The following is a 55,524-nucleotide window of genomic DNA, read 5'->3' as shown; positions in this document are numbered from 1 at the left end:
GACCCGTACACCGATGGCGCCAAGGCTGGCAAGGCCGACCCCTATACCGACGGGGCCAAGGCCGGCGACAAGTTTGACCCCTATACCCAGGGCGCCAACAAGAGCTCGCGTGCCAACCTGACGGATTCGAAGGCGAAGAAGTCGCATAAGAAGCAAACCAAGAAGGCTGTGCCGGCGACAACTGCCGGGGCCTGAGCCGTTTTTCCGCGCATTAGCTGTTGCCGTATGCCTGGAAATGCCCGCCAAACCGGCGGGTTTTTTTCGACGAACCGGGTTGGCTCGCGGCCGGCGCCGCGGGCCATGCTGCCTGGTTTGCCTGCCTGGTCCCCGAGCGGAATTCAGGGTGTATCGCCGACAGGCATGATTGCCGTCGTATCGATGCGCTGGACCTTGCCCTGCTCCCGCACTTCCGTGCGGAGCACGAAGCGCTCGCTTGGGCAATACCAATCCGTGATCTGCATGACCGAAGGCGTCGTCATGATCAGCGTATCGACGAGCTGCGTCGGCCCAAGCGAGGCGTGTTTTTCGTAAGTGATCGGTATGCAATCCTTGCGGCCCAGCGCGGTATCAATCATGCGGCGCCGTCCAACGTGGCGCGAGCTGATGGTGATCGTGGCGTGCGCCGCGCGCAGCTCGCCCACCTCCTCATCCGTTCCGCGCGCATAGATCTTGAGCGTCACGCTCGAGTTGACCGTCTCGCCGCCAAGTATCGCGCCCTCGCGCAGATCTGCTCCCGCATAGTTGACCACGCCTTCGCCGACGCTTGTCGATGTGCCATAGAGCCGGGCATAGCGTGCTCTCGCGTTGATTTCCGAATGGATCTCGACGCGAACCGCCGATGGCGCAGCGAGCGGCGAGATGCTGACCAGGTCGCGCTGATCCGCAATGACCGGCGGCCCCATCAGCGCTGCCAGCGCGCTCTTCGAGTGAATATTGATGATCGCCTGGCATCGCGCCGGCGTGCTTTCCAGTAGCTCCTGGACCGTCATTATTGACATCGGCATGGCGCCGTCCGCCTCCATCCGCACCTTCGCATTCGGACGAGACCAGAGCGTTTCCCAGCAGTTTGCCTTGCCCGCCGATGGTGGCGCCGCGGCCGGCAGCGGTCTTTCGGGCAATGGGGATGATGCCGATGATTCGGACGGAATTGGCGCGTCGCTCGCGGCCCACGCCGCCACCTGGGTGGCAGACAGTGCAGCGGCGATGCCAATCGCAGCAAGCTCGCGCTTAACGCACACTTTCTTTCCCCGGGGGGCAAATTTCCATTTTACTGCCTGGGTGCGCAACCCAGGGGAGCCGGCCGTCTGCCGGGCCTGCCCAACGCTGCACGACGAAGAGGCTATCCGGAGTAAATATGCCTCGTTCGTCACGCCGCTTTTTCCCTCCTCCAGCAAGTTCTTCAACGCTTACTGTTTTTGCTATCGAAATAAAGTATCGATCTAAATAATAAATCAACCGGACGGTCGGTTTATAAATATACTGCGGCATCGGTCCACAGGAAAACGCCATGTACACCCAATCACTGGATATCCCGGGCAACGCCCAGCCGCTCGAAACGGTGCAAGCCGACATCTCGCCGGAGCAGGCGCATTTCGACGCGGTCATGGACGCTGACGGCAAGATCGAGGCGCAGGACTGGATGCCGGACGCCTACCGCAAGACCTTGATCCGGCAGATCTCGCAGCACGCGCATTCCGAGATCATCGGCATGCAGCCCGAGGGCAACTGGATCTGCCGGGCGCCGAGCCTCAAGCGCAAGGCCATCCTGCTCGCCAAGGTGCAGGACGAGGGCGGCCATGGCCTGTACCTGTACAGCGCGGCCGAAACGATGGGTGTGTCGCGCGACCAGCTGGTCGATGCCTTGCACGCCGGCAAGGCCAAGTATTCGAGCATCTTCAATTACCCCACGCCCACCTGGGCGGACGTGGGCGTGATCGGCTGGCTGGTGGACGGCGCGGCGATCATGAACCAGATCCCGCTGTGCCGCTGCACCTACGGCCCATACGCGCGCGCCATGATCCGCATCTGCAAGGAGGAGTCCTTCCATCAGCGCCAGGGCTTCGATGCGCTGCTGTCGATGATGAAGGGCACGCAGGCCCAGAAGGACATGGTGCAGGAGTCGGTGAACCGCTGGTGGTGGCCGGTGCTGATGATGTTTGGTCCCAGCGACAAGGACTCCATCCATAGCGGCCAGTCGTTCAAGTGGGGCATCAAGCGCATCTCCAACGACGATCTGCGCCAGAAGTTTGTCGACGCAACGGTCGAGCAAGCCAAGATCCTCGGCGTGACGCTGCCCGATCCCGATCTGAAGTGGAACGAGGCGCGCGGCGCGCACGACTATGGCGCGATCGACTGGGAAGAATTCTGGCGCGTGGTCAATGGCGACGGGCCTTGCAACAAGGAGCGCCTCGCCACCCGGGTGAAGGCGCACAACGATGGCGCCTGGGTGCGCGAAGCCGCGCTGGCGCATGCCCAGAAGCAGGCCGATAGACAGGCCGCCCGCGACCGCAAACAAGCTGCTTGAACAGGAGACAAAGATGAACAAGGAATGGCCAATCTGGGAAGTGTTCGTGCGTAGCAAGCAGGGCCTTGATCACAAGCATTGCGGCAGCCTGCACGCGCCCGACGCCAGCGGCGCGCTGCGCATGGCCCGCGACGTCTACACGCGCCGTCAGGAAGGCGTGAGCATCTGGGTGGTGCCCTCGGCCATGATCACGGCGTCGGACCCGGCAGACAAGGAGTCGTTCTTCGAGCCGGCTGGCGACAAGATCTATCGCCACCCGACGTTCTTCGTGCTGCCCCCCGAAGTCGACCACATGTAAGGCGGGACCCAGAACATGACCACGCCCCAACATTTGTCGTACGTGCTGCGCCTCGCCGATAACGCGCTTATCCTCGGCCAGCGCAACAGCGAGTGGTGCAGCCAGGGCCCGGCGCTCGAGGAGGACATTGCGCTGGCGAACATCAGCCTGGACCTGATCGGCCAGGCACGCCTGCTGTACTCGCACGCGGCTACCCTTGACGAAGCACTGAACGGCACACGGAAAACCGAAGACAGCTACGCCTACTTCCGCGCCGAGCGCGAGTTCGCCAACTACACCTTGGTGGAGTTGCCCCACTTCGGGCCGCTCGCCGGCACGGCCCGCGCCGAGCGCGACTATGCGGTCACGATCACGCGCAACTTCCTGTATTCCGCGCTGATGTGTCACCTCTGGACCGCGTTGCAATCGTCCACCGACACGCAACTGGCGGCCATCGCTGCCAAGTCGCTGAAGGAAACCCGCTATCACCTGACCCACGCCGCCGACTGGCTGATCCGCTTTGGCGACGGCACCGAGGAGTCGCACCGGCGCGCGCAGGCGGCGCTGGATTACCTGATGCCGTACACCCGTGAGTTCTTCGCGACCGATGCGGTGGAAACCGCGGTGGCAGCCGCCGGCATCGGTCCCCTGATGGCGGACCTTCAGCCCGCCTGGCAGGCAGACGTCGCCGCAACGGTGGCCCAGGCCACGCTCACGTTGCCGTCCGAGGCGAAACACATCACCACCGGCAAGCACGGCGAGCACTCGGAGCACATGGGCTACCTGCTTTCCGAAATGCAGAGCCTTGCGCGCCAGCATCTGGGCGCAACCTGGTAGATCAAGATGAACGTTGCAGACACGCTGATGGAGTCCGACGCCACGCTGGAGCGCGCCTGGACCGTGCTCGAAGCCGTACCTGACCCGGAAATCCCGGTGGTGTCGATTCGCGAACTGGGCATCCTGCGGGACGTACGCCGCGGCGCCGACGGCGTGCTCGAGGCCGTGATCACGCCAACCTATTCGGGCTGCCCCGCCATGTCGCAGATTGCCGAGGACATCGAGCAGGCCTTGAACGGCGCCGGGATCCGCCCCCATCGCGTGGTCACCGTGCTCGCCCCGGCCTGGACCACCGACTGGATGACCAGCGAAGCGCGCGACAAGCTGCGGCAATACGGCATCGCGCCGCCGATGGGCAACTGCGGCAGTGGCCATGCGCCGCAAGAGAAGACCATCCGCTTCGTGCCGCGCACGGCAACACACGATCAGCCCGCATGCCCGCAATGCGGCTCCGTGCACACCGAACGCCTGGCGCAGTTTGGCTCGACGGCCTGCAAGGCACTGTACCGCTGCCTCGATTGCCGCGAGCCGTTCGATTATTTCAAACCGTACTGACAAACCGTACCGACCTGGACCGACAACATGGCGACACCGCAATTTCATCCGCTGCGTATCCGCGAGGTACGGCCCGAGACCGCCGATGCGGTGACCGTCTCGTTCGAGGTGCCGGAGGCCCTGCGCGACGCGTACCGTTTCACGCAAGGGCAATTCGTCACGCTCAAGGCGCATCTTGACGGCGAGGAAACCCGCCGTTCGTATTCGATCTGCGTGGGCGTCACCGACTATGACCGCGATGGCGAGCTGCGCATCGGCATCAAGCGGGTACGCGGCGGCAGGTTTTCCAATTTCGCCTTCGACACGCTGCAGCCCGGCCACGAGATCGAGGTGATGACGCCCGATGGCCGCTTCTTCACCCACCTGAATGCCGATCTGTCGCGGTCCTACGTGGCGTTCGCGGGCGGCTCGGGCATCACGCCAGTGCTCGCGATCATCAAGACCACGCTGGAGACGGAGCCGACCAGCCGCTTTACGCTGGTCTATGGCAACCGCAGCGTCGACGCGATCATGTTTGCCGAGGAGCTCGAAGACCTCAAGAACCGCTTCATGAGCCGGTTCTCGTTGTATCACGTGCTGTCCGATGATCTGCAGGAGGTCGAGCTGTTCAACGGCGTGCTGGATCAGGCGAAATGCGAGGCCTTCCTGGCCACGCTTGTGCCCGCCGCCGAGATCGACGAAGCCTTCATCTGTGGCCCCGGCCCGATGATGGACGCCGCCGAGGCCGCGCTCAAGGCCGCCGGCGTGGCGCCCGAGAAGGTGCACGTGGAGCGCTTCGGCACGCCGCTGCCGCAAGCGGGCGTGCCGCCGATCGAGATCACCGACGACACGCCGGCCGCGGATCTGGAGCTGATCATCGACGGCAAGAAGCGCAAGCTGCGGCTGCCGTACGTGGGCGTCAGCGTGCTGGATGTCGGCCTGAGAGCGGGCCTTGCATTGCCCTATGCCTGCAAGGGCGGCGTGTGCTGCACGTGCCGGGCCAAGGTCCTGGAAGGCGAAGTCAAGATGGAAAAGAACTACACACTGGAACAGCACGAGATCGACGATGGCTTCGTGCTCACCTGCCAATGCCATCCGGTCTCCGACCGGGTTGTCGTCAGCTACGACGAACGGTAAATCGACGCACAGCAAGTGCAGTACCGCAATCCTTTAAAGAAATACGGCCCCCGCAATGAATCACGCCCTGTTTGACAAACACGAGAAGACGCTTGCCCAAGCCCTGGACGCCATCCGGACCCGAGGCTACTGGAGCCCCTTCAACGAGATGCCCAGCCCGCGCACCTACGGCGAAACCGCCGCTGCCGACGGCGAGGCGGCATTCAAGGCGCAACTCGGACGGCCCTTCGTGCTCGAGCAAGCCGGCAGCACAGGCACAGTCGGCGCGGAACATTCGCCATTCGGCTTCGCGCTGAACATCGGCTATCCCAACGCCGAGCCGGATGCGCTGATCGCGGCGGCGCAAGCGGCTCAGCTGCAATTCCGCAAGGCCGGCCCGAAGGCCTGGGTCGGCGTGAGCCTGGAGATCCTGGCGCGGTTGAACCAGGCGAGCTTCGAAATCGCGCACAGCGTCATGCACACCACCGGGCAGGCGTTCATGATGGCATTCCAGGCGGGCGGCCCGCACGCGCAGGACCGCGCGCTAGAGGCGATCACTTATGCGTGGGATGCCATGCGCGACATTCCGCAGACGGCGTACTGGGAAAAGCCGCAAGGCAAGAATCCGCCGCTCGCCATGGAAAAGCGCTTCACCATTGTCCCGCGCGGAATCGGGCTGGTGATCGGCTGCTGCACGTTTCCCACCTGGAACAGCTATCCCGGCCTGTTCGCGGACCTGGCCACCGGCAATGCCGTCATCGTCAAGCCGCATCCCGCCGCGATCCTGCCGCTGGCCATTACGGTACGCATCGCGCGGCAGGTGCTGGAGGAGGCCGGCTTCGATCCGAACGTCGTGACCTTGCTGGCCACCGCACCCAATGACGGCGCGCTGGTGCAGTCGCTGGCCACGCGCGATGAAATCCGGCTGATCGACTTCACCGGCAGCACCGCCAACGGCGACTGGCTGGAGACACATGCGCTGCAGGCGCAGGTGTACACCGAGAAGGCGGGCGTCAACCAGATCGTGATCGACTCGGCGGACGAACTGAAGGCGGTGTCGCGCAATATCGCGTTCTCGCTCGCGCTGTACTCGGGCCAGATGTGCACCGCACCGCAGAATATCTACGTGCCGCGCGATGGCATCAAGACGGCGCAAGGCACGGTCCCGTTCGAGGAGGTGGCCCAGTCCATCGCCGATGCCGTGCAAAAGCTGACCGGCGATCCGGCCAAGGCCGTGGAGCTCATCGGTGCGATCCAGAACAAGGGCGTGCTTGACCGGATCGAGCAGGTGACCAAGCTGGGCGCGCCGCTCCTTGCCAGCCAGCGCCTGGTGCATCCGGCCTACCCGGAAGCCAGCGTCAGCACGCCGGTCCTGCTGAAGCTCGACGCCCGGCGCGACGAGGATACCTTTACGCAGGAGTGGTTCGGCCCAATTGCGTTTGTGATTGCCACCGATTCCACCCGGCATTCGCTGGACCTTGCCGCGCGCATTGCTCGCACGCGCGGCGCGCTGACGCTGTCGGTCTACAGCACGGATGAACAGGTGCTCGATGCCGCTGACGAGGCTGCGGTGTCCGGCGGCGTTGCGCTGTCGGTCAACCTGACGGGCGGCGTCTTCGTGAACCAGTCGGCGGCGTTCTCGGACTTCCACGCCACCGGCGCAAATCCCGCAGCCAACGCGAGCCTTGCCGACACGGCCTTTGTCGCTAACCGCTTCCGCGTCGTGCAAAGCCGGCGGCATGTGCCGCAGCGCACCTGAACGACCGCGTACCCAGCACTACCGATCAGTAAGCAGGCACGTTGCCAACCTGGGCGGCACGACGGCTAAGACCGTTGACGCGCATGACCAGGTTGGCAGGCTGCCGCGTGGCGCCCCCGTTCCTGCCACCGTCCGTTCCTATTTTGCCGCGTCATTCTCAGGAGACAACCGTGGTCCAGCCAATTCCTCAACCGGGTGAACTCGAAGCCATCGAACTAGCCAGCCGCGACGAGCTCCAGGCGATGCAACTGGCGCGCCTCAAATGGTCGCTGCGGCATGCCTATGACAATGTGGCGCACTACCGCCGCGCCTTCGACGCCGCCGGGGTGCATCCGGACGACCTGCGCCAGCTATCCGACCTGGCGAAGTTCCCCACCACGACCAAGAAGGACCTGCGCGACAACTATCCGTTCGGGCTGTTTGCCGTGCCAAGGGACGAGGTGGTGCGCGTGCACGCATCAAGCGGCACCACCGGCAAGCCGACCGTGGTGGGCTATACGGCGAAGGACATCGACACATGGGCCAACGTGACGGCGCGCTCGATCCGTGCGGCGGGCGGCCGGCGTGGCGACACGCTGCACAACGCGTTTGGCTACGGCCTGTTCACCGGTGGCCTCGGCATTCACTACGGCGCCGAGCGGCTGGGGTGCATGGTCGTGCCCATGTCCGGCGGACAGACCGAGAAACAGGTACAGCTCATCCGCGATTTCGAGCCGTCCATCATTCTCGTCACGCCGTCCTACATGCTCAACCTGATCGACGAGATGGCGCGCCAGGGCATGAACCCGGCGGAGTCATCGCTGAAGATCGGCATCTTCGGCGCCGAGCCGTGGACCCAGGGCATGCGCAGCGAGATCGAGACCCGGGCGGGCATCCAGGCCGTCGACATCTACGGCCTCTCGGAGATCATGGGCCCGGGCGTGGCGTCCGAGTGCATTGAAAGCAAGGACGGTCCGGTGGTGTGGGAGGACCATTTCTATCCCGAGATCATCGATCCGGTCACTGGCGAAGTGCTGCCCGACGGCAGCCAGGGTGAACTGGTCTTTACCTCGCTATCCAAGGAAGCCATGCCGATGATCCGCTACCGCACGCGTGACCTGACCGCGCTGCTGGCGCCGACATCGCGCTCGATGCGCAGGCTGGCGAAGATCACGGGGCGCTCCGACGACATGCTGATCATTCGCGGCGTCAACGTGTTTCCGAGTCAGGTCGAAGAGCTGATTCTCGGCATTGCGCGGCTTAGCGGCAACTACCAGCTATGCATCACGCGCGACGGGCATATGGACTCGCTGTCCGTGTCGGTGGAGGCGCGCGCGGAGATCTGCGCCTCGCTGGCCGAAAGCGAGCGCGCGCAGCTGGCACGTGAGCTGCAGCACCGGGTGAAGACGATGATCGGCGTTTCCACGGCCGTGCGCGTCCTGAATGCCGGCGAGATCAAGACCACTGCCACGGGCAAGGCCCAGCGCGTGCTCGACTTGCGTCATCCCAGCGCTTGAGGCGGCAACTGCGGGAGGCGTGAGAAGCGAGCGAGAAGCAAGCCGATCGCAGCCGATTCACGCTGAGTGAAAAAAACTATTCAAAAACGCAAAAGGCTGTTGTACAATCCGGCCTCCGTTTCGATTGAGACGGAACTTGTTCCCCGATAGCTCAGTTGGTAGAGCGCCGGACTGTTAATCCGTAGGTCCCTGGTTCGAGCCCAGGTCGGGGAGCCAAAAAGCGGGAGTAGCTCAGTTGGTAGAGCGCAACCTTGCCAAGGTTGAGGTCGCGAGTTCGAGCCTCGTCTCCCGCTCCAGACATGATGTCCACGGACTTCCATCGAAGTCCGCTGGTCTTTGAAAAAATGGGGCTTCGGCCCCTTTTTTCATTCCAACTGCCGCAACGGCACAATTCTTCCAGGGCCGAGGCGATGGCTTTCGTCCATACGCAATGGCAAGGGCGCCAGGGTCCATATTCCTGAGGGCTCGTTCTCACTTGATCGTCGTATTGAGCTCCTATGTCCTAGCTGAAGCTGAATAAGCTTCGGGTTCTTCATGCGCTTTCGCGACGGTTGGTCGAAGAGGTCGGGTTAGTGCCTGACGAGCGATCCCTACGACTTGGGAAGGTCTTGCTGACGGGGCAGGCTTCACCACGTCACGCGATAGATGGCTTCAACGCGGGCGTCATCGACCGCTTCATACGGAAGGACGATCGCGAGGCAATTCGGCGCGTCGTGGACTATGTTCGGGAGCTTGAGCGAAAGGTGACGGCATCCGTCGGTGATGCGGCCTTGAGCATTCTGCAGCGGCAATCGCTTCCCTTCCTCGGGAACCCGGCATTGCTCGCGCTGCTCGCCGACGTGACGCGCGACGCCGAAGCTGTCTGGGTCACAGTCAGTCTCACGCCGCCAGGAGTTACCGCGATCGATAAGGCAGGGCGCTTGAAGCGCTGGCTCGTCATGGACGATGAGGCTGGAGCGTCCCAACTGGAGGTAGCCCGGGAGGCGGGAGCACCTGAGGCTTTCATGAGGGCAATCCTGCGCGGAACACATCTGCCATTTTTCCTTGGTGCGCGGAATGCCGGGGGGTACTACGAACATGGCTTGGAGCGGTCAGCGGGCTTGCACAAAATCATCGCCGCCGAGATCCCAGGGTTCAAGGTCGCGGAACTTCCAAGATGCTTCCCGGTTTGACAGAGGCGTTTCCGGAGCTGGAGTCGATACGCGGACGCCTGAAGGCGTCGGGACTTCGCCTCAGTTATGCGTCACCCGTCCGCTCACGCTTCATCAGTCACGAGTGTGGCTCGATGACCCGGAGCGCCAGATTGGCGGGATCGCAGTTTAGCCCTGCATACGCGACGTTGCCCACGGTCATAAGGCCGGGGGTGGTAGCGAGTGCGTATTTTGGTCCTTTTGGCTCGGCGTCGTGGTTGCTGGTCGAGCACGAGGAGCGGGCTGATCTGGAGGCCGTGCTGATCGGGCATGCTAAGTTGCACGTCTTGCTTGATACGCGGTATATGGCGGCGGCGTCCGCCTATTTCGGGAACCAGCGGCTGACGGAGCGAGAGGCGCAGGCCTTGTCTTTGACCGCGAACGGAAAGTCCAGCCGGGAGATCGGCGAGAAGCTGGGAATTTCAGCGCGGACCGCCGATCACTACATCGATGAGGCTCGCCGAAAGCTCGGCGCGCAGAGCCGCGCCGAAGCCGTGTTCCTGGCGATGCGATCGGGGTTGTTTCGTGTGGAACCTTGGTGCCGCTAGTAAAGGTTCCACGTGGACTTGCGGGATAGGAGAGTTCGAAGCGATGGGAGTAACTGTGTGATTCTGGGATCGGTCTGACGCCAGAGTTCGGCCAGGAGGCGTCGTTCGGTCGCTCCTCGGCTAAGACGTTCGGAGGGCCGGTATACCCGAAAAACTGCCTTCGAAGGCGACTACGTACTTCGCCCGGTGTGTCGGGCCATCGCAGCATGCGACGGGCCGCAACCGCCGACGGGCTTCTTGTGTTCTCCAACGAACGCACAAGCCCGCAGGCCCCAAGTAGCGTGTCGAAGAATGCGCAAAACATTGTCTACCACCATCTTCGCCGGCAACTTCAACGTGGCCGGCCAAAGACGCCTCGCTCCACCGAGCGGGGGCGTCTCCCCTGTTAATCCCTGTCAGCTTACCGGATTGCGTGCCATGACGATCCACGCCGCGCCGTTGATCATCACCGACCGCTCGCCGGGGAGGCCCGCGAAGGCGGCATGAACTGCGGCCGAGGCGCGGGCGCGGATGTCGTCGGGCTGACCAGCGAGCGCACGCGACAACGGGCCGACCTCGAGTGTCATCTTTACCGCGTCGTCGATCGCAGCGTCCCGCGTCCCGCCCTCGCCGAACGGGACGGAAGCGTCAAAGGGGGCGATAGCCATATCGGTGAAGCCAGCCGCCGTCAGGATGCGTGCCACGCGCCCCCGGTCGCCGAAGGAAAACGGGCCGGGCGCTTCGGGATCGGGCGGCGCGCTCGACGGGACGATGCCCTTGAGCGCGCCCATCGGCAGGCGCACCCAATCGTTCTCGGCCGCGCCGCGCCAGCAGACGAAAGCGACCCGCCCGCCGGGCCGGAGCGCGCGTCGCATGTGGGCGAACGCCGCTATCGGATCGTCGAAGAACATCACCCCGAAACGCGAAAACAGGATGTCGAACGCGCCCTCGGGCAGCTCTGCGCTGCTGGCGTCGGCCACCTGAAACATGGCCGGCGTATCCCGTTGCGCAAGCGCGCGCGCTCGGCCGATCAGCGGTTCGGATATATCCACGCCCAGCACTTGGCCCCCTGCGCCGACGCGGGCTGCGAGAGCCAGACTCGACGTGCCCGCGCCGCAGCCGATGTCCAGCACGCGCTCACCCGTCGCAGGCGCGGCGGCTTCTATCGCGGCCTGGCCGAACACCGCCACCATAGCGTCGAGCCGGGCCTGGTTGGCAACCCAGCGCTCCCCGCTTTGACCGTTCCAATCACCGACCTGATCGGCACTTTGCTCTGCCATGTCATCTCCTTGTTCTGATTCGTTCTTAACTAGCTACTCTTTGTTCGAGGCAAAGGGGAGCCGAACCGATGATCGGTGCCGCCTGGTGCCGGACCTCGAAGGACAACCGCTCCTGCCATTCCGTCAAACTCGACGATCCGTCCTACACCGCGCCGATCTACGCCAACCTTTTCGAAGGCGACGACGCAACGGGAGTAGGGAATCTGTGCTCTCAAACCAGCATCGACTGCTGGGCGAAGATTCCCGCCATCGCGCCCTGCGATGATGCCTGGGTGACCGAGGGCAAGAAGGGCGTGGCGAGGTCGCCAGCGGCGTAGATGCCGGGGATGCTTGTTTGGCGGCGCTCGTCGACTTTGAGGACGATGCCAGTGGGCGTATCGACCGTGGCAAGGCCCAGTGATTCATGCAGGCTTGCGGACGGTTTGTTGCGCGGATGGGCGAACAGGACGTCGACCGCGACATTGCGGCGGGTATCGAGATTGACGGTGGTGATATGGCCCTTGTGATGGGCGATCTCGACGATCCGGCCATCGACGACAGGTATGTTGCGGCGCGCCAGATCGGCCTGGATATCGGCCGCAATGTCATGACCATCGGCGAAGACAGTCAACTTGTCAGTCCAATCGCGGAACAGCCTGGCAGACTGGTGTGACTGTGGACCGGACCAGACGAGGCCCCAATGCTGGCCGGCGACTTCAAAGCCGTCGCAATAGGGGCAGGGCACGATGGACGTGCCCCAGCTTTCGGTAAAGCCCGGAACATCAGGCATCTGGTCGGCGAGGCCATAGCTCAGAATCACGCGGCGCGCCCTCAGGCTTTCGTGATCGTCAGTGACGACGCAGAAATCGTCGACGGCGCCAGACACCCGTTCGGCCCGGGCATTGACGAGGCTGATCGTTGGATAGCGCGCCAGTTGCTGCCGCGCCTCGACTAGGATGTCCAGCGGCGGCTTGTGATCGTGGCCCAGCAGTCCATGCGAGTGGCCGGCAAAGCGGTTGCGCGGCCGGCCCGTATCGAGAACGGTGACCTTGCGGCGGGCACGGCCGAGCTGCAGGGCGGCGGCGAGGCCGGCAAAGCTGCCGCCGATGATGATGACGTCATTCATGGTGATGGGCTCCGTGTTGTGGATGGAGGGGTGGGCTGGGCGTCATGTGCAATATCGTTCGGCGATACGCGCTTGAGACTGTCAGCGAGCAGGGCTTCGGCCTTGGCGAGAAAGCTGCCCATGCTGTATTGACCGGCCCGACAATGCCGCTCAATATCGCCGGGGGGCCCGGGGAAACCTGATCTGGACACAACCGGTTCAAATCCGCCCTTGGCTTGCACATTACGATACTGCGTGGTATCGTAGTGCATGAATTTAAATACTGTCAAGTACTAAAATTACGTGACCGAAAACAGTCAGGGCCGGCGCGGCCGGCCCGCCAACGAGGCGCTTCGCCAAACGATTGTCGACGCCGCCTGCGAACTCTTTGTGGAATTGGGTTTTCAAGCGACGACCATGGACAAGGTCGCGCAGCGGGCCAAGATATCCAAGCTAAGCATCTATCGGCACTTCGAGAACAAGGAGGCGCTGTTCAGCGCGGCCATGGTGGCCCACTGCCATCAATTTTCACCACAGGCCCTTTTTGAAGGCGTCGAGGGTTCGGCCGAAGATCAACTCATGGCGGTGGGATCATCCCTGCTTCGCACGCTACTGAGCCCGGACGTCCGCAGTGTCGAAGCCATGGTTTTGGCCGACAAGACGAATCAAAGGTCGTTAAGCAAGCTCCATTACGAAGCCGGGCCCGCCCATGTCATCGCCCAAATCGAGGCCCTGTTGCGTCAGTTGCACGCGAAAGCGATTCTGAACGTACCCGATGCTCTCAGGTCCGCCCGCTTGTTTGCTGCGCTTTTCAAAGGATCCGATCTCCTGCTTATTGCACGCTTCGATGAGGCGAGAGCCGAGGACGACGACGAAATCGAATCCTATTGCCGGTCGGCCGTCGCCATGTTCATCGCCGCGCACGGTGGCATCTAAAGGTGCGCTATCGCGGCCGATGAAGAACACGCAGCAATTGCATACGCTGTTCGCGCTCAGCAACCTATGGATGATGCGTGGACTACGCGTTCCGACCGACGTGCCCCAGCGAATGACCGTTTGACCTTGGGAGCCGCCAGAGGGGCTACGCCGAGTCGAAGGGCAGTTCAGGGTCGCAAGGCGTCATCTCGGGGGTGGGCGGTATTGGAGGGCACTTCGCCAAATCGTCGTTCGATGCGAGGAGAAGGTGGTGTCGCATCGCCTGTTTCAGGTCGAGCCGACTTACCAACCGCTTCCGCTTGATGTTCAGGGGCACCTTGGCGGGCCGCGGCGGCTCGCCGCGCAGCGTCCGTGAGGGCGCCGCGAAACGTCGGTTGTCGCGCAACGCCTGCACCTCGGCCGCAATGGCCAGTGTCCGGCCCAGCCGCTTATTGTCGACAATCGCGCCTTGGTCCACCTCGGCAAAGCTGTCGTAGGCGGTGTAGGCGATCGGAGGCGCCTGTCGCCCAAACTTCGACATGGCCATCGGGATACTCGGCCACCTCGATGTCTTCCAACTAGTACAGCACCTTGGCGTACCCCAACGTGAGGCACTGTGACACCTTGCGCCACTCCAGCCACTTGAGATCCGTGCCAGATCATATCGAATGCGGACCAGCCAAACAGTAAAGTGCTTGAATGTCGAGGTTTTGCTCAAATGTCGTACGGCCGGCCATTTTCAGTTGTCGGCGTGGTCGTGCAGTTTGTGGCGAAGCTGTGTCTTTGCCGGGGGCCGGCAGGGCGGCGGCTGGCCGGAAGCGGTCGAGCGCCATTCAGGGTGCGCGCACGATACCTGCCGATCGATGCCTTCCTTGAAGGATTCGAGATCTCCGAGCAGACCGAGATCTGAGGCCGTCGGCGGCGGCCGCCCCGGCATCGCGCTAAGGTGACCGCCTCGAGGGCAGCTATGTGGCGCACGGTCGAACTCGCAGGCCCAGCCATGAGCAGTCGTCTGACAGCTTGGTGAATACAGTCGAACTCGCCAGGGCGTTCACCCAGAAGGTCAGCCGAATTACGCGCCCACCTGCTTGGCGAGCTCTTGAAAGTGCGCTCCGAGCGCATCGACGAGGCCGGAAACGAGCGCCGTCTTGAGCCGTCCTTTCATGCTCACCGCGAAGAATTCGACTGGCACCACTGGCTCTACGAGTGTGTGCACCGTCACGTCGTAGCGTGCGCACGCAGGCACCACGAATCCGGGTAGCGCGGCCATTCCGTGGCCCGCCTCTACCATCGAGATCATGGCCTGGATGTTCTGGAGTGCGGTGGTCCGTCGCGGGGTGATTTCGAGGGCGCGAAGCTGCGTGTCCACGAGCTTCTGGATCGGGTTGTTGTTCGGGAGCACGATGAGCTCCTTGTCGTCCAGAGCCGACCACTTCACCTTGCGCCCCATTTCGAATCCGCGCCCGCGTGTCCTGGAATCCTTTGCCTTGGCCCTGACCAGCACCATGTCAAAACGGGCGAGCAACTGCCGGTCGATGCCCGTGGCCGGCCGGAAGAATGCACCAAGACCGACGTCAAGTTCTCCCGCTTCGATCCCCAACAGGATCTCGCGTCGGTCGAGGTCGCTGATCGAGACGCGGGCTGCGGGGTGCGTCTCATGGAACACCTGCAACCACAGGGGAAGCACGCTCGATGCAATCAGCGGCGTCGCCGCAAGGCAGACCCGTTGCTCCGCTTCCGCGGCGAGTCGCCCGACGTTGGATGTGGCGGCTTCCCAGTCCGCCATCATGCGGCGGGCGGTCGGCAGCAGTGATTGGCCTGCAGGCGTGAGTCGCACGCTCCGCGTCGTGCGGTCGAACAGCCTTGCGCCGACCTGCGCCTCGAGGTCCTTGAGCATGAGGCTTAGCCCTGCCTGCGTCACGAAGATTTCCTCCGCCGCGCGCGTGAAGCTGCCGAGGTGGGCGATCGCGAGGAACGCCTGGAGCTGGCGAGTGCTGACGTTCATTTCGTTTACTAATGAATTGATTTGATAGTTTAACTTCCAAAATCTCTGTGCGTGCGATGAAATTGACCTCTATCAACGCAGCGATCCCGCAAAAGGAGCATCCAACATGACGCCGCCCCTCCAAAGAATCCTCATTGCCGGTGCTGGCATTGGTGGTCTGTGCTGCGCACTCGCGCTGATCCAGCGCGGCTTCCGCGTCACCGTCCTAGAGCAGGCACGGCAGCTTGGCGAGGTGGGAGCCGGGTTCCAGGTCAGCGCCAACGGCGTCCGTTGCCTGGCCGACCTGGGCTTGGCATCGGAGCTGAAGGACATCGCCACCGAGGCGGGCGGCAAGCAGGTGCGCCTGTGGAGTACCGGCCAGACATGGAAGCTGTTCGATCTCGGTGCCGAGTCGGTGCGCAAGTACGGCTTCCCCTACTACATGATCTACCGACCGGACCTGCATGGCCTGATGGAACGGCATGTACGGCGGCTTCAATCAGATGCGATCCGGCTAGGCGCGAGGGTGGTCGGCGTCGAACAGGACGACGTCGGTGTCGTGGTGGAACTCGAAGGCGGCGAGCGCGTTCACGGTGACATCCTCATCGGCGCCGATGGCGTGCACTCGCGCGTGCGCCGCGCCCTGTTCGGAGCGGGCGACGCGCAGTTCACTGGCTGTGTCGCCTGGCGCGGTCTCATTCCGCGCGAGAAGATTCCGCACCATCTTCAGGCCAACGTTGGTACCAACTGGATCGGTCCCGGTGCGCACGTCATCCACTACCCGCTTCGCAATGGCGAACTCATGAACTTTGTGGGCATCGTCGAGCGCACGGACTGGCAGGTCGAGTCCTGGACGGAACGGGGCAGCATCGAGGAATGCCTGAAGGACTTCGAGCGCTGGCACGACGACGTGCAGGCGTTGATCCAGGGGATCCAGCAGCCGTACAAGTGGGCGCTTCTCAGCCGGCAGCCCATGGACCGATGGACCGTCGGCCGTTCCACTCTCCTGGGTGATGCCTGCCATCCCACGCTGCCTTTCCTTGCACAAGGCGCGGTGATGGCTCTGGAGGACGGCATCGTGCTTGCCCGCTGCCTGGCGGCGAACGCCGAACACCCGGAAGCGGCCCTGGCCCGGTACGAGGCCCTGCGGCAGGAACGTACCTCGCGCATCGTGCTGGGCTCGGCGGCGAACGGGGCGCGCTTTCACAATCCGTTGCTGGCAGATCCGGTGGAGGCCAGTCGCTACGTGGATGCCGAGTGGAATGAGCAGCGTGTGCGCGAGCGCTACGAATGGCTTTTCAGCTATGACGCTACCGCGGTCGACGTGTCCGTCGGTCACTCCACTGCGACGCAGGCTTAATAACCCAGTCAGGACCTCAACATGAAACAGCCAGAACCATTGCACGACCTCCTGCACGACCTGGTGCACGCCTTCCAGATTCTAGCCATGGATGGACAAGGCAGTGGCATCTCCGGACACCTCACAGCGCGCTTGCCCGGTGCGCGTACGTTCTGGAGCATTCCGTACGGATACGGATTCGAGGAGGCGACGGCAGACGCATTGATCGAGTCCGACTTCGACCTGCGCACCGTGAGCGGTACGTTGCCATGCAACCCGACTCTCAATATCCACACCGAAATCTACAATGCGCGTCCTGAGGTATGCTGCATCCTGCACACGCATTCGGAAGCTTCCCTGGCCCTGGGCGTGATCGGCAGCAACCTCAAGCCGGTGACGCAGAGCGGCGCGCTGTTCTACGAGGACATCGTGCTTTTCGACGAGTTCGAGGGCATAGTCCTCGACAAGAAGGAGGGCGCCAGCATCGCATCCAGGCTGGGCCCGAACCGGGCGATTCTGCTGCGCCACCACGGGTCCGTGGTCGTGGGCAATTCGATTGCCGACGCCACGATCGCCGCGACCGTCCTCGAATTCGCCGCACGGGTGCAACTGCAAGCCATGTCCGCAGGCACGCCCAAGTTGTTGCCGACCGCCGAAGCGCGGCAGACCAAGTCCTTCCTGCAGCGCCCCGACGTCGTCGATCTGCGGTGGCAGCTGCTGGTGCGACAGGCGCGCAGGCACAACCCGAACTTCTCGTACGAGCGAACCGTTTGAAGAACATGCAATCACCTTCGTCCCCCAAAGTCCTGATGCTGCTGTCGTCGGATTTCGTCAAGAGCCGCTACGAGGTACTCCGCTCCCGCGCCCCCGGTCTGCACGTGATCACCGACATCGAAGGCGCCTCGGATCCCGACGTCACCGCGCTGTTCGCCTTCAAACTGCCTGCCGGCATCGCACCGCGCCTTCCCAACCTGCGCCTGGCAGCCTCGGTGGGCGCTGGTGCGGACGGCATCCTCTCGGCCCCGGACCTGCCGCCCCATGTGAAGGTCACGCGCGCCGTCGAACCGGGCCTCGGGTTTAGCATGGCGCAGTTCGTGAGCCTGCAGATCCTGCGGCACTTCCGCTCGCTGCCAGCGATGGAGCGACAGCACGCGGCGGGTGAATGGAAGCGGTTGGCTGTCCCCGACGCCAGCCAGCTCACCGTGGGCATCATGGGGCTGGGTTCCATCGGCTCCGTCGTCGCCGACGCACTCTTGGCGCTCGGATTCAGGGTCATCGCGTGGACGCGCACGTTGGCACGAGAAGCGCGCGTTCCCGTTTTCGTCGGCGAGAGCCAGAAGGACGACTTCCTCGCGCAATCGAACTACCTTGTCTGCCTGCTGCCTTTCACGGCGGAGACCAAGGGCACTCTGGACCACGCCAGCCTGCGCAAGTTGCCTAAGGGCAGCTTCGTGGTGAACGTGGCGCGCGGCGGCATCGTCGTGGAGGAGGACCTGCTAGCCCTCGTCGACGAGGGACATCTCGCCGGCGCGGCGCTCGACGTGTTCGCGTCGGAACCGCTGCCCGCCAGCAGCCCCTTCTGGCACCACGAGCGGATCCTGGTCACGCCTCACGTGGCCGCGCAGCCGACGGTCGGCCCTGTCGTGGAGCAGTTCCTGGAGAACTTGCAGCGCCTCGCGCAGGGCCAGCCTTTGCTCAACGAGGTCGACAGAAGCGTCGGCTACTAGCCGACGCTCATCCCATACCCAATTCAGGAGACAAAAAAGTGAAGATCATCGAAAAGCTGCTTGCCTGCGGCGCGCTCGCCCTCGCAGCCACCATAGTGCCCACGGCAGGCATGGCCGCGGATGCTTACCCCTCCCAGCCGATCAAGCTGGTCCTGCCGTTCGCGGCCGGGGGCCAGTCCGATGTCGTCGCCCGCATCGCTGCGGAGCGCCTCACGTCTGCCCTGGGCCAGCCCGTGGTTGTCGAGAACGTCGGAGGTGCCGGCGGCATGATCGCGGCCTCCAAGGTGGCGCGATCGCCCGCGGACGGCTACACCCTCTTTCTCCCGAATGCCAGCACGTTGACCATCGCGCCCCATCTGCAACCAAGCTCCGGCGTCACGCCCTCGTCGTTCGCGCCGATCGCCACAGTGAGCCAGTTTCCGCTGGTGCTGGTCGTGAACAGCAAATCTCCCTACAAGTCGCTGGCGGATGTAATCGCAGCGGCCAAGAGCAAGCCTGGTAAGCTAAGCTTCGCCTCGCCGGGCGTCGGCACGACACCGCATCTTGCCGGTGAAACCTTCAGCCAGGAAGCAGGCATCACGATCACCACCGTGCCCTACAAGGGCGGCGCGCCCGCGCTCAACGATGTGCTTGCCGGGCAGGTCGATCTCTACTTCGAGGCACCCGGGACGATCGTTCCGCACATCCAGGCGGGCAAGTTGCGCGCGCTGGCTGTCACGGGCAAGAAGCGCATGGCGGCGCTTCCCAACGTGCCCACGGTTGCGGAGCAAGGCTTCCCCAAGCTCACCCTGGAGAGTTGGGCTGCATTTGTCGCCCCGAAGGGGACGCCCCCGGCCATCATCGAGCGTCTGCGCACGGAAATAGAGAGGGTGGTGAAGAGCCAGGACTTCACGCGCAAGCTGGAGGAGCGGGGATTCGAGCCGCTCTCCACGAGCCCGGCGGAACTCGCCCGCATGATCAACGAGGAGAGCGTGCGCTGGGGGCAGATCATCAAGGAACGTCACATCACGGTGAATTGATCGCTACCTGTGCAAGGCGAGCGCGCATGGCCCATGGATGACATCAAATATCAAAGCGGCTTCGGCAACGAGTTCGCGAGCGAGGCCGCGCCCGGAGCGCAACGAGATGCCTCTGCCCACCTTACTCACCGTGCGATCGTTCGCGCTTCACTGGCGTGCATGCGAGCGTGGTTCGAGCCCCTCGGTCGCTCGACCTGCGGCCCTCGCATACTCAAGCAAATCTATGCAGCCGGAGGCAGCTATCGGCCATGACGGGAGCTTCGCCGGACGCGTGGCTCCGACATTCAGGAGACCGCTTTATCCAGCAAACGGTCACTCAATCGCCCAGTGCCGGCATCGCGGGCGGATGACTGAGGGGGCTTGGAAATTGCCGTTGGGGCTGCGCGGGGCCCAACGGCAGTAAAGGGGCGGGCAGGAATCGACTGAGAGGCGTGGGGTGCGGTCCCTTCCCGGCAGTTCCGGTCATTCGACGCCGCCCCAGCGACGATTCGCCGAAATCGGGGCTATCTACTTCCAGAGAGAGATAAGCGGCCAGGTGCCGCAACGGCAAAAAAGACGCCCGTGGATAGCCGCCTGTTCAAAGATACTTCTTAAAAAACTTCTACTGCGTCCTAGCCAGGATCCCAATGATCATGGCGATGGGGAACAACACCCACTGCACATCAAGCTGATACGGTAGACAGACGAATACGAGGACCGAGGTGGCGCCCAGACTCAACTGGGCATATTTCGCGCGATGGTACAAGCCGGACGATTCGCGCCCAACGCTGGCGCGTCGGATCGAGCGTTCCACGAGACCATCGGTCATGCCACACCAGAAGGCCAGCAGAAGCACCGGCCAGCCGGTCAGCAGTAGCACCAGGCGGCTTCCGAAGGTCTTCACGGCCAGCGCTGCGATCGACATTTCCTCGAGCCACGGCCGCAGCAATCTCTCGCCGATTGTGGCGTCGGTCCCACTATTGGCAATGTTGTGGGGAAGCTCATCTACCTCGACAACAACCGGCATTACATCGTGAACTACGGTGACCGCTATCGGCATGGGGAGCGCATTGCATCAGGTTTTGTCGAGTCAGCCGTCAACCAGGTAGTCAGCAAGCGATTCGTCAAACGACAAGCAGATGGCCTGGCGGTCTCGATCCTCGGGATCGGAACTTCCCCCCCCACGACGGCGGAAAATTTCCGACCCCAAGCCCCCATCACTTTTGCCGTTGGATTAACGGCAATATCAAGGAAAGGCAACTGTCGAGATGGGCCTTAACGCTGCCAACCGGCAGCGGCGGTTGAACGCCGAGCGCGATCTGACGCAACGGCTCCGCAACTGCCATCGAAAGTAGTAGCTCTGCCAGCATGACTGCGTCGGGCACATGTACTAGCCGCCTTTCGTGCTGCACCGCGAGCCAGTCCGCGAGCATCCTCCGACCGCGCTCGACACCATTGCGTTGATATTGGGTGAGTAGCGAGTCCTTTCCAGGAAACTCAGTAGTCAGTAAGCGGAACATCCTCACCGCAGCGTCCGACAATACGTGCGCACAAATGCTCTCCAGGATTTCTCGCAGCACTCGAGGTACGTCCTGCACCGAGTCAGGTTGGACGAATAGTGCTGGCGCATACAAGTCTGTCCACTCGCGCACAGCCAGTCCAATCAACTCATCGCGATTTGCGCCGAATCGGTAGGCGGTCTTCTTCGCCACGCCTGCATGAGCTGCTATCGCTTCCATCGTCGTCGATTCGTACCCGACGTCCAACAATAGCTGCATCGCGCTTCGAACCACAAACTGCCGAATTTCCTCGTCTGGTTGCGCAGGCCGACCTCGCCCGCGTCGCGCTTTGACGGTCATCTTTACCCCTCATAACGATAGACGAGAGTATGCCTCATAGTTGGAAACGCTTAGCGTTTCCTATATACTCACCCTACCCCGTCTATGGAGTACACACATGGATTCGAAACGAAGCGCTACCCCTTGGCTCGATCATTCGGCACTTCTTGACCCGTCGCCGATGATGATTGAAACAGGTGTTCAACGTTTAGAGAGCGGTGCACTAATGGTTGCCGTGCGAACAGATTTACACGGCTGCAAAGGGCGCATGTTCGATTGGTGGTTCAAGTTCTTCGATACGACCCAACACATCAAATGGTGGCATCCGGTTGACCACGTCGAACACCGTGGGTGGGACGACAAGTGGCGCAAGGGCGAAAACTATTACGGCGCGAGCATTCACGCGGTTGAATCGCTCGCAGAGATTCCTCCGGTGGCCGCGAAGCTAAAGTTCCATGATCCCGCAACCATCTTCGACCCAATGAAGTTGAAGCAAGCACTGAGCGACGCGCACGTATCGGCGGTGGTTGCGGCCAGAATTGGCTTTGGCGAGCACGTGCAGCTTGATGATTCGGGTGACCCGCTCAATGGTCAAATGCTTCATGTTGCTCGCGACACCGATTGGGGATGCGTATTGCGCAGTCGTTTCGTGTTGGGCCTTGACGACCAATCCACGGGCAGTGGCCCGACGGATGCCATGGGCCTTGCGCTAATGCGTCATTGCTATACGGAGTTCACGTTTCTTTCGCGCTTTCTGCCATCGCTCTATTTTGGGGAGCGTGCCAACGGAGAAGTAGTACCTTTGCCGTGGTAGCCTGAAAAGGTACGCGAGATTGTCGATCTCTCTGTCCATCGCGGCACGCATGTCCTGCTCGACCCACAGCACTCGTCCGATCGAGAGCTGCGGGTTGGCGCCGCGATCACCAGCATAGCTGTCACGATAGTCTCCGAGACAAGCCTCGGGTGAGATGCGTCGTATGGCGATCAATTCAACTAGCAGAATTTTCGCGCAATAGTGCGTAACGCACGCCGGCCCGCTATACCAGGCTGGAGTTTGACTGCCCGCAACCTCGTACATTGCGAGTTACGATCAGTACCGACAACAAGCACAACCTCATAGGCGCGGATACAGGCGAACCATCACCGAGTTCCTAGTGTCCTTCATCAACTGCACGGGTGTGTTGGAAGCTACTTTATCAACGCCGAGTACAGCGCCCGTTTCGGCGCGGTGCAAGGGCAAATCGTGCCGGTAGCACTCACGTACGGGTTGATGGAAGGCATGTTGTTCCAACTAGCACTCCTTGAGTCACATCAGAAGGCGATCAAGCCAGTATGCGTCGGAGACGCGATTCGCGCGATTGTGGAGGTAACTGGAATCAAGCAGAGATCGAGTGGTTGAGATTGGCGTCGACCACCATCGTTTCGGTCTCAACGATGTTTTGATGCGCCGTTTTGCACGTCGCTTGGCGGCGCGGTCCCCATCGCTCAGCGCACGAATTAAGGAGCCGGCACGCACCGCACCAGTCCGCAACCTTGGTTCAGGATGGGCACGCCCACCGAGGTGCTGGCGCAATTCTCGCGCGACCTCCGCGACGATGGGCACGCGATGCTTGATGTGTTTGTGCGGCGCGTTGAGAAAGCAACAACCACGCAAATTGCAGCGAGCTGCAGCTTTTCCCGAAAGGAGGGGAGTCTCAGTACGTACCCATATAGTCACGCTTGCCAATTTCCACACCGTTATGGCGCAGGATCGCGTACGTGGTAGTGACATGGAAGTAGAACTGGGGCAGCCCGTAACTCAGCAGGTACGACTGGCCAGTAAATTTCTTCTCCTTCGGCGTGCCCGGGCGCGTAACGATTTGGCGCTCCTCGTTGCCATCGATCTGTGCCGACGTGAAGCCTTCGATGAAAGCCAGAGTTCTGCTGATAAGCGCTTGCAACTCCGCGAAAGTCTGTTCGGTGTCCTCGTACTTGGGAACTTCCACACCGGCAAGACGTGCAGACACGCCCCTGGCGAAATCGGCGGCAATCTGCACCTGGCGGATCAAAGGCAACATATCAGGAAACAGGCGGGCCTGCAGTATTGCGCTTGGATCGATGTTCTTCGCAACAACATGCTCTTCCGTCTTGGCCAGAATAGCGCTAACGCTGTTCAGCATTTGCTTGAAGAGCGGAACAGAGGTGGCGTACATGGAAATGGCCATGGAGCGTCCTTTAGTTGAATGTGACTCAATTATAGACAGGAACCGGCGGGCCCTACTTGTGTCGACTCGCCACACCTCCTGATTGCCGAGAGGAAGAACGCTCGGCAAGGGTGGTTTATTCCTGCCTTCGCTGCGGTCCCTCCGAAGCGGGTTACGCCGCAATCGGTGGCGTCGCTGAGCCGAACCTTCGCCTACTTGCTGGTTTCTATCGCGTTCGTCTATCACCTTGCGCACTACTACACGCTGCTGTTCTGGCAGGGCAGCCAGATGGTGAAGTTGGTATCGGATCCGGCCGGCGTGGGATGGAATCTGTTCGCGACCGTGCGGATGGATTTCCCGCCCATCATCCTCGGTGCCAGCGCGATCTGGCATACGCAGGTCGGACTAATTCTCGCGGGCCCTATCGCCAGCGTATTCCTAGCCCATATCGAGGCGCTGCGATTGTTCCGCGATACGCGTCGGGCGCTGCTGAGCCCCAGGGGTCTTCCAATCTTGTCTTCAAGGGAGTCGATTCATGAATGCACAATCCGGGCAGGGCAGGCAAATCTCCGCGGTCGCCATTGCCACCGTCGTAGCCGTCGCGAGCGTGGCGCTGATCGTGGGGCGGGTATTGGATGGCGCGTATTGCCGCTCAGCCGGATTCCGGCGCCGCGCAGGCTCGGCACGAGGTCCGTGTCCTGACGGTCAGGATTGGCGCCCCTGGCGGCGAACCGGGTGAGATTCCCGTCTTCAAGTTGACGCAGGGAGATGACGTGACGATACGGGCCACGTCGGCGCAGGGCGGGGTGCTGATGATCCACGGCTATACGCCGACCGGCATACCGGTGGCGCAGGCACAGCCGGCGACCGTGGTATTCGCCGCCGTGCATGCGGGACACTAGGCGTTGCACCTGCACGGCGACGACGGCAACCATCGCGAAGTGGCCGCGCTCGAGATTCTTCCATGGCAGGCAGCTTCGCGAGCGGCCTAGGTGACTGGTTGTACTGGACAGTTCCTTATCGGTGGGGGCATGGGATGGCGACGGGTCCTCCGCTGGCTCCACCGTCCCGCGGATAGACCGCAAAGGTGCGGCACCGGGTCATTGCGGTGGCGGGCGTGGGGCAGGTCAGCATGGATGCGGTGGTGCGTGCTTCCGTTCATGCTCGCCGAGTCCGTGGTCATGTTCATCATGGTGCTGTTCCCGAAGCTCGTGACCGTGCCGGCACACTGGAACGCATAGCCGGGCAATGCAGAGCAGAACCTCGATGATGAGCCAGGCCAGGAACGTCGCACTCGGTTCCCGCCACGCGATGGCGATGCCGACCGCGATGGTGTTGAGCACGACGCCGGCAAAGATGGGGAGCATGCCGAACAGGCTTCCGATCAGCTTCACATGGATGTCTTCGGGAACGTTCGGGCCGGGATTGCATAGGCCAGGCCGTAGTGCGCGCGCAGCAGGGTGAATGTCGCTGAATTCTTGTACATCGATTCTCGTGAATCCCTGCGAACAGGTACGCCGCTCTTGATTTGCCTGACCTGAATGGCCCGAGGGACGGGCCAATTACAGGGCCGGGAAGCGACATGCGTCGCCTCGCGCGGCCTGTTCCCGCCAGGCCGACAGGCTTATTTGCCTGACTGCGCCGTCAGCTTGCCGAAGTCGGCGTCAAGCCGGGCCAGCGACGTGTCAATGTGGGTACGCCGTGCCTTTATCCACGCATCCTGCGCGGCGAGCCGCTGCCTGGCCTCGGCCAGCATGCGGGTCATTTCCGCGGGCTGCGGGCCGCCGCTGGTGGCCCGGTTCTTGGTGATGGACAACGGATTCAATGCCGCGCGGAACTCGGCCTCGGTCATCGGCAGCTCACCCGAGGCATAGCCCTTGTCCTGTCCGGCCGCGCGATATATCTCCCGCGCCTTGGCGTAGGGGAAGTCGCTCGGCTTGATGTCGTTCGCCTTCGCGTAATCGACGATCTCCGACGCGAAATGGTGGCCGGCGCGGAACGGCAGCTTGTACTTGCGCATCAGCAGATCGGCCAGTTCCTGAGAGGCGGTCCAGTCGCTGTTCAGCTCTTCGAGCGCGCGGTCGGGATTGAGCACCAGGGCGCCCAGGATACGGTCCCAGTCTTTCAGCACCGTGATGCCACTGCCGACCATTTCGCTGTTGGGCTTCACTTCCTTGGCGTCGGGCATGCCCGGCGGAATATTGTGGGCCTCGATCACCGGACCCATCGCCAGCGTGATGGCCATCGACGCGTTATGACGCGCGTTGTTCAGCAATCCGGGATTGCGCTTCTGTGGCATCGCGCTCGATACGTAGGTGTTGCCGCCCCCTTCGGACAGCAGGATCCACGGGCGCGACTGCGCATACTGCGTCATTACGTCTTCGATGAAGCTGCCCGCCTGCAGCGCGATGGTCGACACGATCGCGCCCACTTCGACCGGGGCTTCGGCCGACGAGATCTGTGCCGCGTCATAGGCGTTGTCGACCAGGGCCTCGAAGCCCAGGTAGTCCGCCATGCGCTTGCGGTCGAGCGGCCAACTCGTGCCGTTGAGCACCGTCGTTCCCATCGGCGAGCGGTCCACGCGAACATAGGCCTCGCGGATGCGCTGCGCATCGCGGTCGAGCGCGGCCGCGAACCCGAGCAGGTAGTGGCCGTAGCTGTTCGCCTGCGCCGCCACGCCGTTCGTGTAGTTCGGCACCATCGTCGCGGCATGCTTGTCGGCGAGCCCGACCAGCGTCTTCGACGTCCGGTTGAGCTGGTCGGCCAGATTGAGCAGGTTGTCGCGCATGATCGCCGCGCGGTAGGTCGCGTGCATGTCCTGGCTCGAGCGGCCGGCGTGCAGCAGCGTGACTTCGACGCCGGCTGCCTGGATCAACTGCGGCTCGAACGAGATGACGGTGGACGGACGCCTGGCGCCTGGCTGGTTGCCGTCCTGGATCACCTTGGCGACGCCTGCCGCTACGCGCGGCGCCACCGATTTGTCCAGCAGTCCTTCGTCGGTGTTGATGACGGCCGTGGCCTTGTTCATTTCACCCAGCCAGAAAAACTCATCGCGTTTCGCGGCGGTCTGGGCGCTGGCGCCTGCCGTGTAGAGGACGGCGAGCAGGGCAATGGTGCGGATGCGGGTGGTTAGGCGTGGAGTGCGGGCGGGAACGCGGCGCGCGGGCGCACGCTTCTTGTAGTCGCTCATGTCGGTATGTATCCAATGGGTTAGGTGCCTGTGCACGCGCTTCGCTGCAACGGATCACGAGTCGCGATTCTACGTGGTGCGAAGACCTCTTGTTGAAGCCGGCGGGCGGCCAGTTGGCAATCCGGCAACATGGATTCTGGCTCCCGAGTCCCGTATTCAACGGATGGCCCCCTGGGAGGCGGAACCCACGAAATCGTCGAGAACTCGCGCCTGCGTCGCGACGGTCTGCGCTGCGGTCCTTGGGGTAATCGTCCTTCTCCTGCAGATTGATACGGTTCTAGCCAGTCCCGATGGTGTGGGTTGCAGACCATTCGCCTGACCTTATTGCGGCCATCCGAGCACTAGGGTGAGCTGCGACAGGGTCGCCGGCCAGAGTTCACTTCAAATAGCGTGGCTGACGTGCCAAAAAGCCGTTGCTGCGCCAAAGAATCGTCTATCGGTTGCTTGAATACCTGTTAGGAAGTAAAGTTACTGAATAGTAGAAATATTTACCAACTAGTTTTTTGTCCGCCCAAAGCAGATCGTCCGAGGAGAAACACGATGCGCTGGTCCACGCTTGGAGTCCTGATCGGAGCACTGCCAGGCCTGCTGCTTGGAGGCTGCAGCGCCGTTGGCTTGGTAAATGCATTGGCGCCACGCGATACCTGGCACGTTCTTGCGGACCAGGCCTATGGCACCAAAGGCCAGCGCCTCGCTCGCCACACGACTCTGATAGTCGGCGCGCTAGCAGCAACATTGCGCGGATTGGCGCCAGTGCTTGATGACATGGAATCCTTCCTGCGTCCCACCTTCCAAAATCTGCTCGCATTGCGGGCGCTCTTTTAATTGGCGACGCAAATGGCGCCGAGATTGGGACGCCGTGAAGTACTGCAGCGAGCGCTGCCGTCGAAGCTCTCGGATGCGCGGAGCGCTGCGATGAGGCTGGCCATGTTCACCCGGAGGTCCCGACGGTGACGACACTTCGACTGGTCCTTGGCGACCAGCTCAATTCCCGCCACAGTTGGTTCGCACACGTAGACCCCGAGGTGGTCTATGTGCTGATGGAGATGCGGCAGGAGACGGACTATGTCTTGCATCATGCGCAGAAGATCCTTGCCATCTTCGCCGCCATGCGGCGATTCGCTTGGGCATTGCGCGCCGCTGGGCACCGCGTGCACTACCTCGCCATCGATGCGCCAGACAACCACCAGCGTATCGACGCCAACCTGGACGCACTGATCCCCCGTTTCGCCGTGCGCCGGTTCGAATACCAAGCCCCTGACGAATGGCGGCTGGACCAGATGCTGGAGCATTACGCAGCTAAGCTACCCATCGCCGCGCAGATGGTAGAGAGCGAACACTTCCTCAGCGCACGGCGCGAGGCACTGTCACTGTTCGGCAGCCGGGAGCGCTGGCTGATGGAGCGCTTTTACCGTCACATGCGCCTGCGCCATGCGGTATTGCTCGAAAGCGGCAGTGAGCCGGCTGGTGGGCGCTGGAACTTCGATGCGGACAACCGGCGCCCCTGGCGCGGCACGCCGCCGCTGCCGGCTGACACCCGCACACACCACGATCACGCTGCCTTATGGAAAACTATCTCAGCGGCCGGCGTGAACAGCTTCGGTGCGCCGCAGGCGCATTCGCTTCCGTGGCCGCAGGGTCGCGCCGAGGCGCTGCGGCAGTTCGAAGCTTTCGTCGCCTACGCGCTGCCTCACTTCGGCCCCTATCAGGACGCCATGCACAGCCAGGCCCCGCGGCTATTCCACGGGCTGCTATCGTTCGCCCTCAATACCAAGATGCTGGCGCCGCGTGAGGTCATCGTGCGCGTCGAGAAAGCCTGGCGTGCCGGCGCGGTGCCGCTGGCCAGCGCCGAAGGCTTCATACGCCAGGTGCTTGGCTGGCGCGAGTACGTTCGCAATGTCTACTGGTCGCGCATGCCCGGCTACGCACAAGTCAATGCGCTGGACCATCGGCGCCCGCTGCCTTCTTGGTTCTGGAATGGACGCACACATATGCGCTGCCTAGCGCTGGCGATAGGGCAATCGCTTCGCGAGGCCTATGCTCATCACATCCAGCGCTTGATGGTAATCGGAAACTTCGCCTTGCTGGCGGAACTGGACCCGCATGCTGTGCATCGCTGGTATCTGGGAGTCTACATCGATGCGTTCGAATGGGTCGAGCTGCCGAATACGCTTGGCATGAGCCAGTTCGCCGATGGCGGACTGATCACCACCAAGCCGTACATTGCCGGCGCCGCCTACATCGATCGCATGGGCGACTACTGCAAGGGCTGCCGCTACGACCGGCGTGCCCGCACCGGCGCCCGTGCCTGCCCCTTCAACGCGCTCTACTGGCAATTCCTCGATCGTCACCGGGAGCGCCTCGGCACGCTGCCGCGTCTTGCCATGGCCTACCGGCAGTGGGACCGCTTCAGCACTGAAGCGCGCGCCGCAGTGCGGGAGCATGCCAGACTGACGCTGGAGCAACTGGATACGCTATGAAGCGAGCGCATTCGCCCCGCCTTCCGGGCAGCAGGCTCCACCGCCGAGCCGCCCCGCTGTCCGGCATCGTCAGGCCGACGCCGGACGCGCCGCCGAGCGCCGCCCTGCTGCCTGCGGGCCTGGAGCCGCTTCGGGAAGTGGCCCGCGCGCTGCCGCGTGCCCCGGGCGTCTACCTGTTCCATGGCGAGCGGGGCGGACTGCCGCTTTATATCGGCAAGAGCGTCGATCTGCGCTCGCGCGTCCTGTCGCATCTGCGCAATGCCCAAGAAGCGCGCATGCTGCAGCAACTGCGTCGTATCGACCATGAGCGCACCGGGGGCGAGATCGGCGCACTGCTGCTGGAAGCGCGCCTCATCAAGGAGCAGTTGCCTCTATTCAACCAGCGTCTGCGCCGCCAGCAGCAACTTTGTTCGCTGCGCCTCGTCGACGGCATGCCCGAGGTGGTGTACGCGAACCGCATTGACTTCGCGCACGAGCCCGACTTTTACGGCCTCTTCGCCGGCCGGCGCGCGGCGCTGGACCATCTGCGCGAGCTAGCCGACGCACATCGTTTGTGTCTGCACCTGCTGGGCCTAGAACGGCCCGCCGTGCGCGGGCGCTGCTTTCGCGCCATGCTGGGCCGCTGCGCCGGCGCCTGTGCGGGCGCCGAAACCGAGGCCGCGCACCGAGACCGCCTCGTGGCCTCACTGCAAGCAGTACGCGTAGCCTGTTGGCCCTTTGGCGGCGCGATCGGCCTGCGCGAAGACGATGGCGAGGTCGCCCGCATCCACGTGGTGCGCAACTGGTGCTATCTGGGCAGTGCTCCCGATCTCGCCCGCGCACGCGCGCTGCGCCGGGTCGCCCCCGCCTTTGACGCTGACGCTTATCGCGTGTTGTGCAAGCCAATCCTCCTGGGTAACCACGACCTGATCAAACTATGACCGCTCCTCTGACTGCCCCCAGCTCACAAACCGCGGGCCGAGTTGGCGCCGCTCCGCAACGCTTCCTCGTCACCGGCGGCAGCGGTTTCATCGGCCGCGCTCTGGTGCCCCATCTGCTGATGGCCGGCCACACTGTCACCGTGCTGTCGCGCCAACCGACCAGCGCCGCGCGGCGGCTGCCCGCGGGCTCTCGTATCACTGAAAGCCTTCAGGCGCTGCCGGCCGATGCGGTCTTCGACTTAGTGATCAACCTGGCCGGAGCGCCCATCTTGGGCTCAGGCTGGACGACGGCGCGCAAGCGCGTGTTGGGGACAGCCGGATCGGCCTGACTCAGCGGCTGGTGGTCTGGCTGGCGACACGCCTCCAGCGCCCGCGGCTGCTAGTGAGCGCCTCGATGATGGCGTCACACACATGCGCTCAGCCACTACCCTAACGGCGACTAGTACAACAGGTGAGTAGCCCCGGGGAGTTTCGTCTGGCCCACTGCTCAAGCCTTCGGTCAACATAGCCAATGCGAAGGGTTTCTCATTCGTACTACGTGGGCGTGCTGGCCTACTATGCGGCGAAGACTTCCGGATCGAGTTTGGGAATAGCTGCGAAAGCAGGCTTCGCAAAGAAATAGCCTTGCATCAAGCTGACCCCGTACGCGATAAAAAAGTCACGCTCCCCTTTAGTTTCGATACCTTCAGCCACCACCCGAATACCGAGGTCATCACATATCGATAGCACGCCTCGCACGATCCGCTGGCGCACCGTATCGGTGTCTATGCCGCGCAGCAGAGCCATATCGAGCTTGACAATATCGGGCTGAAAATCTACAAGCAGGGCGAGCCCGGAGTATCCAGCGCCGAAATCATCAATTGCAGTCAGGAAACCGAACTTCTTGTACGCCTTGAAAATCTCGACAAGGCGTGCACGATCACCGATATGCTCCCCCTCGACTGTCTCGAAGATGATTCGCTCAAGAGGAAATCCATTCTTCTGGGCGGCCTCCAGGGTGGTGCGAATGCAAACCTCCGGGCGATAGACGGCATTCGGCAGGAAATTGATGGACAGAAAAGCATCCAGACCGAGTGCGGCAGCGTTGGCGATAGCAACTTGACGGCAATGCTGGTCAAATCGATATCTGTTCCCGTCATCGATTTGCGACAGAACGGAATATGCGGATTCGCCTTTTGCACCACGCACGAGCGCTTCGCATGCGTATACAGACTTGGAGCTGACGTCCACGATTGGCTGGAACGCAAAGCCAATTTCGAGAGGCAATGGCGTTTCATTGCCACATCCTGCGCATTGTTGCGCCTGTCCAGCCAGTTCTTCCTGGCTATGAATCCTAAAAGAGTCCATCTTTCCTGCGTTCCGGTGTTGTAGTTATTCGGTGCGATTGTTCCGCTTTCTGGCCGTCACTAGGCTATAGGTCTGCCGGTGCTTTACTGTCTTCGCAGACCTCGCAATCGAAAACCGCACTAGCATTATCGATGTGGCCGATACGCACGCAGTTTCGCCCCGCGCCCTTCGCCTCATAGAGGGCGCGGTCGGCGACTGCCAATAAGATTCGAGTGTCATGGTCGTATGACCTAGAGACGCCACGCCAAGACTGACCGTTGCCTGCAACGGGCCGGCTCGCGTATCGATGTACGCGCTCTCGACGGCAGCCCGTACGCGTTCAGCCACTGCAGCCGCTTCGTTGGACGTCGTGGACGGCAGTAGCAGTATAAATTCTTCTCCGCCAAGCCTCGCGACGATATCAGACGAACGTAGAATCCCCTTCGCTTCCGCGACAATCCGTTTCAAGACCTCGTCGCCGGCTTGGTGCCCTGGCGTGTCATTGATACCTTTGAACTGGTCGGCGTCCAGCATGACGACTGACAGTGGGCGGCTATGCCGTCTGGTCCGAAGCCAATGATGCCGAAAGCAAAGGCGTTTAGGGTATCCGCGTCAGCGGCGATAGGTGTCTCGAGCGACACATCATCAAAATTCTGACACACGACTAGTCTCTCAAGGTATTTGCGATGCGGGGGGGGGGGCGGGCGTCGCAAATCCTACCGTCGCTGCGCCAACGGCATAGATGATACAGCGGACTCTAGCGAACTCGCTTGCTGGGCTCATGCTGCAAAAGATCTTCCTTTACCCGCGGCGCTTCACGTTTCTTCAAATAGGATGGTGCGCAGCAGATGACGAGCCTCTGTTCGCCTAATTTTCTGGCAACGAGGTCTGCGTCGTTCTCCAGTTCGCCGATACGTACAACCAGCTCAACCCCGTCGCTGATCAAATCTGTTCGGCGTTCACTGAAGATAATGGATAAATCCAGTCGTTCACGCCGCCTGGTCAGGGAGATCAGCAGGGGTAAAATATGGCGGTGCCCAAATGCCGCGGGAAGGCTGCCCGAAGCCCGCGAAGGGTTCATGCAGAAGCTCGCCCATCGCACGCCATGGGTCGCTTGAAAGCAGCCGCGAAACGTCAGGCCAGTCCGGTGTCCGGTGCCTTGGCGCGGGAACAATTGATGACTCGCCCGCCGGCTGCCCGTCCTCCGTCGATTTGCGTAGGAGCTTGAAGGGGTTCCATTTACCCAGATCTGTTTTCATCTTGTCCTCACCGAATGTCCAGACAATTTCCGCGGGCACTGCGGTCGCGCCCTTGCGGATGCCACCGCTACCCGGCGGGCGACGGCCACTCACGCCACGTTGACAGTAATGCGGCGTGGGCGCGCTTCGTCGCGACGCGGGATCGTCAGCTTGAGCACGCCGTCCTGCAGGTTCGCCTCGATCTTCGACGCGTCAAGGTCCGCACTCAGCGAGAAAGCGCGTGCGAAGTGCGGCCGGCGTTGGAGAACCTCGGTGCCCTCGTAGTCTATGCCGATCTGTGGGAAGCTCGCCGAGCTGACCCAGGAGAGGTCATTGTCGGGGCCGTGTGGGCCGAGCTCGCGAGCCATGAACGCGTCATTAAGTGACTCGCTCGCTCTGCTGGAATGGAGAAAGTCGCGGTTGGCGGGATGTCGTTCTCCCTTGATCGGGTTGGCCTTGGCGAAGGGCTTTCCCTGTCGGCGGCACTTGCCGCCCTATCGGATGATGTGGACAAGCCCATTGTGCTGGTAATCGACGAAGCGCAGCAAGCGATTGTCAGTGAGAAGGGAAACGACGCCCTGTTCGCGTTAAAGGCCGCACGGTGCAGGATCGTGTCCACGGCCATTTCAATGGACACGATTCATGGGCGAGAGCGATTCGGACACATCGGCATCGGCCTACACCGCGCCCAAGCGCTCGCCGCCACTGCCGGACGTGCCGAGCGCGGGCGAGGCCGGCGTGCCGGACAACTGGGTGGCAGCGGCTTCCCGCCAAGACACCTGCGCCCATTGCACGACGCCTTGGCAAATTGTTCGCCCAGGCTGCGCGCCGATGGGAGCGTTGCGTCCGCAGCGCAACAATCTAACTCGCTGGCCATTAACCAATACGGCCGTTGTCTACTTCGGCGGCCTACTCTCCCTCACTGCGACACAACCGCATTACGTCCCGCGCTTGAAATGCACATCGGGCACGGCCTTTCCCGGTAACCCGTACCCGGCCATCCAGCCAACGATCGCCGCTATCCGACTCAAGAACCCCGCACAGTTGCCGATAGCCGATGCACTGCATCGGGAGGTTCGCAATGAAACGTGTATTAGTGCTGGTCATGTGCCTGGCCCTGGCCGCTTGTGGCGGTGGTGGTGGTGGTGATGTTGCGGCAGGAAGTAGCGCCAGCACTGGCACTGGCACTGGCGGATCCCCGCCGCCTGCTGTCGTGCAGAGCCTCTCGGGCATTGCGGCAACTGGGTCGGCAATCTCCGGCCGAATTTACCTGAAGGATGCTGCGGGGAACGAGCGGTACGTCGACACCACGGACGGCACCTATAGCTTCTCCACTGCCGATCTTACGCCGCCCTTCATGTTGAAGGCCGAATGGACTGCGAACGGTGCAACCCAGCGGTTGTATTCCTTCTCGCCCTCAAGTGGTGCGGCAAACATTACACCACTAACCCAACTCGCGGTCGTTGGCGCGGCGGGCACGAACGCACTCGACGCAATCTACGCGGCATCTGGTGCCGCTGCTTTCACGACTATCTCGAATGCCTTGCCCGGCGCCATCTCCATCCTGACAGCCGAACTCGCCCCGCTCCTGGCCAGGTACGCCGCCTCCAGCATTGACCTGATGTCCGGCAAGTTCACGGCGGATCATACCGGCATGGACGCACTGCTGGACAACATCACCGTCAGCTATGGCGCCGGCACCGTCACGGTGGCCAACCTGGACGGCAGCACGGTGCTGCAGGCGCCCATCGGCAACCTGGCCGGCGCGCTGTCGGCCGCGGACTGGACTTCGCAGGATGCGCTGGTCGCAAGCGACCCCGACGTGGGGGTAGACAGTAACGGCAACGGCCTCGTGGTCTGGTCTGAGCAGGTGGCTTCGCAATTCGTCATTCGTGCGCGCTTCCCGACGGATGCCGGCGCAGCCGCGACCACGTTGAGCACCGCTGGCGATGCGTTCCTGCCACGTGTTGCCTTTGACGCAGCGGGTAATGCCACCGTGATCTGGATGGCCTCGGAGAACAACATCAGCAACCTCTGGGCGAGCCGCTACACGGCTGCGTCCCGGACTTGGAGCGCGCCGCTGCGGGTTGTGTCGTCGGCGAGCGTCGCTACCGGTGTCTCCACGCCGGACCTCGCCGTCGACGGCCAGGGCAATGCCATCGTGACCTGGTATCAAGGCGACGGGCGCACGAACCACTTTGATGTGTGGGCCGTCAAGTACGCAGCATTGTCCGGTGCCTGGGGCGCGCCGTTCATGGTCAGCGACGGCGTCAATAGCGCAGCCAACAGCCACGTCGCGGTCAACGCCGCCGGCCAGGGGCTCATCGCGTGGGTGCAGCAGCAGGGCGATGGTACTACCGTGTCAAACGGCCCGCAGGACATCTACGGGCGCAGCGTCACAACCGGCGCCAGCGCTTGGGGCCCGCGCGCCATGCTCAATGCCGTCGGCGGCAACCTGTACAACGTCTACGGGCAAGTGGCCGTTGCGGTGGATGGCAGCGGCAATGGCCTTGCGTTGTGGGTGCAGAGCACGGCCAGCCTGTCCTTTGCGATCCAGTCGGCACGGTACGTTGCCGCCAGCGGGTGGCAGACTTCGACGGTCGTCTCGAACAATACACTTGGCGAATGCTACGACCCGCATGTGGAGATCGACGGGGCGGGCAATGCCATCGCGGTCTGGCAGGAGCAGAACGGGGTTGGCGCCTACGGCGGTGCGAACCGCTACGCGGCTGGCACGGGCTGGGGCGTGCCGGAGAAGTTCAGCGGCACGGTGCCGGGAGACGTCTATGCGCCCCGCGTGGCCGTGGGTGCGGACGGCAACGCCACGGCCATCTGGTATCAGTGGGAAGCCTCCGGCATCAACGTCAGGACCAGTCGCTACCTGACCGGCAGCGGCTGGGATGTGCCCAACCTGCTCAGCGCGACACCGGCCGACGGCACGACCTACCCGGTGCCGCGCGTGGCCACCAATGCGGCTGGCCGCACGCTGGCGGTCTGGGGGATCGACCGGATGTAGCAGCATGACCTATTCCATCCAATCGCGCCGCGACCTGGTTGGAGTAGGTCATCACGACTCTGTGCAGCAAAGATGGGTGAACCACCAGTTCAAAGTTGAATGAGCGGGAACGCACTCCACCGCGGCCGGACACGGGCGACTGGTTCAATGTTGAGTGACGCTCCACAACTGGATGGAACGCGATTTCTTCCGGCGCGTCGAGGTGTGCTTCCCCGTGCTGGACAAAACCTTCGAGGATCGCGTGATCGAGGAAGGCCTGAGGGTCTACTTCTAGGACAACTGCGACACCTGGGAGCTGGACGCGGACGGCAACTACCGGCGCAAGCGGGGCCGCCAGCCGGTATCTGCGCAGGGCGGGCTGATCGCCGCGCCGTCGTGACGCCGCTGCCGCGACTGCCGGCCATACAGTAAACTCTGGCCTCAGCCTCCCCCAGGGCACCCGATACCGGATCCCCGAAGCCCATGCCAAACTCCCCCGCGGCACGCCTGGCGGCCAGTACCGCTGCCAGCCTGCGTTTCGACCTGACTACCATGCGCCTGTTCATCGCCACCGCGGAGCTGGGTGGCATCACGCGTGGCGCGGAGCAACTGTGCCTGGTGCCGGCCGCCGCGTCACGGCGCATTCGCGAGCTGGAGGCCCAACTCGGCCTGGCGCTGTTCGAGCGCCGCCCGCATGGCATGGCGCTGACCGATGCGGGCCGCGCCATGCTGGCGCATGCGCGCAGCTTGATCCATGCCGTTGGCCGGATGCAGGACGACGCCGCCGCGTTCCTGCACGGCGACCGAGGCGTGATTCGGATCGCCGCCTGTACATCGGCCGTGGTGCAGTTCCTGCCCGCCGACCTTGGCCGCTGCCATGCGGCGTGGCCGGACATCAAGGTGGACCTGCAGGAGCTCAACAGCGTGGGGGTGATCCAGGCGGTCAGGCGCGGGCTGGCGGACGTCGGCGTCTTCGAGAGCACGGTCGGGCCGATCGCGTTGCCGACGCTGCCCTATCGCGAGGACCGGCTGGTGCTGGTGGCGCACCACGCGCATGCGCTCGCTGGCCTGGGCAAGGTGACAATCGACGACCTGCTGGCCCATGAAGTGATCGGCCTGACCGAAGGCGCCTCCATCTCCATCACGCTCGGCCGGCTGGCAGTGGCGGCCGGCAGGCCCTTGCGCATGCGCGTTCGCGTGGGCAGTTTCGACAGCATGATCGCGATGATCACCGGACAGATCGGTATCGGCATCATGCCGGCGTCGGTAGCCGCCATGTTCGCGCGCGGCAAGGGGTTCCGGCACCTCACCATCGACGAGACATGGGCATGCCGGCGCTTCGTGCTGTGCCACCAGCCGCAGATGGAGCTATCCTCCGCCGCCCGGGCCCTGATACCGCTGCTGGCGGGGCTGGATTCACCAAATGTGAACGCAGGAACGCCGAAAGGTTGATGGCCGGCGGTGCCTGGTGCCGGCATAGTACGGGGCAGGTATCTAAGCGCGCCCATGACGGCGCGCGACAGCCAGGAGACTCCCCATGCAAACAACTCGCGCGCGGTTGCGCGCGCTCGCCGCAGTGTCCCTGCTCTGGCACTGCGCGCAAGCCTTCGCCGCCTACCCCGACAAGCCTATCCGCGTGAATGTTGGCGCCCCGCCGGGCGGCGGCACGGATGTGGTGGCGCGCCTGTTCGCGGACAAGATGAGCGGCGCCATGGGGCAACCCGTGCTGGTCGACAACCGCCCCGGCGCGGCCAACACCATCGCCGCGGACCTCACCGCCAAGGCGCCAGCCGATGGCTACACGCTGCTGGCCGCGACCAATTCGCCGCAGGTAATCGCGCCCCAGCTGATGCGGCTGAACTTCGACCCGCTCAAGGACCTGACGCCGATCGGCCTGGCCCTGGTGGTCCCGCACGTGCTGCTGGTGGCGCCGCAGGTCAACGCCGACAGCGTGGCGTCCCTGGTCGCGCAGATCAAGGCGCAGCCCGGCAAGTTCAGCTACGCCAGCTCGGGCATTGGCAGCGTGCAGCACATGGCTGCTGAACTGTTCATGAAGGCTACCGGCACGCAGATGGTCCACGTACCGTACAAAGGCAGTTCGCAGGCCCATGTCGACCTGATGGCGGGCCAGGTGCAGATCATGCTGGATACATCGTCCTCGGCCATGCCGCATATCCGCTCGGGCAGGCTGCGCGCGCTGGCTGTGACCACGCCCAAGCGGGCGTCCGCGCTGCCAGACGTGCCAACGCTGCAGGAGCTCGGCATCAAAGGCGCGGACATGAGCACGTGGTACGCGTTCTACGCGCCACGCCAGACCCCCGCACCCACGCTGGAACGCCTGACCCGGGAATTCAATGCCGCCCTGCAACTGCCCGAGGTACAGGGCAAGCTGCGCGGCCTTGGCGGCGATCCCGGCACGCTCTCGCGCGAGCAGTTCATCCAGCTGCAGAGAGCGGACTATGACCGCTTCGGCAAGCTGATCCGAGACCAGAACATCAAGATGGATTAAGTGAATAAAGCCATGGCCACGCTGCCCCGTATTGCACTGTTTATTGGCGACCCCGCCGGCATCGGCCCTGAGATCGTCGCGCGCCTGCTGGCCGACCCGCAACTGCCCGCGCGGGCCAGCGTGGCGCTGATCGCCAGCCGCGCCGCGCTGGCGGCCGGCGCACACGCGGCAGGCGTTGCACTGCCGCAAGCGTCCAACTGGCTGGAGATCATCGACTGGCCCGGCACGGGCGCCACGTTTGCGCCCCGCCAGGCCGCTCGCGAGAATGGCGCGTTCATGCTGGAGGGCCTGAGCCTGGGCGCGCGCATGGTGAGCGACGGCCGCGCGGATGCGCTGTGCTTTGGCCCGCTCAACAAGGGTGCGATGCGCCTGGCTGGCATGCACGAAGAAGACGAGATGCGCTGGTTTGCCAAGTTGCTGGATTACGAGGGCCGCTGCGGCGAATTCAACGTTCTCGACAAACTCTGGACGGCACGGGTGACCTCCCACGTGCCGCTCAAGGAAGTGTCGTCATTGCTGACGCCCGCCGGCATCGACGGCGCGATCCGTATGCTGACCGATGCCTTGAAGGCCGCTGGCAATCCCGCGCCGCGCATCGGCGTTTGCGGGCTGAACCCGCATAACGGCGACAACGGCAACTATGGCAGCGAGGAGGGCGACATCATCGCCCCCGGCATCGAGCAGGCGCGCACCGCCGGCTATCCCGCCGAAGGCCCCTATCCCGCCGACACCATTTTCGTGCGGGCCCGCAACGGCCACCTGGACGGTATCGTCACCATGTACCACGACCAGGGGCAGATCGCGACCAAGCTATTGGGGTTCGAGGTAGGCGTCACCGTGGAGGGCGGCCTGCCCATCCCCGTGACCACGCCGGCTCATGGCACCGCCTACGACATCGTCGGCCTCGGCAATGCCAACGGCGCCGCCATGTCCAATGCCTTTGACCTGGCATGCCGGATGGGCGCGAGCCACCGGGCAGGCAGGCTAGCGTAGAAACGTGGCAGCGCGGCGCGAGGTGCTGCGCCGCATCGATACGCATGGCACCTGGCTCAAACAGCCAATGCCCGTTGGCGTCTTGGTCGACATAAAGAAGGCTCGCGGGCGCTCAGAGAGCAGAGACGCCAGTAAGCCCGGCTTCGGCGCCGGCCAGGATTGGCGTGCGCACGTGGTGAGGCTCTCGTTGATCAGTGGCTCGCACAGCCCGCAAGGCACGATGGGCCGCTTTAGGGTACTACGCCACCCGCTAAGCTTTGTCTGGAAAGGGCTTGCGGGAGATTTTCATATTTCGGGATATGAGCAGAAATATCCATGGAACACCACGCTGTTTTTGCTTCTTGATGTAGTGCCTGACTTTCGCATCCTGTTCCGGGGTCGGGGGAAGACCGCGAAAGGTGCGTTGAGGGTCAATGCCATCCATCATCCGCTCCGAGAGGTTGTCCCGGCTTCAACGTTGGGGCTATCGAACGGATTGCGGCACTGTGGGGTAGCGATCCGTCGCATACAGCCCGCCCCGTCTTTGCGCCAGGTCCGGTCTTAGTGAAAACCCTAGGAAGATCGGGCTTGCTCATGCGCGGAAACGAGATCTAAACTGTTTCATATCGCGAAGATAAGTTCGCAGTCCGAATAAACGGCAGACGTTTGAAGATGTAGTTTAAAGAGGTAATGCGGGGAGAGAGGTGCCGCCACTTGGCGCCCTTTTTAACGCCTAGATTGCGAATAAAAATTCGCAATCCGAATTTCACCTGAATTTGGCGACCAGGCAGCAGTGCCAAGGTCCATCCACCTATCTTGAGCGAGGGCTATCCTCTGTCAGTTCAGCGAATTAAAATTCGCAATCCGAACTCAACCCGGGTTCGAACCGGGCTAGCTGAACTAACAGTGGAGATTGAAATGGCTACCGAGAACACAGTCCGTTCCGCCTCGAAGGCAAGCAGCGCGGGCGACGCATCCAAGAATACGGTGCAGTCGCTGGAGAAGGGCTTCCGCATTCTCGAAGCGTTCTCGGCCCAGGAGCCCGAACTCACCATGGCGGAAGTGGCGCGCCGCTCCGGGCTGGACAATGCCACCGCGTTGCGCTTCCTCAACACGCTGCTGGATATCGGCTATGTGCAGCGCGTGCCGGATACGCGCTTGTTCCGCCTGTCGCTGAAAGTACCGGATCTGGGCTTCGATGCCATCGCTCATTCCGACCTACGCACGCGGGCCAGGCCGATCCTGCGCGCCAAGGGTTACGCGCTGTCGGACCAGGAGACCGTATCGGGCCTCTATGTGGTCGCCGCCCCGGTGCTGGATGTGGATGGCGTGCCGGTTGCCGGCCTGAGCGTGGCGGCGCCGGCCATGAATACCTCGCTTGACGATTTCGAATCGACCATGGCCCCGGCGGTAGTACATGCCGCCATCGAGTTGGCCCGTGCGTTGCAACCCTCCGGAGGATTCACTCCTCCCACTTTGCCCACCACCGTAATGCGCAGTTAGCGCAAGCCTTACCAGGAGACGAACGTGTCTGATATCAATTTCCGCGGCATCATTCCGGCCATCGCAGTGCCCTTCAAAGCGGACTACAGCATCAACGAGCCGGAGCTGCGCCGCTTCGCCAAGTGGCTGGGCGCCCAGGAGGGCGTGACCGCGCTGATGACCAATGGCCATACCGGTGAAGTCTTCTCGCTGACGCCGCGCGAGCGCGCCGAAGTGACCCGCATCACCGCCGACGCCACCCAGGGCATCTGCCCGGTGATCTCGTCAGTGGTCTGCGAAGGCATCAACGACGCCGTGGAACAAGCTGGCTGGGCCAAGGAAGCGGGCGCCGCCGGGCTCGATATCATGCCGCCGCATCACTGGCTGCGCTTTGGCTTCAAGCCGGAGCATTGTCTCGACTACTTCAACGCCATCGGCAAGGCCAGCGGGCTGCCGCTGGTGGTGCATATCTACCCGGCCTGGACCCGTGGCTCCTACTCGTCGGAGCTGCTCGCAGAACTGGCCAAGCTGCCGTATGTGAAGGCCTTCAAGATGGGCGAGCGCGAAATGAACAAATACGCGCGCGACATCAAGGAGATCCGCGCGGCCGATCCCACCAAGGTGCTGATGACCTGCCACGACGAATACCTGCTCGCGTCCATGGTGCAGGGCATCGACGGCGCGCTGGTCGGCTTTGCCTCGCTGATTCCCGGCCTGATCAACGACCTGCTCAAGGCGGTCAAGGCTGGCGACCTGCATGAAGCGATGCGCGTGCAGGCTCTGATCAACCCGCTCAAGGACGCGGTGTACGGCGCGGGCGAGCCCACCGGCGAAGCCCATGGCCGCATGAAGGCCGCCATGGCGCTGGCCGGCATCCTGCGCGATGGCACCGTGCGCCCGCCGACCCACGCGCCGTCGGCCGAGGAACTGGCCGCCATCCGGGCCGCGCTGGCACTGGCCGGCATTACCCAGAAAGCCGCGGCCTGAACCCGCACCGGTCCGGCATCCCGCCGCGCAGGCTGCAAGCGGGGGTAGGGTTGCCGGCAATGCATTCCAAGGGGGCTTTTGTTTTGAAGATGAGCCAATCCATGCAAGACGAAACGAGGCATGCCATTGTCACCGGCGCGAGCTCCGGCATCGGCGCCGCCATCGCCAGACGCCTGCTGTCCACTGGCTGGCGCGTGACCGGTCTTGACCGCGCGCCGGCGGCCGGCGCCGAGGGCTTCACTGCAATCGAGGTTGACCTGACGGATGCGTCGATGCTCGCCGCCGCCGTGGCCGCCTTGCCGCGCGTCGATGCCATCGTCCATGCCGCAGGCTACATGCGAACTGCGGTGCTCGGCGAGCTGAAGCCCGAGGACGGCGAGGGCATGTGGCGCATCCATGTGGAAGCCGCCGCGGTGCTGGCCAACGCGTTGATGCCGACGCTGCCGGACGGTGCGCGCATCGTGCTGATCGGCAGCCGCACGGCGGCGGGCGCCCCGGGGCGCAGCCAGTACGCCGCGACCAAGGCGGCGGTGGTGGGCATGGCGCGCTCCTGGGCCGCGGAGCTGGCGCCACGCGGCATCACTGTGAATGTGGTGGCGCCGGGCGCCACCGAGACCCCGATGCTGAACGACCCGGGCCGCAAGGGCACGCCGCCGCGCACGCCGCCCATCGGGCGTTTTATCCGGCCCGATGAAGTGGCCGGGATGGTGAGCTTCCTGCTCGGGCCGGACGCAGGCGCGATCACTGGCCAGCAGATCGTGATCTGCGGTGGCGGTTCGCTGTAGGGCACCCGGCCGAAATAGCCGAATACCGATTACCCGAAAACCAAAGACACTGGAGACAAGCCATGTCCGTCCGCATCATCGACGTCCGCGAAGTGACGAAGCCGATTTCGTCGCCCATCCGCAATGCCTATATCGATTTCTCGAAGATGACGAGCAGCCTCGTCGCCGTGGTGACCGACGCTTTTCGCGACGGCAAGCGCGTGATCGGCTACGGCTTCAACTCCAATGGCCGCTACGGCCAGGGTGGCTTGATCCGCGAGCGTTTTGCGCCGCGTATCCTGGCGGCCGATCCAGCATCGCTGCTGGACGACGCCGGCACCAACCTCGATCCCAATCGCGTGTGGGCCGCCACCATGTCCAATGAGAAGCCGGGCGGCCATGGCGAGCGCTCGGTCGCGGTCGGCACCATCGACATGGCCGTGTGGGACGCGGTGGCCAAGATCGCCGGCGTGCCGCTGTTCCAGTTGCTGGCCGAGCGCCATGGCGTCAAGGCCAACCCGCGCGTATTCGTGTACGCCGCCGGCGGTTATTACTATCCGGGCAAGGACCTCGGTGCGCTGCGCGCCGAGATGCGCTCCTACCTGAAGCGCGGCTACAACGTGGTCAAGATGAAGATCGGCGGCGCCAGCCTGGAAGAAGACAGCGCGCGCATCGAGGCCGTGCTGCAGGAAATCGGCGCCGACGCGCAGCTCGCCGTGGATGCCAACGGCCGCTTCGATCTCGATACCGCCATCGCCTACGCCAAGATGCTGCGCGACTATCCGCTGTTCTGGTACGAGGAAGCCGGCGATCCGCTGGACTACCACCTGCAGGCCACACTGGCCGAGTACTACCCCGGCGCCATGGCCACCGGCGAGAACCTGTTCAGCCACCAGGACGCGCGCAACCTGATCCGCTACGGCGCCATGCGCCCGGACCGCGACTACCTGCAGTTCGACTGCGCGCTGTCCTACGGGCTGGTGGAGTACGAGCGCACGCTGGAAGTGCTGAAGACCTTTGGCTGGTCACCAAGCCGCTGCATCCCGCACGGCGGCCATCAGATGTCGCTCAATATCGCCGCCGGCCTGAGTCTGGGCGGCAACGAGAGCTACCCCGATTTGTTCCAGCCCTATGGCGGTTTCCCCGATGGCGTGACGGTGATCGATGGGCATATCACCATGCCGGCGCTGCCGGGCATCGGTTTCGAAGGCAAGGCCGATCTTTATGCGGAGATGGCGGCGCTGGCGCAGCCTTGAGGCTCGGAAAACGACGCATCGAACGCTCAAGGAAGCCGGCAGATGCGCCAAGGCCATTTGTGACGCCGACGGCTGTCCCCCCTCTCCCACAAGCAGGTCGCAAGCGGAAGAGTGGAGCAAACCAAACCAAACTAGAACAATAAGACAGCCGCAGCGCGGCGCATCGCTACATGACAAAAGAGGCCGCGCGCCGCAAGCCGCACGCGCCGGCAGTCTTGGCAGGAGACGCAAAGCATCATGGAAATCTTCAACTTCAAGGACACCGCCATCATTGTCGCGATGGTGGTCGTCTATATCGTCTTCACCACCTGGTTGACGGTGCGCTCGCGCAGCAAGACCTCCAGCGAATTCATGGTCGGCTCCCGCGCGATGCCGACCGTGGTGGTCGGTGTACTGCTGATGTCCGAGTTCATCGGCGCCAAATCGACCGTGGGCACCGCGCAGGCAGCGTTCGAGTCCGGCATGGCGGCATCCTGGGCCGTGCTGAGCGCCGCCATCGGCTTTCCGTTGTTCGGCTATTTCCTCGCCAGCAAGCTGTACAACTCAGGCGAGTTCACGATTTCCGGCGCCATCTCAAAACGCTATGGACGCTCCACGCAGGTAGTGGTGTCGCTGATCATGATCTATGCGCTGTTGCTGGTGAACGTGGGCAACTACGTGAGCGGCGCCGCAGCGATTTCCACCGTGCTCAAGATCAACCTGCCGACCGCCGCGCTGGTGACCGCCTTCGTCAGCACCTTCTACTTTGCCTTTGGCGGCATGAAGAGCGTGGCCTACGTCTCCATCCTGCACAGCGGCATCAAATATATCGGCGTACTGATTGTCACCGCCGTGGCGCTGCACCTTGCCAAGGGCTTCGCGCCGATGCAGCAGGCGCTGCCGTCGTTCTACTTCACCTGGGACGGCCATGTCGGCGCCTCCACCATCGTCGCGTGGATCATCGGCAACGTGGGGGCGATCTTCTCCACGCAGTACATTATCCAGGCCATTTCCTCGACCAGGAGCGCGGACGCCGCCCGCCGCTCCACCTATGTGGCGGCGGCACTGTGCATCCCCATCAGCTTCGCGCTCGGCATCATCGGGCTGGCCGCGCGCTACCTGCATCCGGACCTGGACAGCCTGTACGCGCTGCCGGTGTTCCTGCAGAGCATGAATGTGTGGCTCGCCGGCTTTGTCACGGTATCGCTGGTGGCCTCGATCTTTATCGGCGTCAGCACGGTTGCGCTGGCCATTTCGTCGCTGGTGGTGCGCGATTTCTACGTGCCGTACTTCAAGCCCACGCCGGAGAAGGAATTCCGCGCGACGCGCGTGCTATCGCTGTTTATCGGCTTCCTGCCGCTGATCTTCGTGTTTTTCGCGCCGGGGCTGCTGCACTTGTCGTTCTTCACGCGGGCGTTGCGGCTGTCGATCTCCATCGTCGCGGTGATTGGCTTCTACCTGCCGTTCTTCAATGGCAACCGCGGCGCCACGCTGGGCCTGCTGGGGGCGGCCGTCACCACCACTGCCTGGTACCTGATGGGCGACCCTTACGGCATCGATAATATGTACGTCGCGCTGGTGACGCCTGCCGTCGTCATCTTTATCGAGAAGCTGTTTCACTGGCGCGAGACGAAGGAGCCGGACGGTTATGGCCGTTCGACCTGAGTCCTGGACGGGACGCGCCCCTGGCCTGACGGTGGCCGCTGCGGCACGCCTTGTTCCGCCGTCGTCAGCTGGCGCAGCGTTTCCAACAGCGGAGAACTGTACGGTAAAGATTGACCCATTTGCCACGGATTTTCACCTACGTCTCGTCGCCCCGCCAGGAACGACCAGCGGATCTCGCAAACCGATCCCAGCGCTTCACGACCTCCGGCGTGAAGCGTTCCGGGCAGGTTCATTGCCCGAGAGTGTCGACCATGTCCTCGCACATGCGTTGGGAATTTCGGCGCGCACAGCCGCGCCGAAGCCGTGTTCCTGGCGATGCGATCGGGGTTGTTTCGTGTGGAACCTTGGTGCCGCTAGTAAAAGGTGCTACGCGGAATTACGGGATAGGAGAGTTCGAAGCGATGGGAGTCACTGCGTGATTCAGGGATCAGTCTGACGGCTGAGTTCGGCCACGAACGGCCGGTCATTCGCGGCTGCGCGAAGCGCTGACCGGCTCACGACGGGTGGAGGTCGCTTTCCAGCCAACAAGGGTGATTCGCTCGCGCTTATGCTCGGACGTTCGGGCGGCGGCTCTGCACCTTTAACCGGCCATCCGGTTCTCCATGAGCCTTAACCTGGTCGCCCGCGTCTTCAGTCGCTAGGGTAAGCGCCTGCGCAGTCAACCGTTTGGCCACTCACTTGATCTTCACGACGACCTTGCCCTTCGCGCGTCCCTCGGCCAAGTATTCAAGCGCTTCCTTCGCTTGCTCGAACGAAAAAACCCTGTCGATCACCGGACGAATGCGTTCCGACTCGAGAAGTCCTCCAATCTCGGCGAGTTGGGCGCCGTCGGGACGGACGAATAGAAATGAGTAGGTGACGTCCCGTTTTCTTGCAAGACGCATGATTTTTCGGCTCATCAAGCCGAACACGAACGTTAGAAAGAAATTCAGGCGTCGTGCGCGTGCGAACGCTGCGTCCAACGGACCGATGAGCGAGACAACCTTGCTCCCTGGTTTGAGAATGCCGATGGCTTTCTCGATCGCATCGCCCCGCAGTGTACCAAGCACGACGTCGTAGCCCCGCAGCACTCTTTCGAAGCTCTCCTTCTTATAATCGACCACCTCGTCTGCGCCCAGCGTGGTGACCAGTGGAACATTACCCGTGCTGGTGGTCGTTCCTACCTTGGCACCAAGGTACTTTGCTAGCTGGATCGCGAACGTACCGATACCGCCCGACCCCGCAGGGATGAACACCTTCTGGCCAGCTCGAACATTGGCACGCTCCTTCAATGCTTGCCACGAGGTGAGGCCAACCATCGGAACGGAGGCGGCCTGCACAAAGTCGAGCTTGGCCGGCTTCGGTGCGGCAACGCTTTCCGGCACCGCCGCAAATTCGGCGATCGAACCTCTGCCAAGATCGAAGAGACTGGCAAAAACGGCATCGCCCGGCTTGAAACGCGTCACGCGACTGCCAACCTCAACCACCACGCCAGCAATATCGCTGCCTAGCGTGGCCGGTAATTCGAACTTCAGGACAGGCTTGAACGTGCCCGCCGGAATCATGTTGTCGATGGGATTCAATCCTGCCGCGTGGACTTCCACCAGCAACTCATCCGCCTTTAACGTGGGGCGCGGAACGTCGGCGAATCCGATCTCAGGTGACCTGCCATAGCGTTTAAATGTAAGTGCGTTCATGTTGCTCTAATTCCAATGGGGGTGTTGCCAGGAACGCCAGCGCCCTTGACACGAAGTCGGCGTGATACTGAAAGATGCCGCCATGGCCGGCTTCTTCGTAGATGACCAACTGCGCATGGGGAATGCGCCGGGCCATGTCGCGACTCAGCGTGGTGGGCACCATGATGTCATTGTCGCCGTTGGCGATCAGGACAGGCATGCGCAGGCCGGAGAGATCCTGCGGCTCGTGCTGGCCCCAAGCCTTAATCGCCTTGAGCTGGCGCAAGAAGGCGCGGGGTGTCGGTCCCCTGTCGCGATCGACGCGGCGCTCCTTCAGTCTTTTCAGGAAGGCGCTTGCCGCCTGCCGGCCAATGGCCGTAGGGGTGAAGAAGAGATAGGTCTTGGGGTCGCGTAGCGTCAGCAGGCCCTTGAGTATCAGCGGCCACGACACCGCACCGACACGATCGATGCCCTGACCGCCCGCGGGACCCGTGCCTGTAAGGATGAGCTTGCGCACAAGGGCAGGCGCCTTCAGGGCCACGTCCTGTGCCACGAAACCGCCAAGCGAAAAGCCGAGCAGATCTACTTGATCGAAACCCATCGCGCGGATCACCGCGCTCGTGTCGCGCGCCATCTCGCCGACGGTTACCGACGCGGTGCCGCCGGACAAACCGATTCCGCGATAGTCGATGGCAATAACGTGGTGCTCACGAGCCAGGCCATCTACGATGCGCGGGTCGAAGTTGTCCAGCACGGCGCCCCAGTGGTTAAGGAGGACCAGCGGGGTACCGCCATGCTGTCCCAGTTCGCGATAAGCGAACGTGGTTCCGCACACCTCTACTAGCTTGGTCTGAGCGTGGGCATAAGAAGCCTGCGGCGCTTTGAAGTTCATGGTCGATTCTCGTCGGGGGTGACGCCCGGGTCATTGTGGCGGTCAGGCTTCGGGCCGATAGCGTTCGGCCACCTCGGCTTGTCGAATGTCCGATATGAGCCCTTGACGCGCGCCATCCAATGCGTCCCAGCGCGCCGCTACGTGCAGCGGCGGGATAGTCACGAGTTCGCGGCGATCGAAGCCGACCAGTGCCGCATCAACCAGTTCGCCGACTTCCATCACCTCGGGTAGCGTATTGACGTCGATGCCGGCGCGCCCCCATATTTCCGTGCGGGTCGCCGCCGGGAGCACCGCCTGCACGTAGACGCCGCTGGGCGACAACTCGAGGTTCAATCCCTGCGACAGGAACAGCACAAACGCCTTGGTGGCGCCGTAAATTGACATGCCGAACTCGGGCGCGAAACCCACCACCGAGCCGATGTTGACGATTGCGCCGGTACCCGACTCCAGGAAGCGCGGAGCGGCGGCGGCGGCAAGCCGCGTAAGCGCCGTCGTGTTGAGCGTGATCAGGCGTTCGATTCCCTCAGGCGTCTGCTGCACGAAGCCGCCCGATTGAGCCATCCCGGCGTTGTTGATCAGGATGCCTATGCGAGCATCCTCGCGCAGACGAGTCTCGACCCTGGCAAGGTCGGCGGGCTGGGTGAGGTCGGCCTGCAGCACTTCCACGGCCACCCCACTTTCTTCACGCAGCCGCGCGGCCAGCGTTTCGAGGCGCGCCTTGTCGCGGGCAACCAGCACAAGATCGTGGCCGCGGCGGGCGAAGCGCTCGGCGTAGGTGGCGCCGATGCCGGAGGAGGCGCCGGTGATGAGAACAGTCGGAAGCGTGGTCATGATAATTTCCTTTTCAAGGCGGTTCGGACGCGGACGCAAGCAGCGCGCCTCAAGCGGTGATGGACGGGTAATCGGTGTAGCCCGCAGCGCCGCCACCATAGAGCGTGGCGAAGTCGGGCTGGGCCAGCGGGGCGCCGGTCTTCAGGCGTTTGACCAGGTCGGGGTTGCTGATGAAGGCACGGCCGAAGGCAAACAGGTCTGCCTTGCCCTCGTTGAGCCTGGCGGTGGCGAGTTCCAGGTCGTAGCCGTTGTTGGCCAGGTAGGTTTGCCTGAAGTGGCGGCGCAGCGCGTCGTAGTCAAACGGTGCGACATCGCGCGGGCCGCCGGTCGCGCCCTCGACCACGTGCAGGTAGACGATGCCCAGCGCGCTGAGCTGCCCGGCGATGTAGTCGTACTGGGGCTGAGGGTTACTGCTCGAAATGCCATTTAACGGTGACACAGGCGAGATGCGCACACCGGTGCGATCGGCGCCGATTTCTTCAACAACTGCAGCGACGACTTCCAGTAGCAGGCGCGCACGGTTCTCGATCGAACCGCCGTAGGCGTCAGTGCGCTGGTTGGCCCCGTCTTTGATGAACTGCTCCAGCAGGTAGCCGTTGGCACCGTGAATCTCCACGCCGTCGAAGCCGGCAGACATGGCATTGGCCGCGGCTCGACGAAAGTCGTCAACAATGCCCGGCAGTTCGTTGAGTTCGAGGGCGCGCGGCTGCGACACGTCGACAAAACCGTTGTTGACAAAGGTCTTCGTCGCCGCGCGGATGGCCGAAGGCGCGACCGGCGCAGCGCCGTCAGGCTGGACATCCACATGCGAAACACGCCCGACGTGCCAGAGTTGCGCGAAGATGCGTCCCCCCTTCGCATGCACAGCCTCGGTGACCATGCGCCAGCCGGCGATTTGCTCAGGTGTATACAGGCCCGGGGTGTCCTGATAGCCCTGGGCCTGGGCTGAGACTTGCGTAGCCTCAGTGATGATCAAGCCGGCCGAGGCGCGCTGGGCGTAGTAAGTGGCGGCCAGTTCGGTGGGCACTAGCCCCGCGCCTGCGCGATTGCGGGTCAGCGGTGCCATGACAAAACGGTTGGCGAGTGTCAGGCGCCCAAGGGTGTAGGGCTCGAAAAGCGTCTTGTCGGTCATTTTGCGTCAGCCTTTAGGGTTGGAATTGCGCTCAATGATGATGACCATAATCTTAACTGTCAAGGTTTTGATGACGATTAACATCAATGTACAATGGAGACTTCGCAGACATGAACCCACCGTGGTCAGGAAATGAAGATCACCAAGGCACAGGCACAGGCCAACCGGGAGCACGTTGTCGCGACGGCGTCCAAGATGTTTCGGGAACGTGGCTACGACGGGGTTGGCGTTGCCGATCTGATGGCCGCAGCCGGCTTCACCCACGGCGGCTTTTACAGACAGTTCAGCTCCAAGGCCGAACTGATGGCGGAATCGGCGGCCTGCGGCATCGCGCAGACGGTGGCACTGAGCGCGGGTGTAAACGCCCCAGAGTTCGTGCAGCATTACCTTTCTCGCGAGCACCGCGACACCCGCGCTACCGGTTGCACAATGGCCGCACTAGGCGGGGATGCCGCGCGTCAACCAGAAGCGGTTCGGACCGCGTTCGCGGCTGGCATTGAGAGCCTGCTGGCTGCGCTGACGCCCGAGGACACTCTTTCGGACGGAGCCGATCCGGGTCGGACGCGAGCCCGGTCTCTCGACACACTGGCGCACGTGGTGGGCGCCATCGTCATGTCGCGTGCCTGTCCGGACGACTCGCCGCTGGCCGACGAAATCCTGGCGGTTTGCCGCGACGCGATCCTCGCGTCACTGAGCGTGTCCACAACAGCAAACACTTCTTCGCATGACCGGCACACTTCTGGCGTTCAGCGACCTGCCGATCGCCAGAACGCCAGCGGCGACAACGGCAAGCTGGCCGCCAGGACGATAAAGAAGGCCAAATAGGCGGCCACAACCTGCGCAGAGACAACTCCATGGCGGGGCCGCGCAGCCCATTTGCATGAAGCCGAACGGGACCGGGGCGGCGCCTGCCTTCTGCCCGAACGGCGGCAGCGCGATTGCGGTGCCCAGCGGATGAACCTGCCCGTCCCGGCCGGAAACACTATCCGTTCCGCCGAGAAGTAGTAGGCGTCCGCCCAGCCGCTGATGAGCCAGCCCGTTTACACGCGATAACGAGCGGCGGTTGCTCTCTGGAAGCGGCCGTTGCAGCGGGGCGGTCTGAACGGCTGTTCGGGGTCGTAAGGCGCCTGTCGGCTCCTCTCAACTTGGTCTTCGTGACGATTGGACTTGAGCGGCCGGTTGCTCGCGGCGGACTTTGCATAACGGCCTGCATCGGGCTCCCCAGCCTCAGCCGGAGCCTGGGGAGGTATCGTGCGCTCCCACCATGTGCGGGACTCAATCACTTCGGAGCCACGCCGCTTTTAGTCTAGACGCGGCAACCATAGCGCGATTCGCCAGATCTTCTGCCGTCAGGGAATTTCACCCTGTACTCCTTGCCGGCTAGCCGGCAAACACTGTATATTTATACAGTTGTCGTCGCCTCCCGGAAAAACTGGCTCCTGGAGTCAAGCCCGTGCGGCGCCTGCGCTTTCTCCCCCCACTTCGAAAGGCAATCATGTTTGTGGACCGCACCGAAATCATCAACGCCGCCAAGGCACTGCGCGCCAGCCAGGAAGAATCCAGGTACAGCAAGCTAGTCGCGCTCGCGAACAAGCAACTCAAGGCAATGCAAACGGCAATTCAGAAGGGCAAGGAAGAATTCGAGACCAGGCTGGTACTCGACATCAACGAAGACAATCCGCAAGCAGCGCTGGAACCGCGCGCGCAACGGCTAGCCGACGACCTCAGAACGCAGGGCTATACCGCCACGGTGACCACGTTTGCCGAGGTCAGCACCGACCGCAAGAACTGGACGCCGAATATCACGGTCGTCATCGGTCTGGGCGACATAGTTTCCGAAGGCGACAACGCGATAGCGGAAAGCAGGGTGACCGACGAAACGGAAGTCGCGCTGGCTGGCGAAGCTGTCAGTGAGTTTGCCTGACAACAGGCGGGCAATCCGAGATAAGGGCGTGCCGTTGCAGGATGAAGCGCTTCTCGCTCGGGTGCGGGTGCCTTGTATTTCACATCTGATGTGGCCCGGCGGGTTGCGGGTTGTGGGTTTCGGCCGCCTACTGTGGTCGTCAGCGTCCGGCCATTGGGAGCCGCTCGTTCGAGGAGGTCAGGATCAATCCAGATTGTGCCGGGCCGCAAATTGCGACGTTGGTCATCAGCGCCTAGCCCAGCTTGTGCCGGGCAAATCGGGCATCGAGGTCATGCGGTGGGCGCGGGAGACGTTCGCCGACACGCTGCCCATCGTCATGATGACGCAGCACGACGGCGAAGACGATATCGTGTTCGGCCTCAACCAGGGCGCCGACGACTACCTGATCAAACCGCTGCGCGAGCGTGAACTGATCGCGCGCGTGAGCGCGCAGGCGCGCAAGTACTACCCGGAGACGCAGCGCGCGAAAACAGTCGAGATCGGCAAGTTCGCGCTCGATATCGGATCGCAGGTCGCGACCGTGGACGGTAAGCAGGTGGCGCTGTCGCAGCGTGAATTCGACCTGGCGTTGATGCTGTTCGAGAACGTGGGCCGGATCGTGTCGAAAGACGTGATGATCAAGCGGATCTGGGGCGGGGTAGACCGCAAGTATGACGCGACCCTAGCGACCTACGTGAGCAAGCTGCGCTCGAGTCTCGTGCTGAGGCCGAAGAATGGTCTTGTGGTGTCGACGATCTATAACTACGGGTATCGGTTGGAGCGGGCCTGAACAGCCCAGGTAACGACCGGTGCGCGCCGGATCCGGCGAGCCAGGTGCCTTGCCATTTCGGGGTTGCCTTACCAGGAGCAGGCGATCGAGCTTGGCCACCGATGCGCGGCGCGCGCTGGAGTTGGCAGATTTCGATTGCGGTCGCTGGATCGCAAATCAGGCAGGCTTCAACCAACAGGCTTCGACGCCGCTAGCGCCGTTGGCTAAAGCGGCAATCGTCACGTCGACGGCAATCTATGCACAGAAAGCCGGATTCGATGACGCCGAGGTCAAAGCGGCGCTCGCCCTGGAGACGGTAGGGGAGGCTCGCGCTTTCATTGATCGCTTATCGCCCAAAGTACCGCGGCACGCGTTCTCGCGGGACCAGGTCAATGCCAATAACTTTTCTTATCAGCATGAGGATTCGGAATGCAAAATTGGCCGGGTCAAGATTGGGTCAAACGGATTTCCAGCGAAATCAACGGCTAGCGCTAGCGCTAAGGCTAGGTTGGTCAGCCGCAGCAGGAGCGCCGCCGGCCGGGTTACGTGTTCGTTGCCGGTACTGCCCGATCGCCTCGTAACGGGCCAGCAGAAAGTTCGGAGAATCGTTGCTCGGCGTGATGCGGGAGGATGGTCAAGGTTCCGATACGGAGTGGTTCGGAACGATGGATACATCCGAATCCCCTATCGGGCGCGGCCCATGGCTCCGATACCGTGTCCATTTCACCGCTTGGAAGATGGACGACAACGAGTTCTTCAGTCCATCTTACTTGGCTCGGTGCCGAATTCCGGGGATGCTGCGTGGGATCAGCAGCGGCCCCGTGGGCATTTCTCAGGCTGGATCGCTGTGAAGCCAGATGGCTCTAATCGAGGCCCATGCCGCTCGTGCCGCCGATGATCACAACCTTTTTACCTTCAAAAATCGGCAGGACCCTGTGGACGCCCATGTAGCTCCGCAATCGCCTGTCGATTGTGGTCACTGCGACCATTTTGCCGCGACCGGCGTCGCTTCAAGACGCCGCGCTAGAAGACACTGGATATGACCAGCCGATTCCAGAGACGTTGACGACGGCCTGCCACGCGGCTTCTTGGTTAGCGCCATCGTGGATGTGTGGGTGGCGCTGCGCCTCAATCGGGCCTGTGAACTTCCCTTGAGCCGAGGCGAAGAATTGGCCTGAGACGTCGGTTCCGAACTCCGACGCCTGGAGGTACCGACGGGCCGCTGTCTCCGGCGTCTGATTCATGCCGGGAATGAGGTTAGCGATCGGGATAAACAGATACTTCAACGCCGGGCCAGCGTTTCGCGCCACCTTGGTGCCGGTCGCCGCACCGGGCGAGACAGCGTACACGGCCATGCCGGAGGGAAGCCGGCGCGCCAGGGCCGCGACCCACCAAGCGATAATGAGCTTCGCGTCGGCATACGCGTTGTTGGGCACGTACTTCACGTTCGGCCCATTGCGCAGCAGGGCTTCCATAGCAGCGGTCAGGTCGCCCTGGTGGTATTTGGCAGCGAGTGCCTCCACGTAGGTGTATCTGAACAGGGGTACGCCCCCTCGGGCAGGTTCCGCGCTGGCGATAACGATCCGCGCGTTGGGGCTCAGCAGGTTGGCGCGGAGCAACCCGACGGTCAATTGATGATGGCCGATTAGCGGGGCCTGAGAAGCCTCGACGCCCGCAGCGGTGAGCACGCGCTTATTACCTGGAACCATCCCGGCATTGAGCAGCAGGAAATCGATCGGCCGACCTCGCTTGACGAGGTCGGCGAGGGCGGACTGAACGCTGGACGGCGTGTCCAACTCCAACTCCAGCGGCGTGAAGACCTGTCTTTCGGCTTCCGCCGCGAGCTGAGCGGCAGTTTCCTGGATCCGGACCAGGCTGCGCCCGGTGACGATGATCTCGCGCCAGCCCTCTCCGGCAAGAATGCGGGCTGCTGCATGACCAAGCCCGGAGGTGGCGCCGGTGACGAGAGCGATCGAATGTTCCATGGACATCTCAGTGATGAAGGGGGAAGGTGGAGTCGCGAGGCCACGCGAGGCCGCGGACGGCTTGCTAATTTCGAACTATTCGGTTATATATTCGTGGGATAAACGTTGTCAAGGAGTTTTGAACCAAATGATTCAAAATACCGCCAGGTCGCGGGGCCGGCCGCGCAGCTTCGACGAGACGGGGGCGCTGGAAAAGGCAACTCAGGTGTTCTGGTCGAAAGGCTACGACGGAGTGACGATTGACGATCTCGTCGCCGGGATGGGTGTGGGACGGCCGAGCCTGTATGCCGTCTTTGGGGACAAGCGGGCGATATTCTTGCGCGTCCTTAAGGCGTACGCAGAACGGAAGGGCGAGTCAGCCGCGAAGGCACTCCTCTCGCCACAGAGTCTGCGCGACTCGATCGAGGGCTTTCTGCGGTACGCCGTTGAAAGTGCGACCGAGAAAGGGTCGGCCCGGGGCTGCCTTCTGGTGTGCGTCGCCCCGCTTGTGAACGACGCTGAGGTTCAGCGGTTTCTGCAGAGCTCGGTCGCGGGCGGCGCGGCGCTGGTGGAGCGCCGTTTCCGGGACGGGATCAGCGCGGGAGAAATCCCATCTGACTTTCCCGTAGCCGCGCGCGCAACCCAAGTCACGGATCTAGCGCGTGGGCTGACCATGCGTGCGCAGTTAGGCACGCCGCGCAAGACGCTCCTCAAAGATGCTGAGGAGGCGGCCGACTTGGTGCTCCAACCGCGTCATGGAAACGCGGCGCCGGAAAGTTGACGCCGGCGTTAAGGCGTTGCGGGGCAGCAGGCTTTGATAGTTGCGCGCTTCGCGCAGCCCCTCGCACGTCCGCTTCATCCTCACGATCGCGCGACTGGACTGCCTCGTCACCGCACCAGGCTCTATCCAGCATCCCGTTTGACTGTGCATCCCCCAGCCCCGCTGGGCATCCCGGCCGATCAATCGCCATAGCCCCCAACACGCCGACCGCCTCGGAGCACTCCGC

Annotated in this window: 57 protein-coding genes, 2 tRNA genes and 3 pseudogenes (1 of these 62 cut by a window edge); 42 read left to right on the top strand and 20 right to left on the bottom strand. The window is 63.0% G+C overall.

Annotation, left to right across the window (positions count from 1 at the left end):
- A protein-coding gene (locus tag F7R26_RS32875) for an amino acid ABC transporter permease (protein ID WP_150992092.1) crosses the window boundary here: on the top strand, positions 1-195 show its 3' portion. 120 nt of this gene lie to the left of the window's left edge; 195 of the gene's 315 nt are visible here — the last part of the coding sequence; its start codon lies off the left edge, out of view; the stop codon is at positions 193-195.
- A gap of 143 nt (positions 196-338) precedes the next feature.
- Here the strand turns inward: F7R26_RS32875 and F7R26_RS32870 are convergent, their stop codons facing one another.
- Complete coding sequence (locus F7R26_RS32870; RefSeq protein ID WP_241754622.1) at positions 339-989, bottom strand: hypothetical protein; 651 nt, start codon at positions 987-989, stop codon at positions 339-341.
- Between the two features lie 13 nt (positions 990-1,002).
- Between F7R26_RS32870 and F7R26_RS41190 the strand changes: the two genes are divergently transcribed.
- The 12 genes from F7R26_RS41190 to F7R26_RS32815 all read left to right on the top strand — a co-directional run bounded on the left by F7R26_RS41190 (position 1,003) and on the right by F7R26_RS32815 (position 10,281).
- On the top strand, positions 1,003-1,443 hold the full coding sequence (locus tag F7R26_RS41190; RefSeq protein ID WP_241754621.1) for a hypothetical protein: 441 nt from the start codon (positions 1,003-1,005) through the stop codon (positions 1,441-1,443).
- Between the two features lie 64 nt (positions 1,444-1,507).
- Positions 1,508-2,524, top strand: coding sequence for a 1,2-phenylacetyl-CoA epoxidase subunit PaaA (gene paaA, locus F7R26_RS32865; RefSeq protein WP_150992094.1), 1,017 nt, complete (start codon positions 1,508-1,510; stop codon positions 2,522-2,524).
- A gap of 13 nt (positions 2,525-2,537) precedes the next feature.
- A complete protein-coding gene (gene paaB, locus F7R26_RS32860; protein ID WP_006156041.1) occupies positions 2,538-2,822 on the top strand; it encodes a 1,2-phenylacetyl-CoA epoxidase subunit PaaB in 285 nt (94 codons plus the stop codon).
- Positions 2,823-2,837: 15 nt separating this feature from the next.
- Positions 2,838-3,638 carry a 1,2-phenylacetyl-CoA epoxidase subunit PaaC gene (paaC, locus tag F7R26_RS32855; RefSeq protein WP_150992097.1) on the top strand — a complete coding sequence of 267 codons (801 nt, stop codon included), beginning with the start codon at positions 2,838-2,840 and terminating at the stop codon, positions 3,636-3,638.
- Between the two features lie 6 nt (positions 3,639-3,644).
- The gene (paaD, locus tag F7R26_RS32850) at positions 3,645-4,193 is read left to right on the top strand and encodes a 1,2-phenylacetyl-CoA epoxidase subunit PaaD (protein ID WP_150992099.1); all 549 of its coding nucleotides are present in this window, start codon (positions 3,645-3,647) and stop codon (positions 4,191-4,193) included.
- A gap of 27 nt (positions 4,194-4,220) precedes the next feature.
- Positions 4,221-5,309, top strand: a complete 1,089-nt coding sequence (paaE, locus tag F7R26_RS32845) for a 1,2-phenylacetyl-CoA epoxidase subunit PaaE (RefSeq protein WP_150992101.1) — start codon at positions 4,221-4,223, stop codon at positions 5,307-5,309.
- A 55-nt stretch (positions 5,310-5,364) separates the two neighbouring features.
- Positions 5,365-7,047, top strand: a complete 1,683-nt coding sequence (gene paaN, locus F7R26_RS32840; protein WP_150992103.1) for a phenylacetic acid degradation protein PaaN — start codon at positions 5,365-5,367, stop codon at positions 7,045-7,047.
- A 170-nt stretch (positions 7,048-7,217) separates the two neighbouring features.
- On the top strand, positions 7,218-8,543 hold the full coding sequence (gene paaK / locus F7R26_RS32835) for a phenylacetate--CoA ligase PaaK (protein WP_150992105.1): 1,326 nt from the start codon (positions 7,218-7,220) through the stop codon (positions 8,541-8,543).
- A 140-nt stretch (positions 8,544-8,683) separates the two neighbouring features.
- Positions 8,684-8,759 (top strand) — tRNA-Asn (locus F7R26_RS32830).
- Between the two features lie 4 nt (positions 8,760-8,763).
- A tRNA-Gly gene (locus F7R26_RS32825) sits at positions 8,764-8,839 on the top strand.
- 312 nt (positions 8,840-9,151) lie between these two features.
- Complete coding sequence (locus F7R26_RS32820) at positions 9,152-9,715, top strand: hypothetical protein (RefSeq protein WP_150992107.1); 564 nt, start codon at positions 9,152-9,154, stop codon at positions 9,713-9,715.
- Between the two features lie 236 nt (positions 9,716-9,951).
- Entirely contained in the window at positions 9,952-10,281 is a 330-nt protein-coding gene (locus F7R26_RS32815; RefSeq protein ID WP_170302005.1) for a response regulator transcription factor, read from the top strand.
- A gap of 395 nt (positions 10,282-10,676) precedes the next feature.
- On the opposite strand, the gene F7R26_RS32810 is transcribed toward F7R26_RS32815, so the two are convergent.
- Entirely contained in the window at positions 10,677-11,540 is an 864-nt protein-coding gene (locus F7R26_RS32810; RefSeq protein WP_150992111.1) for a class I SAM-dependent methyltransferase, read from the bottom strand.
- A gap of 68 nt (positions 11,541-11,608) precedes the next feature.
- Between F7R26_RS32810 and F7R26_RS32805 the strand changes: the two genes are divergently transcribed.
- Positions 11,609-11,857, top strand: a complete 249-nt coding sequence (locus F7R26_RS32805) for a DUF736 family protein (RefSeq protein WP_150992113.1) — start codon at positions 11,609-11,611, stop codon at positions 11,855-11,857.
- Here F7R26_RS32805 and F7R26_RS32800 read toward each other — a convergent pair.
- A complete protein-coding gene (locus F7R26_RS32800) occupies positions 11,752-12,645 on the bottom strand; it encodes an NAD(P)/FAD-dependent oxidoreductase (protein WP_150992115.1) in 894 nt (297 codons plus the stop codon). The genes F7R26_RS32805 and F7R26_RS32800 overlap by 106 nt on opposite strands.
- A gap of 282 nt (positions 12,646-12,927) precedes the next feature.
- Between F7R26_RS32800 and F7R26_RS32795 the strand changes: the two genes are divergently transcribed.
- Positions 12,928-13,560: a TetR/AcrR family transcriptional regulator gene (locus F7R26_RS32795; protein ID WP_150992117.1), complete on the top strand. Its 633-nt coding sequence runs from the start codon at positions 12,928-12,930 to the stop codon at positions 13,558-13,560.
- A gap of 145 nt (positions 13,561-13,705) precedes the next feature.
- Here the strand turns inward: F7R26_RS32795 and F7R26_RS32790 are convergent, their stop codons facing one another.
- Complete coding sequence (locus F7R26_RS32790; RefSeq protein WP_193692198.1) at positions 13,706-14,086, bottom strand: hypothetical protein; 381 nt, start codon at positions 14,084-14,086, stop codon at positions 13,706-13,708.
- Positions 14,087-14,611: 525 nt separating this feature from the next.
- Positions 14,612-15,544: a LysR family transcriptional regulator gene (locus tag F7R26_RS32785; RefSeq protein ID WP_150992121.1), complete on the bottom strand. Its 933-nt coding sequence runs from the start codon at positions 15,542-15,544 to the stop codon at positions 14,612-14,614.
- A 106-nt stretch (positions 15,545-15,650) separates the two neighbouring features.
- Here F7R26_RS32785 and F7R26_RS32780 point away from each other — a divergent pair, with 106 nt between their 5' ends.
- Genes F7R26_RS32780 through F7R26_RS32765 form a run of 4 tightly spaced genes read left to right on the top strand, consistent with a single transcriptional unit; the run spans position 15,651 to position 19,608 of the window.
- Positions 15,651-16,883, top strand: a complete 1,233-nt coding sequence (locus F7R26_RS32780) for an FAD-dependent monooxygenase (RefSeq protein WP_150992123.1) — start codon at positions 15,651-15,653, stop codon at positions 16,881-16,883.
- 21 nt (positions 16,884-16,904) lie between these two features.
- Positions 16,905-17,636 carry a class II aldolase/adducin family protein gene (locus tag F7R26_RS32775; RefSeq protein WP_150992125.1) on the top strand — a complete coding sequence of 244 codons (732 nt, stop codon included), beginning with the start codon at positions 16,905-16,907 and terminating at the stop codon, positions 17,634-17,636.
- A gap of 5 nt (positions 17,637-17,641) precedes the next feature.
- Entirely contained in the window at positions 17,642-18,589 is a 948-nt protein-coding gene (locus tag F7R26_RS32770) for a 2-hydroxyacid dehydrogenase (protein WP_241754793.1), read from the top strand.
- A gap of 38 nt (positions 18,590-18,627) precedes the next feature.
- Positions 18,628-19,608: a Bug family tripartite tricarboxylate transporter substrate binding protein gene (locus tag F7R26_RS32765; protein WP_150992127.1), complete on the top strand. Its 981-nt coding sequence runs from the start codon at positions 18,628-18,630 to the stop codon at positions 19,606-19,608.
- Between the two features lie 601 nt (positions 19,609-20,209).
- On the opposite strand, the gene F7R26_RS32760 is transcribed toward F7R26_RS32765, so the two are convergent.
- The gene (locus F7R26_RS32760) at positions 20,210-20,512 is read right to left on the bottom strand and encodes an IncC plasmid conjugative DNA transfer DtrJ family protein (RefSeq protein WP_170302006.1); all 303 of its coding nucleotides are present in this window, start codon (positions 20,510-20,512) and stop codon (positions 20,210-20,212) included.
- Between the two features lie 81 nt (positions 20,513-20,593).
- Here F7R26_RS32760 and F7R26_RS32755 point away from each other — a divergent pair.
- Positions 20,594-20,738: pseudogene (locus F7R26_RS32755) on the top strand (ISKra4-like element ISBte1 family transposase); the annotation flags it as partial.
- Positions 20,739-20,804: 66 nt separating this feature from the next.
- Here F7R26_RS32755 and F7R26_RS32750 read toward each other — a convergent pair.
- On the bottom strand, positions 20,805-21,446 hold the full coding sequence (locus F7R26_RS32750; RefSeq protein WP_150992131.1) for a TetR/AcrR family transcriptional regulator: 642 nt from the start codon (positions 21,444-21,446) through the stop codon (positions 20,805-20,807).
- 97 nt (positions 21,447-21,543) lie between these two features.
- On the opposite strand from F7R26_RS32750, the gene F7R26_RS32745 reads away from it, so the two are divergent.
- Complete coding sequence (locus tag F7R26_RS32745) at positions 21,544-22,239, top strand: DAPG hydrolase family protein (RefSeq protein WP_150992133.1); 696 nt, start codon at positions 21,544-21,546, stop codon at positions 22,237-22,239.
- Between the two features lie 880 nt (positions 22,240-23,119).
- On the opposite strand, the gene F7R26_RS32740 is transcribed toward F7R26_RS32745, so the two are convergent.
- Positions 23,120-23,629: a DUF1993 domain-containing protein gene (locus F7R26_RS32740; RefSeq protein WP_150992134.1), complete on the bottom strand. Its 510-nt coding sequence runs from the start codon at positions 23,627-23,629 to the stop codon at positions 23,120-23,122.
- Positions 23,630-23,794: 165 nt separating this feature from the next.
- Here F7R26_RS32740 and F7R26_RS32735 point away from each other — a divergent pair, with 165 nt between their 5' ends.
- Positions 23,795-24,310 (top strand): hypothetical protein, encoded by a 516-nt coding sequence (locus F7R26_RS32735; RefSeq protein ID WP_150992136.1) that lies wholly within the window; start codon positions 23,795-23,797, stop codon positions 24,308-24,310.
- Positions 24,311-24,381: 71 nt separating this feature from the next.
- Entirely contained in the window at positions 24,382-24,510 is a 129-nt protein-coding gene (locus F7R26_RS41545; RefSeq protein WP_277820370.1) for a hypothetical protein, read from the top strand.
- Positions 24,511-24,735: 225 nt separating this feature from the next.
- Here the strand turns inward: F7R26_RS41545 and F7R26_RS41860 are convergent, their stop codons facing one another.
- Positions 24,736-25,002: a hypothetical protein gene (locus F7R26_RS41860; protein ID WP_150992138.1), complete on the bottom strand. Its 267-nt coding sequence runs from the start codon at positions 25,000-25,002 to the stop codon at positions 24,736-24,738.
- A 230-nt stretch (positions 25,003-25,232) separates the two neighbouring features.
- Positions 25,233-26,798 carry a lyase family protein gene (locus tag F7R26_RS32725; protein WP_150992139.1) on the bottom strand — a complete coding sequence of 522 codons (1,566 nt, stop codon included), beginning with the start codon at positions 26,796-26,798 and terminating at the stop codon, positions 25,233-25,235.
- A 540-nt stretch (positions 26,799-27,338) separates the two neighbouring features.
- On the opposite strand from F7R26_RS32725, the gene F7R26_RS32720 reads away from it, so the two are divergent.
- The 5 genes from F7R26_RS32720 to F7R26_RS32700 are packed head-to-tail and all read left to right on the top strand — an operon-like array spanning position 27,339 to position 30,527.
- A complete protein-coding gene (locus F7R26_RS32720) occupies positions 27,339-27,623 on the top strand; it encodes a hypothetical protein (protein WP_170302003.1) in 285 nt (94 codons plus the stop codon).
- The gene (locus F7R26_RS32715; RefSeq protein ID WP_150992140.1) at positions 27,559-27,717 is read left to right on the top strand and encodes a DUF2256 domain-containing protein; all 159 of its coding nucleotides are present in this window, start codon (positions 27,559-27,561) and stop codon (positions 27,715-27,717) included. Before F7R26_RS32720 ends, F7R26_RS32715 begins: the two co-directional genes overlap by 65 nt.
- Before the next feature lie 31 nt (positions 27,718-27,748).
- Positions 27,749-29,278, top strand: coding sequence for a cryptochrome/photolyase family protein (locus F7R26_RS32710; RefSeq protein ID WP_150992142.1), 1,530 nt, complete (start codon positions 27,749-27,751; stop codon positions 29,276-29,278).
- The gene (gene cho, locus F7R26_RS32705; protein ID WP_150992144.1) at positions 29,275-30,198 is read left to right on the top strand and encodes an excinuclease Cho; all 924 of its coding nucleotides are present in this window, start codon (positions 29,275-29,277) and stop codon (positions 30,196-30,198) included. Before F7R26_RS32710 ends, cho begins: the two co-directional genes overlap by 4 nt.
- A complete protein-coding gene (locus F7R26_RS32700) occupies positions 30,195-30,527 on the top strand; it encodes an NAD-dependent epimerase/dehydratase family protein (protein WP_150992146.1) in 333 nt (110 codons plus the stop codon). Before cho ends, F7R26_RS32700 begins: the two co-directional genes overlap by 4 nt.
- A gap of 226 nt (positions 30,528-30,753) precedes the next feature.
- On the opposite strand, the gene F7R26_RS32695 is transcribed toward F7R26_RS32700, so the two are convergent.
- The 4 genes and pseudogenes from F7R26_RS32695 to F7R26_RS32680 all read right to left on the bottom strand — a co-directional run.
- Entirely contained in the window at positions 30,754-31,545 is a 792-nt protein-coding gene (locus tag F7R26_RS32695) for an EAL domain-containing protein (protein ID WP_150992148.1), read from the bottom strand.
- A gap of 24 nt (positions 31,546-31,569) precedes the next feature.
- Complete coding sequence (locus F7R26_RS41855) at positions 31,570-32,058, bottom strand: GGDEF domain-containing protein (RefSeq protein ID WP_416351351.1); 489 nt, start codon at positions 32,056-32,058, stop codon at positions 31,570-31,572.
- Positions 32,059-32,281: 223 nt separating this feature from the next.
- Positions 32,282-32,605, bottom strand: a complete 324-nt coding sequence (locus F7R26_RS32685) for a LysR substrate-binding domain-containing protein (RefSeq protein ID WP_150992150.1) — start codon at positions 32,603-32,605, stop codon at positions 32,282-32,284.
- 267 nt (positions 32,606-32,872) lie between these two features.
- Positions 32,873-33,022: pseudogene (locus F7R26_RS32680) on the bottom strand (Hsp20/alpha crystallin family protein); the annotation flags it as partial.
- Positions 33,023-33,166: 144 nt separating this feature from the next.
- Between F7R26_RS32680 and F7R26_RS41180 the strand changes: the two are divergent.
- The 10 genes from F7R26_RS41180 (at position 33,167) to F7R26_RS32630 (ending at position 45,371) form a co-directional block, all read left to right on the top strand.
- Positions 33,167-33,748 carry a hypothetical protein gene (locus F7R26_RS41180; protein ID WP_241754620.1) on the top strand — a complete coding sequence of 194 codons (582 nt, stop codon included), beginning with the start codon at positions 33,167-33,169 and terminating at the stop codon, positions 33,746-33,748.
- A gap of 95 nt (positions 33,749-33,843) precedes the next feature.
- Positions 33,844-35,778, top strand: a complete 1,935-nt coding sequence (locus F7R26_RS32670) for a hypothetical protein (RefSeq protein WP_193692197.1) — start codon at positions 33,844-33,846, stop codon at positions 35,776-35,778.
- A 462-nt stretch (positions 35,779-36,240) separates the two neighbouring features.
- The gene (locus F7R26_RS32665) at positions 36,241-37,209 is read left to right on the top strand and encodes a LysR family transcriptional regulator (protein WP_150991044.1); all 969 of its coding nucleotides are present in this window, start codon (positions 36,241-36,243) and stop codon (positions 37,207-37,209) included.
- 85 nt (positions 37,210-37,294) lie between these two features.
- On the top strand, positions 37,295-38,266 hold the full coding sequence (locus F7R26_RS32660) for a Bug family tripartite tricarboxylate transporter substrate binding protein (RefSeq protein WP_150991046.1): 972 nt from the start codon (positions 37,295-37,297) through the stop codon (positions 38,264-38,266).
- A gap of 12 nt (positions 38,267-38,278) precedes the next feature.
- The gene (locus F7R26_RS32655; protein WP_150991048.1) at positions 38,279-39,259 is read left to right on the top strand and encodes a 4-hydroxythreonine-4-phosphate dehydrogenase PdxA; all 981 of its coding nucleotides are present in this window, start codon (positions 38,279-38,281) and stop codon (positions 39,257-39,259) included.
- 897 nt (positions 39,260-40,156) lie between these two features.
- Complete coding sequence (locus tag F7R26_RS32650) at positions 40,157-40,741, top strand: IclR family transcriptional regulator (RefSeq protein ID WP_150991050.1); 585 nt, start codon at positions 40,157-40,159, stop codon at positions 40,739-40,741.
- A 24-nt stretch (positions 40,742-40,765) separates the two neighbouring features.
- Positions 40,766-41,707 (top strand): dihydrodipicolinate synthase family protein, encoded by a 942-nt coding sequence (locus F7R26_RS32645; protein WP_150991051.1) that lies wholly within the window; start codon positions 40,766-40,768, stop codon positions 41,705-41,707.
- 101 nt (positions 41,708-41,808) lie between these two features.
- On the top strand, positions 41,809-42,492 hold the full coding sequence (locus F7R26_RS32640; protein WP_416351350.1) for an SDR family NAD(P)-dependent oxidoreductase: 684 nt from the start codon (positions 41,809-41,811) through the stop codon (positions 42,490-42,492).
- A gap of 62 nt (positions 42,493-42,554) precedes the next feature.
- Positions 42,555-43,727, top strand: coding sequence for a mandelate racemase/muconate lactonizing enzyme family protein (locus F7R26_RS32635; RefSeq protein WP_150991055.1), 1,173 nt, complete (start codon positions 42,555-42,557; stop codon positions 43,725-43,727).
- A 237-nt stretch (positions 43,728-43,964) separates the two neighbouring features.
- Entirely contained in the window at positions 43,965-45,371 is a 1,407-nt protein-coding gene (locus tag F7R26_RS32630; protein WP_150991057.1) for a sodium:solute symporter family protein, read from the top strand.
- A 139-nt stretch (positions 45,372-45,510) separates the two neighbouring features.
- Here the strand turns inward: F7R26_RS32630 and F7R26_RS42020 are convergent.
- The 5 genes and pseudogenes from F7R26_RS42020 to F7R26_RS32610 form a co-directional block, all read right to left on the bottom strand.
- Positions 45,511-45,591, bottom strand: a pseudogene (locus F7R26_RS42020) (IS6 family transposase); the annotation flags it as partial.
- A 454-nt stretch (positions 45,592-46,045) separates the two neighbouring features.
- A complete protein-coding gene (locus tag F7R26_RS32625; RefSeq protein WP_150991059.1) occupies positions 46,046-47,047 on the bottom strand; it encodes an NADP-dependent oxidoreductase in 1,002 nt (333 codons plus the stop codon).
- Complete coding sequence (locus F7R26_RS32620) at positions 47,028-47,918, bottom strand: alpha/beta fold hydrolase (protein WP_150991061.1); 891 nt, start codon at positions 47,916-47,918, stop codon at positions 47,028-47,030. Before F7R26_RS32620 ends, F7R26_RS32625 begins: the two co-directional genes overlap by 20 nt.
- 42 nt (positions 47,919-47,960) lie before the next feature.
- A complete protein-coding gene (locus F7R26_RS32615; RefSeq protein WP_150991063.1) occupies positions 47,961-48,749 on the bottom strand; it encodes an SDR family NAD(P)-dependent oxidoreductase in 789 nt (262 codons plus the stop codon).
- Positions 48,750-48,798: 49 nt separating this feature from the next.
- Complete coding sequence (locus F7R26_RS32610) at positions 48,799-49,881, bottom strand: alkene reductase (protein WP_150991065.1); 1,083 nt, start codon at positions 49,879-49,881, stop codon at positions 48,799-48,801.
- Between the two features lie 132 nt (positions 49,882-50,013).
- On the opposite strand from F7R26_RS32610, the gene F7R26_RS32605 reads away from it, so the two are divergent.
- From F7R26_RS32605 to F7R26_RS32595, 3 genes are all read left to right on the top strand, one after another.
- A complete protein-coding gene (locus F7R26_RS32605) occupies positions 50,014-50,706 on the top strand; it encodes a TetR/AcrR family transcriptional regulator (RefSeq protein WP_150991067.1) in 693 nt (230 codons plus the stop codon).
- A 670-nt stretch (positions 50,707-51,376) separates the two neighbouring features.
- Entirely contained in the window at positions 51,377-51,805 is a 429-nt protein-coding gene (locus tag F7R26_RS32600; RefSeq protein ID WP_150991124.1) for a hypothetical protein, read from the top strand.
- 28 nt (positions 51,806-51,833) lie between these two features.
- Positions 51,834-52,574, top strand: coding sequence for a response regulator transcription factor (locus F7R26_RS32595; RefSeq protein WP_241754619.1), 741 nt, complete (start codon positions 51,834-51,836; stop codon positions 52,572-52,574).
- A gap of 989 nt (positions 52,575-53,563) precedes the next feature.
- Here F7R26_RS32595 and F7R26_RS32590 read toward each other — a convergent pair.
- Positions 53,564-54,538, bottom strand: coding sequence for an SDR family NAD(P)-dependent oxidoreductase (locus tag F7R26_RS32590; protein ID WP_150991069.1), 975 nt, complete (start codon positions 54,536-54,538; stop codon positions 53,564-53,566).
- Between the two features lie 127 nt (positions 54,539-54,665).
- On the opposite strand from F7R26_RS32590, the gene F7R26_RS32585 reads away from it, so the two are divergent.
- Positions 54,666-55,298, top strand: coding sequence for a TetR/AcrR family transcriptional regulator (locus F7R26_RS32585; RefSeq protein WP_150991071.1), 633 nt, complete (start codon positions 54,666-54,668; stop codon positions 55,296-55,298).
- The last annotated feature ends 226 nt before the right edge of the window (positions 55,299-55,524 follow it).

Source organism: Cupriavidus basilensis (assembly GCF_008801925.2).
GTDB classification, from domain to species: Bacteria; Pseudomonadota; Gammaproteobacteria; order Burkholderiales; family Burkholderiaceae; genus Cupriavidus; species Cupriavidus basilensis.
Note: the sequence above shows the minus strand (reverse complement) of the source record. Positions and strands in the feature narration are given on the sequence as shown.

Coding starts and splice junctions, on each gene's coding strand:
- paaE (WP_150992101.1), top strand. CDS start 4,221: ATGGCGACACCGCAATTTCATCCGCTGCGTATCCGCGAGGTACGGCCC.
- F7R26_RS32670 (WP_193692197.1), top strand. CDS start 33,844: ATGAAACGTGTATTAGTGCTGGTCATGTGCCTGGCCCTGGCCGCTTGT.
- F7R26_RS32770 (WP_241754793.1), top strand. CDS start 17,642: ATGCAATCACCTTCGTCCCCCAAAGTCCTGATGCTGCTGTCGTCGGAT.
- F7R26_RS32725 (WP_150992139.1), bottom strand. CDS start 26,798: ATGAGCGACTACAAGAAGCGTGCGCCCGCGCGCCGCGTTCCCGCCCGC.
- paaC (WP_150992097.1), top strand. CDS start 2,838: ATGACCACGCCCCAACATTTGTCGTACGTGCTGCGCCTCGCCGATAAC.
- F7R26_RS32780 (WP_150992123.1), top strand. CDS start 15,651: ATGACGCCGCCCCTCCAAAGAATCCTCATTGCCGGTGCTGGCATTGGT.
- F7R26_RS32585 (WP_150991071.1), top strand. CDS start 54,666: ATGATTCAAAATACCGCCAGGTCGCGGGGCCGGCCGCGCAGCTTCGAC.
- F7R26_RS32605 (WP_150991067.1), top strand. CDS start 50,014: ATGAAGATCACCAAGGCACAGGCACAGGCCAACCGGGAGCACGTTGTC.
- F7R26_RS32655 (WP_150991048.1), top strand. CDS start 38,279: ATGGCCACGCTGCCCCGTATTGCACTGTTTATTGGCGACCCCGCCGGC.
- F7R26_RS32600 (WP_150991124.1), top strand. CDS start 51,377: ATGTTTGTGGACCGCACCGAAATCATCAACGCCGCCAAGGCACTGCGC.
- F7R26_RS32800 (WP_150992115.1), bottom strand. CDS start 12,645: ATGAATGACGTCATCATCATCGGCGGCAGCTTTGCCGGCCTCGCCGCC.
- F7R26_RS32760 (WP_170302006.1), bottom strand. CDS start 20,512: ATGTCGATCGCAGCGCTGGCCGTGAAGACCTTCGGAAGCCGCCTGGTG.
- F7R26_RS32790 (WP_193692198.1), bottom strand. CDS start 14,086: ATGGCCATGTCGAAGTTTGGGCGACAGGCGCCTCCGATCGCCTACACC.
- F7R26_RS32750 (WP_150992131.1), bottom strand. CDS start 21,446: ATGACCGTCAAAGCGCGACGCGGGCGAGGTCGGCCTGCGCAACCAGAC.
- F7R26_RS32685 (WP_150992150.1), bottom strand. CDS start 32,605: ATGAACCCTTCGCGGGCTTCGGGCAGCCTTCCCGCGGCATTTGGGCAC.
- F7R26_RS32715 (WP_150992140.1), top strand. CDS start 27,559: ATGACATGGAATCCTTCCTGCGTCCCACCTTCCAAAATCTGCTCGCAT.
- F7R26_RS32745 (WP_150992133.1), top strand. CDS start 21,544: ATGGATTCGAAACGAAGCGCTACCCCTTGGCTCGATCATTCGGCACTT.
- F7R26_RS32615 (WP_150991063.1), bottom strand. CDS start 48,749: ATGACCACGCTTCCGACTGTTCTCATCACCGGCGCCTCCTCCGGCATC.
- F7R26_RS32640 (WP_416351350.1), top strand. CDS start 41,809: ATGCAAGACGAAACGAGGCATGCCATTGTCACCGGCGCGAGCTCCGGC.
- F7R26_RS32625 (WP_150991059.1), bottom strand. CDS start 47,047: ATGAACGCACTTACATTTAAACGCTATGGCAGGTCACCTGAGATCGGA.
- F7R26_RS32630 (WP_150991057.1), top strand. CDS start 43,965: ATGGAAATCTTCAACTTCAAGGACACCGCCATCATTGTCGCGATGGTG.
- F7R26_RS32660 (WP_150991046.1), top strand. CDS start 37,295: ATGCAAACAACTCGCGCGCGGTTGCGCGCGCTCGCCGCAGTGTCCCTG.
- paaN (WP_150992103.1), top strand. CDS start 5,365: ATGAATCACGCCCTGTTTGACAAACACGAGAAGACGCTTGCCCAAGCC.
- F7R26_RS32720 (WP_170302003.1), top strand. CDS start 27,339: ATGCGCTGGTCCACGCTTGGAGTCCTGATCGGAGCACTGCCAGGCCTG.
- F7R26_RS41855 (WP_416351351.1), bottom strand. CDS start 32,058: ATGCTGGACGCCGACCAGTTCAAAGGTATCAATGACACGCCAGGGCAC.
- paaB (WP_006156041.1), top strand. CDS start 2,538: ATGAACAAGGAATGGCCAATCTGGGAAGTGTTCGTGCGTAGCAAGCAG.
- F7R26_RS32775 (WP_150992125.1), top strand. CDS start 16,905: ATGAAACAGCCAGAACCATTGCACGACCTCCTGCACGACCTGGTGCAC.
- F7R26_RS32650 (WP_150991050.1), top strand. CDS start 40,157: ATGGCTACCGAGAACACAGTCCGTTCCGCCTCGAAGGCAAGCAGCGCG.
- cho (WP_150992144.1), top strand. CDS start 29,275: ATGAAGCGAGCGCATTCGCCCCGCCTTCCGGGCAGCAGGCTCCACCGC.
- F7R26_RS41190 (WP_241754621.1), top strand. CDS start 1,003: ATGGCGCCGTCCGCCTCCATCCGCACCTTCGCATTCGGACGAGACCAG.
- F7R26_RS32805 (WP_150992113.1), top strand. CDS start 11,609: ATGATCGGTGCCGCCTGGTGCCGGACCTCGAAGGACAACCGCTCCTGC.
- F7R26_RS32785 (WP_150992121.1), bottom strand. CDS start 15,544: ATGAACGTCAGCACTCGCCAGCTCCAGGCGTTCCTCGCGATCGCCCAC.
- F7R26_RS32740 (WP_150992134.1), bottom strand. CDS start 23,629: ATGGCCATTTCCATGTACGCCACCTCTGTTCCGCTCTTCAAGCAAATG.
- F7R26_RS41180 (WP_241754620.1), top strand. CDS start 33,167: ATGGAGAAAGTCGCGGTTGGCGGGATGTCGTTCTCCCTTGATCGGGTT.
- F7R26_RS32620 (WP_150991061.1), bottom strand. CDS start 47,918: ATGAACTTCAAAGCGCCGCAGGCTTCTTATGCCCACGCTCAGACCAAG.
- F7R26_RS32665 (WP_150991044.1), top strand. CDS start 36,241: ATGCCAAACTCCCCCGCGGCACGCCTGGCGGCCAGTACCGCTGCCAGC.
- F7R26_RS32870 (WP_241754622.1), bottom strand. CDS start 989: ATGACGGTCCAGGAGCTACTGGAAAGCACGCCGGCGCGATGCCAGGCG.
- F7R26_RS32810 (WP_150992111.1), bottom strand. CDS start 11,540: ATGGCAGAGCAAAGTGCCGATCAGGTCGGTGATTGGAACGGTCAAAGC.
- paaD (WP_150992099.1), top strand. CDS start 3,645: ATGAACGTTGCAGACACGCTGATGGAGTCCGACGCCACGCTGGAGCGC.
- F7R26_RS32695 (WP_150992148.1), bottom strand. CDS start 31,545: ATGGACTCTTTTAGGATTCATAGCCAGGAAGAACTGGCTGGACAGGCG.
- F7R26_RS32590 (WP_150991069.1), bottom strand. CDS start 54,538: ATGGAACATTCGATCGCTCTCGTCACCGGCGCCACCTCCGGGCTTGGT.
- F7R26_RS32700 (WP_150992146.1), top strand. CDS start 30,195: ATGACCGCTCCTCTGACTGCCCCCAGCTCACAAACCGCGGGCCGAGTT.
- F7R26_RS32635 (WP_150991055.1), top strand. CDS start 42,555: ATGTCCGTCCGCATCATCGACGTCCGCGAAGTGACGAAGCCGATTTCG.
- F7R26_RS32610 (WP_150991065.1), bottom strand. CDS start 49,881: ATGACCGACAAGACGCTTTTCGAGCCCTACACCCTTGGGCGCCTGACA.
- paaA (WP_150992094.1), top strand. CDS start 1,508: ATGTACACCCAATCACTGGATATCCCGGGCAACGCCCAGCCGCTCGAA.